The organism is Pseudomonas sp. NC02 (assembly GCF_002874965.1).
In the GTDB taxonomy this organism is placed as follows: domain Bacteria; phylum Pseudomonadota; class Gammaproteobacteria; order Pseudomonadales; family Pseudomonadaceae; genus Aquipseudomonas.
Map to the genome: position 1 here is coordinate 6,566,483 of NZ_CP025624.1, position 56,412 is coordinate 6,622,894.

General features: G+C 61.0%; 53 protein-coding genes and 1 other RNA gene (1 of these 54 running past the window's edge). 22 read left to right on the plus strand and 32 right to left on the minus strand.

Annotated elements, in window-relative coordinates; all coding sequences use genetic code 11:
* The 5 genes from C0058_RS31005 to C0058_RS31025 all read right to left on the minus strand — a co-directional run.
* Positions 1-637, minus strand: the 5' portion of a protein-coding gene (locus C0058_RS31005) for a polyamine ABC transporter substrate-binding protein (protein ID WP_102370128.1). 458 nt of this gene lie to the left of the window's left edge; only the first 637 of its 1,095 coding nucleotides appear in the window; the start codon lies at positions 635-637; its stop codon lies beyond the left edge, outside the window.
* 165 nt (positions 638-802) lie between these two features.
* Positions 803-1,897, minus strand: a complete 1,095-nt coding sequence (locus C0058_RS31010) for a polyamine ABC transporter substrate-binding protein (RefSeq protein ID WP_102370311.1) — start codon at positions 1,895-1,897, stop codon at positions 803-805.
* A gap of 207 nt (positions 1,898-2,104) precedes the next feature.
* The gene (locus C0058_RS31015; RefSeq protein WP_003213889.1) at positions 2,105-3,469 is read right to left on the minus strand and encodes an aspartate aminotransferase family protein; all 1,365 of its coding nucleotides are present in this window, start codon (positions 3,467-3,469) and stop codon (positions 2,105-2,107) included.
* Between the two features lie 58 nt (positions 3,470-3,527).
* Positions 3,528-4,886: a glutamine synthetase family protein gene (locus tag C0058_RS31020; protein WP_003213891.1), complete on the minus strand. Its 1,359-nt coding sequence runs from the start codon at positions 4,884-4,886 to the stop codon at positions 3,528-3,530.
* Between the two features lie 39 nt (positions 4,887-4,925).
* Positions 4,926-5,705, minus strand: a complete 780-nt coding sequence (locus tag C0058_RS31025) for a gamma-glutamyl-gamma-aminobutyrate hydrolase family protein (protein ID WP_003213893.1) — start codon at positions 5,703-5,705, stop codon at positions 4,926-4,928.
* A 278-nt stretch (positions 5,706-5,983) separates the two neighbouring features.
* Here C0058_RS31025 and C0058_RS31030 point away from each other — a divergent pair, with 278 nt between their 5' ends.
* Positions 5,984-7,360, plus strand: coding sequence for a glutamine synthetase family protein (locus C0058_RS31030; RefSeq protein ID WP_003213894.1), 1,377 nt, complete (start codon positions 5,984-5,986; stop codon positions 7,358-7,360).
* A gap of 252 nt (positions 7,361-7,612) precedes the next feature.
* Positions 7,613-8,251, plus strand: coding sequence for a TetR/AcrR family transcriptional regulator (locus tag C0058_RS31035; protein WP_003213896.1), 639 nt, complete (start codon positions 7,613-7,615; stop codon positions 8,249-8,251).
* Between the two features lie 171 nt (positions 8,252-8,422).
* On the opposite strand, the gene C0058_RS31040 is transcribed toward C0058_RS31035, so the two are convergent.
* The 10 genes from C0058_RS31040 to argE all read right to left on the minus strand — a co-directional run bounded on the left by C0058_RS31040 (position 8,423) and on the right by argE (position 18,877).
* Positions 8,423-8,638 carry a molybdopterin-binding protein gene (locus C0058_RS31040; protein WP_003213899.1) on the minus strand — a complete coding sequence of 72 codons (216 nt, stop codon included), beginning with the start codon at positions 8,636-8,638 and terminating at the stop codon, positions 8,423-8,425.
* Positions 8,639-8,667: 29 nt separating this feature from the next.
* Positions 8,668-9,474: an aliphatic sulfonates ABC transporter ATP-binding protein gene (gene ssuB, locus C0058_RS31045; protein ID WP_003213901.1), complete on the minus strand. Its 807-nt coding sequence runs from the start codon at positions 9,472-9,474 to the stop codon at positions 8,668-8,670.
* Complete coding sequence (gene ssuC / locus C0058_RS31050; RefSeq protein ID WP_008438905.1) at positions 9,471-10,259, minus strand: aliphatic sulfonate ABC transporter permease SsuC; 789 nt, start codon at positions 10,257-10,259, stop codon at positions 9,471-9,473. Before ssuC ends, ssuB begins: the two co-directional genes overlap by 4 nt.
* Before the next feature lie 9 nt (positions 10,260-10,268).
* Complete coding sequence (gene ssuD / locus C0058_RS31055; RefSeq protein WP_003213905.1) at positions 10,269-11,417, minus strand: FMNH2-dependent alkanesulfonate monooxygenase; 1,149 nt, start codon at positions 11,415-11,417, stop codon at positions 10,269-10,271.
* A gap of 25 nt (positions 11,418-11,442) precedes the next feature.
* Positions 11,443-12,411, minus strand: a complete 969-nt coding sequence (locus C0058_RS31060) for a sulfonate ABC transporter substrate-binding protein (protein WP_003213907.1) — start codon at positions 12,409-12,411, stop codon at positions 11,443-11,445.
* Positions 12,412-12,519: 108 nt separating this feature from the next.
* Complete coding sequence (ssuE, locus tag C0058_RS31065) at positions 12,520-13,113, minus strand: NADPH-dependent FMN reductase (RefSeq protein WP_003213909.1); 594 nt, start codon at positions 13,111-13,113, stop codon at positions 12,520-12,522.
* A gap of 317 nt (positions 13,114-13,430) precedes the next feature.
* Positions 13,431-14,069, minus strand: a complete 639-nt coding sequence (locus C0058_RS31070) for a peroxiredoxin (protein ID WP_003213910.1) — start codon at positions 14,067-14,069, stop codon at positions 13,431-13,433.
* 273 nt (positions 14,070-14,342) lie between these two features.
* Positions 14,343-15,701, minus strand: a complete 1,359-nt coding sequence (locus C0058_RS31075) for an OprD family porin (RefSeq protein ID WP_003213912.1) — start codon at positions 15,699-15,701, stop codon at positions 14,343-14,345.
* A gap of 592 nt (positions 15,702-16,293) precedes the next feature.
* Positions 16,294-17,592 carry an amino-acid N-acetyltransferase gene (argA, locus tag C0058_RS31080; RefSeq protein WP_003213914.1) on the minus strand — a complete coding sequence of 433 codons (1,299 nt, stop codon included), beginning with the start codon at positions 17,590-17,592 and terminating at the stop codon, positions 16,294-16,296.
* Between the two features lie 136 nt (positions 17,593-17,728).
* Entirely contained in the window at positions 17,729-18,877 is a 1,149-nt protein-coding gene (argE, locus tag C0058_RS31085; RefSeq protein WP_102370129.1) for an acetylornithine deacetylase, read from the minus strand.
* 158 nt (positions 18,878-19,035) lie between these two features.
* Here argE and C0058_RS31090 point away from each other — a divergent pair, with 158 nt between their 5' ends.
* Positions 19,036-20,403: an inorganic triphosphatase gene (locus C0058_RS31090; RefSeq protein ID WP_008438903.1), complete on the plus strand. Its 1,368-nt coding sequence runs from the start codon at positions 19,036-19,038 to the stop codon at positions 20,401-20,403.
* Between the two features lie 56 nt (positions 20,404-20,459).
* Here the strand turns inward: C0058_RS31090 and C0058_RS31095 are convergent, their stop codons facing one another.
* Entirely contained in the window at positions 20,460-20,930 is a 471-nt protein-coding gene (locus C0058_RS31095; RefSeq protein WP_087693276.1) for an Lrp/AsnC family transcriptional regulator, read from the minus strand.
* 127 nt (positions 20,931-21,057) lie between these two features.
* Here C0058_RS31095 and C0058_RS31100 point away from each other — a divergent pair, with 127 nt between their 5' ends.
* The 7 genes from C0058_RS31100 to C0058_RS31130 all read left to right on the plus strand — a co-directional run bounded on the left by C0058_RS31100 (position 21,058) and on the right by C0058_RS31130 (position 27,138).
* Complete coding sequence (locus tag C0058_RS31100) at positions 21,058-21,396, plus strand: hypothetical protein (protein ID WP_102370130.1); 339 nt, start codon at positions 21,058-21,060, stop codon at positions 21,394-21,396.
* Between the two features lie 84 nt (positions 21,397-21,480).
* On the plus strand, positions 21,481-23,184 hold the full coding sequence (locus C0058_RS31105) for a GspE/PulE family protein (protein WP_102370131.1): 1,704 nt from the start codon (positions 21,481-21,483) through the stop codon (positions 23,182-23,184).
* 56 nt (positions 23,185-23,240) lie between these two features.
* Positions 23,241-24,161 carry an SPFH domain-containing protein gene (locus tag C0058_RS31110; protein WP_003213925.1) on the plus strand — a complete coding sequence of 307 codons (921 nt, stop codon included), beginning with the start codon at positions 23,241-23,243 and terminating at the stop codon, positions 24,159-24,161.
* Between the two features lie 10 nt (positions 24,162-24,171).
* Entirely contained in the window at positions 24,172-24,618 is a 447-nt protein-coding gene (locus C0058_RS31115; protein WP_008438897.1) for an NfeD family protein, read from the plus strand.
* A 69-nt stretch (positions 24,619-24,687) separates the two neighbouring features.
* On the plus strand, positions 24,688-25,005 hold the full coding sequence (locus C0058_RS31120) for a DUF2388 domain-containing protein (protein ID WP_008438896.1): 318 nt from the start codon (positions 24,688-24,690) through the stop codon (positions 25,003-25,005).
* Between the two features lie 160 nt (positions 25,006-25,165).
* Positions 25,166-25,837, plus strand: a complete 672-nt coding sequence (locus tag C0058_RS31125) for an outer membrane protein (protein ID WP_008438895.1) — start codon at positions 25,166-25,168, stop codon at positions 25,835-25,837.
* 158 nt (positions 25,838-25,995) lie between these two features.
* Positions 25,996-27,138, plus strand: a complete 1,143-nt coding sequence (locus C0058_RS31130; RefSeq protein WP_003213934.1) for a DegT/DnrJ/EryC1/StrS aminotransferase family protein — start codon at positions 25,996-25,998, stop codon at positions 27,136-27,138.
* 39 nt (positions 27,139-27,177) lie between these two features.
* Here C0058_RS31130 and gcvH read toward each other — a convergent pair whose 3' ends face one another.
* The 9 genes from gcvH to C0058_RS31175 form a co-directional block, all read right to left on the minus strand.
* A complete protein-coding gene (gcvH, locus tag C0058_RS31135; protein ID WP_087693282.1) occupies positions 27,178-27,561 on the minus strand; it encodes a glycine cleavage system protein GcvH in 384 nt (127 codons plus the stop codon).
* Between the two features lie 51 nt (positions 27,562-27,612).
* On the minus strand, positions 27,613-28,695 hold the full coding sequence (gene gcvT / locus C0058_RS31140) for a glycine cleavage system aminomethyltransferase GcvT (protein WP_003213938.1): 1,083 nt from the start codon (positions 28,693-28,695) through the stop codon (positions 27,613-27,615).
* 156 nt (positions 28,696-28,851) lie between these two features.
* Entirely contained in the window at positions 28,852-30,468 is a 1,617-nt protein-coding gene (locus tag C0058_RS31145; RefSeq protein WP_102370132.1) for an iron ABC transporter permease, read from the minus strand.
* A 197-nt stretch (positions 30,469-30,665) separates the two neighbouring features.
* Positions 30,666-31,670, minus strand: a complete 1,005-nt coding sequence (locus tag C0058_RS31150; protein ID WP_003213942.1) for an extracellular solute-binding protein — start codon at positions 31,668-31,670, stop codon at positions 30,666-30,668.
* 95 nt (positions 31,671-31,765) lie between these two features.
* The gene (locus C0058_RS31155) at positions 31,766-32,983 is read right to left on the minus strand and encodes a 2-octaprenyl-3-methyl-6-methoxy-1,4-benzoquinol hydroxylase (protein WP_162835188.1); all 1,218 of its coding nucleotides are present in this window, start codon (positions 32,981-32,983) and stop codon (positions 31,766-31,768) included.
* Positions 32,984-32,992: 9 nt separating this feature from the next.
* Complete coding sequence (locus C0058_RS31160) at positions 32,993-33,478, minus strand: DUF4442 domain-containing protein (protein WP_003213946.1); 486 nt, start codon at positions 33,476-33,478, stop codon at positions 32,993-32,995.
* Entirely contained in the window at positions 33,471-34,658 is a 1,188-nt protein-coding gene (gene ubiH / locus C0058_RS31165; RefSeq protein ID WP_102370133.1) for a 2-octaprenyl-6-methoxyphenyl hydroxylase, read from the minus strand. The genes C0058_RS31160 and ubiH overlap by 8 nt, the downstream gene beginning before the upstream one ends.
* Positions 34,655-35,977 (minus strand): Xaa-Pro aminopeptidase, encoded by a 1,323-nt coding sequence (pepP, locus tag C0058_RS31170; RefSeq protein ID WP_102370134.1) that lies wholly within the window; start codon positions 35,975-35,977, stop codon positions 34,655-34,657. Before pepP ends, ubiH begins: the two co-directional genes overlap by 4 nt.
* A 20-nt stretch (positions 35,978-35,997) precedes the next feature.
* Entirely contained in the window at positions 35,998-36,555 is a 558-nt protein-coding gene (locus C0058_RS31175; RefSeq protein WP_003213952.1) for a YecA family protein, read from the minus strand.
* Positions 36,556-36,694: 139 nt separating this feature from the next.
* Here C0058_RS31175 and C0058_RS31180 point away from each other — a divergent pair, with 139 nt between their 5' ends.
* From C0058_RS31180 to C0058_RS31195, 4 genes are all read left to right on the plus strand, one after another.
* Positions 36,695-36,904, plus strand: a complete 210-nt coding sequence (locus tag C0058_RS31180; protein ID WP_003213954.1) for a TIGR02449 family protein — start codon at positions 36,695-36,697, stop codon at positions 36,902-36,904.
* Complete coding sequence (locus C0058_RS31185) at positions 36,901-37,218, plus strand: cell division protein ZapA (protein ID WP_003213956.1); 318 nt, start codon at positions 36,901-36,903, stop codon at positions 37,216-37,218. Before C0058_RS31180 ends, C0058_RS31185 begins: the two co-directional genes overlap by 4 nt.
* Positions 37,219-37,248: 30 nt before the next feature.
* Positions 37,249-37,427: non-coding RNA, 6S RNA (gene ssrS, locus C0058_RS31190), on the plus strand.
* Between the two features lie 56 nt (positions 37,428-37,483).
* Positions 37,484-38,113: a 5-formyltetrahydrofolate cyclo-ligase gene (locus C0058_RS31195; RefSeq protein WP_102370312.1), complete on the plus strand. Its 630-nt coding sequence runs from the start codon at positions 37,484-37,486 to the stop codon at positions 38,111-38,113.
* A 7-nt stretch (positions 38,114-38,120) separates the two neighbouring features.
* Here the strand turns inward: C0058_RS31195 and C0058_RS32865 are convergent, their stop codons facing one another.
* On the minus strand, positions 38,121-38,270 hold the full coding sequence (locus C0058_RS32865; protein WP_003213959.1) for a hypothetical protein: 150 nt from the start codon (positions 38,268-38,270) through the stop codon (positions 38,121-38,123).
* A 196-nt stretch (positions 38,271-38,466) separates the two neighbouring features.
* Here C0058_RS32865 and C0058_RS31200 point away from each other — a divergent pair, with 196 nt between their 5' ends.
* The 4 genes from C0058_RS31200 (at position 38,467) to C0058_RS31215 (ending at position 43,859) form a co-directional block, all read left to right on the plus strand.
* Positions 38,467-38,916, plus strand: a complete 450-nt coding sequence (locus C0058_RS31200; RefSeq protein WP_003213961.1) for an EVE domain-containing protein — start codon at positions 38,467-38,469, stop codon at positions 38,914-38,916.
* A 140-nt stretch (positions 38,917-39,056) separates the two neighbouring features.
* The gene (locus tag C0058_RS31205; RefSeq protein WP_003213963.1) at positions 39,057-40,022 is read left to right on the plus strand and encodes an HlyD family secretion protein; all 966 of its coding nucleotides are present in this window, start codon (positions 39,057-39,059) and stop codon (positions 40,020-40,022) included.
* Positions 40,019-42,739: a ribosome-associated ATPase/putative transporter RbbA gene (gene rbbA, locus C0058_RS31210; RefSeq protein ID WP_102370135.1), complete on the plus strand. Its 2,721-nt coding sequence runs from the start codon at positions 40,019-40,021 to the stop codon at positions 42,737-42,739. The genes C0058_RS31205 and rbbA overlap by 4 nt, the downstream gene beginning before the upstream one ends.
* A 1-nt stretch (position 42,740) precedes the next feature.
* Entirely contained in the window at positions 42,741-43,859 is a 1,119-nt protein-coding gene (locus C0058_RS31215) for an ABC transporter permease (RefSeq protein ID WP_102370136.1), read from the plus strand.
* Positions 43,860-43,977: 118 nt separating this feature from the next.
* Here the strand turns inward: C0058_RS31215 and C0058_RS31220 are convergent, their stop codons facing one another.
* Positions 43,978-44,385 (minus strand): flagellar basal body-associated protein FliL, encoded by a 408-nt coding sequence (locus tag C0058_RS31220; RefSeq protein WP_003213967.1) that lies wholly within the window; start codon positions 44,383-44,385, stop codon positions 43,978-43,980.
* A gap of 149 nt (positions 44,386-44,534) precedes the next feature.
* Between C0058_RS31220 and C0058_RS31225 the strand changes: the two genes are divergently transcribed.
* From C0058_RS31225 to glpT, 3 genes are all read left to right on the plus strand, one after another.
* Positions 44,535-45,512 (plus strand): NADPH:quinone oxidoreductase family protein, encoded by a 978-nt coding sequence (locus tag C0058_RS31225; RefSeq protein ID WP_003213968.1) that lies wholly within the window; start codon positions 44,535-44,537, stop codon positions 45,510-45,512.
* Positions 45,513-45,588: 76 nt separating this feature from the next.
* Complete coding sequence (locus tag C0058_RS31230; protein WP_008438881.1) at positions 45,589-46,206, plus strand: flagellar basal body-associated protein FliL; 618 nt, start codon at positions 45,589-45,591, stop codon at positions 46,204-46,206.
* A gap of 220 nt (positions 46,207-46,426) precedes the next feature.
* Positions 46,427-47,764: a glycerol-3-phosphate transporter gene (gene glpT / locus C0058_RS31235; RefSeq protein WP_003213972.1), complete on the plus strand. Its 1,338-nt coding sequence runs from the start codon at positions 46,427-46,429 to the stop codon at positions 47,762-47,764.
* Here the strand turns inward: glpT and C0058_RS31240 are convergent.
* Both C0058_RS31240 and C0058_RS31245 read right to left on the minus strand, forming a co-directional pair.
* Positions 47,761-48,414: a gamma-glutamylcyclotransferase gene (locus C0058_RS31240; RefSeq protein WP_003213974.1), complete on the minus strand. Its 654-nt coding sequence runs from the start codon at positions 48,412-48,414 to the stop codon at positions 47,761-47,763. The two genes, glpT and C0058_RS31240, sit on opposite strands and share 4 nt — an antisense overlap.
* A gap of 40 nt (positions 48,415-48,454) precedes the next feature.
* Entirely contained in the window at positions 48,455-50,848 is a 2,394-nt protein-coding gene (locus C0058_RS31245; RefSeq protein WP_003213976.1) for a TonB-dependent siderophore receptor, read from the minus strand.
* Positions 50,849-51,177: 329 nt separating this feature from the next.
* On the opposite strand from C0058_RS31245, the gene C0058_RS31250 reads away from it, so the two are divergent.
* Positions 51,178-51,654 carry a hypothetical protein gene (locus C0058_RS31250; protein ID WP_003213979.1) on the plus strand — a complete coding sequence of 159 codons (477 nt, stop codon included), beginning with the start codon at positions 51,178-51,180 and terminating at the stop codon, positions 51,652-51,654.
* A gap of 150 nt (positions 51,655-51,804) precedes the next feature.
* Here the strand turns inward: C0058_RS31250 and C0058_RS31260 are convergent, their stop codons facing one another.
* From C0058_RS31260 to C0058_RS31270, 3 genes are all read right to left on the minus strand, one after another.
* Positions 51,805-52,773, minus strand: a complete 969-nt coding sequence (locus tag C0058_RS31260; protein WP_102370138.1) for a CDP-6-deoxy-delta-3,4-glucoseen reductase — start codon at positions 52,771-52,773, stop codon at positions 51,805-51,807.
* Complete coding sequence (gene ubiD / locus C0058_RS31265; RefSeq protein ID WP_008438879.1) at positions 52,773-54,239, minus strand: 4-hydroxy-3-polyprenylbenzoate decarboxylase; 1,467 nt, start codon at positions 54,237-54,239, stop codon at positions 52,773-52,775. Before ubiD ends, C0058_RS31260 begins: the two co-directional genes overlap by 1 nt.
* A gap of 89 nt (positions 54,240-54,328) precedes the next feature.
* Positions 54,329-56,314, minus strand: a complete 1,986-nt coding sequence (locus C0058_RS31270) for an acyltransferase family protein (RefSeq protein ID WP_102370139.1) — start codon at positions 56,312-56,314, stop codon at positions 54,329-54,331.
* Positions 56,315-56,412: the final 98 nt, after the last annotated feature.

Sequence of the window (56,412 nt, forward strand, 5' to 3'; positions counted from 1 at the left end):
GACGCACTTTCAGGAGTTTCTCTTCAGCCTTCTTGTAGTCTTCAGGGTTGGTGCTGTTGGGGTTGAGGCCCATGTAGTTGAGCACCGCCGGCAGCATTTCATCCGCCGAGTCCATGAACGACACACCGCACGTGGCCAGCTTCTTCATGTTTTCCGGCTCGAACAGCACGGCCCAGGAGTCGATCTTGTCGACGCCCAGCACTTCCTTGACCTTGTCGACGTTGTAGCCAATGCCGTTGGTGCCCCACAGATACGGCACGGCGTACTGGTTGCCCGGGTCGTTCTTTTCCAGACGCTTGAGCAGCGCCGGGTCGAGGTTGGCGTAGTGGGTCAGTTGCGACTTGTCGAGCTTCTGGAACGCCCCGGCCTTGATCTGCTTGCCGAGGAAGTGGTTCGACGGCACGACCACGTCATACCCGGTACGCCCGGCGAGCAACTTGCCTTCCAGGGTTTCGTTGGAATCAAACACGTCGTAGACCGGCTTGATGCCGGTGGCCTTTTCAAAGTTGGCCAGGGTGTCCGGGCCGATGTAGTCCGACCAGTTATAAATATGCACAGTCGGCGCGGCCTGCACGCTGACAGCCAGCGTGATACCTGCACCCACCAGCAAGGCTTTGCGAAATAAAGAAATTGGCAAGTGGAGGTCCTCTTAAATAGTTGGGCCCGAAGTTGTTGCCCGGCAACAAAACCGGCGCGCAACTTACCCTCGATAAACCGATCCGGCAAAACTTTCTGTCATTTAATTGTTTCGCTAACCACCGCGCGCATCGCGGCAGTTAGCAAAACAGGTATCAAAGCGGCTTTACTTGCCCGATTTGATTTTGGTCCAGCTGCGGGTCATTTCCCGCTGAGTAGCAGCCGGCAAGTCAGCAATGGCATACAGCTTGGCTTGCACGTCCGCTGGCGGATAAATGCCTGGGTCGCTGGTGATGTCTTTGTCGACCAACACGGTAGCTTTCTCGTTACCGTTCGGGAAACGTACGCTGTTGGTAATGCCCGCCATGACTTCCGGCTTCAGCAGGTAGTTCATGAACTTGTAGGCAGCGTCGACGTTCTCGGCATCTTTAGGGATGGCGACCATGTCATAGAAGCTGCCGGCACCTTCTTTCGGAATGTCATAGGCAACCTTGACCTTGCCACCGGCTTCAGCCGCGCGGGACTTGGCCTGTTGCACGTCACCCGAATAACCCACGGCTACGCAGATGTTGCCGTTGGCCAGGTCGGAAATGTACTTGGACGAGTGGAAGTAGCCGATCGAAGGACGCAGCTTGAGGAACAGGGCCTCGGCTTGCTTGAGGTCTTCCTTCTTCTGGGTGTCGGTCGGCAGGCCCAGGTAATGCAGTGCCACTGGCAGCATTTCGGTTGGCGAATCGAGGAAGCTCACACCGCAGCCTTTGAGCTTGGCGAGGTTTTCCGGCTTGAGGATGGTGTCCCACGAGTCGATCTTGTCGATGCCCAGTGCGGCCTTGACCTTCTCCGGGTTGTAGCCGATGCCGATCGAGCCCCACATGTACGGGAAGGCGTGCTTGTTGTCCGGGTCGCTGATGGACACGGCTTTAAGCAGGGACTTGTTCAGGTTGTCATAGTTCGACAGCTTGGACTTGTCCAGTTCCTGGTAAACACCGGCCTTGATCTGCTTGGCGAGGAAGTTGTTCGACGGCACGACAATGTCGTAGCCGGACTTGCCTGCCAACAACTTGGCTTCCAGGGTTTCGTTGGAGTCGAACACGTCATAGACCACCTTGATCCCGGACTCTTTTTCAAAGTTCGCGATGGTGTCCGGTGCGATGTAGTCGGACCAGTTATAAACGTGCAGCACTTTATCGTCGGCGTGTGCCGCGCCTGCCATGGCCCCCATCAGGGACAAGGCCAGGAGGGTCTTGCCAGCGTTCTTCAAACCTAATGCCTTCATTCGGTCATGCTCCAATTTTTTCTTTTTTGGGCCACGTTCGTTCTTTAATTACAACGTGTTTCGCAGCCCGTCTAAGGGCGACAAAACAGGGCGACAGTCTGGCAAGTTCAGGGGCCGGCTTTCAACCAATGCCCCGCTTTTCTAACACCCCAGAAGCAGCGCCCGACAGGCGCTGCGTTCTGAGCCTAGCATTTAGCCCTGCAATGCCGCCAAAGTCAGGTCCAGGCAGTGCCGCGCCTTGGTCACCAACTCGTCTATCTCGGCCTTGCTGATCACCAGCGGTGGCGAAATGATCATGGTGTCGCCGACGGCGCGCATGATCAGGCCATTCTCGAAGCAGAACGTGCGGCAGATCATGCCAACACCACGGCCTTCATAACGCTTGCGCGTTGCCTTGTCCTGAACCAGTTCGATGGCACCGAGCATGCCCACACCGCGAACTTCACCCACCAGCGGGTGATCAGCCAGTTCCCTCAAACGCTTTTGCAAATAGGGTGCCGTTTCGTCGTGCACGTGCTTAACAATTTGTTCATCGCGCATGATGCGGATGTTTTCCAGGGCTACCGCTGCCGCCACCGGGTGACCGGAATAGGTGAAGCCGTGGTTGAAATCACCGCCTTCGTTCAGCACGGCGACCACTTCGTCGCGCACGATCAGGCCGCCCATCGGGATGTAGCCGGAGGTCAGGCCCTTGGCGATGGTCATCATGTCGGGCTTGAGGCCGTAGAAATCGCTACCGAACCACTCACCGGTGCGGCCAAACCCACAGATCACTTCGTCAGCCACGAACAGGATGTCGTACTTGGCGAGGATTTCCTTGATGCGCGGCCAGTAGCTGTCTGGCGGCACGATCACGCCACCGGCACCCTGGATCGGCTCGGCAATAAAGGCACCGACGTTGTCCACGCCCAGTTCCAGGATCTTCTCTTCCAGCTGGTTGGCCGCCCACACGCCGAATTCTTCCGGGCTCATGTCGCCGCCTTCGCCGAACCAGTAAGGCTGGGCGATGTGGACGATGCCCGGGATCGGCAAGTCGCCTTGTTCATGCATATAAGTCATGCCGCCCAGGCTGGCGCCGGCCACGGTTGAACCGTGGTAGCCATTCTTGCGGCTGATGATGGTTTTCTTGTTCGGCTGGCCTTTGATCGCCCAGTAGTGGCGGACCATACGCAGCATGGTGTCGTTGCCTTCGGAGCCGGAGCCGGTGAAGAACACGTGGTTCATGCCTTGCGGGGCGATATCGGAGATGGCTTTGGCCAGTTCCAGCACCGGCGGGTGGGCGGTCTGGAAGAACAGGTTGTAGTAAGGCAGTTCTTTCATCTGCTTGGCGGCCGCATCAGCCAGTTCATCGCGACCGTAACCGATCGCCACGCACCACAGGCCGGCCATGCCGTCGAGAATCTTGTTGCCTTCGCTGTCCCACAGGTAAACGCCGTGGGCTTTGGTGATGATCCGTGGGCCTTTCTCTTTCAATTGCTTGAAGTCGCTGAACGGCGCCAGGTGGTGATCGCTGCTCAAGGCTTGCCATTCACGGGTTTGCGGGTTGTTGCTGGACATACCAATCTCCTAGATGTTTCAGGTGAGGACGCGCCGTTTGAAGGGCGCGCCCGGCGCATCAGACGGCGAAGAGCAGGAATTCCCGCTCCCACGAACTGATCACGCGCTTGAAGTTTTCATGCTCGGCCCGCTTGACCGCGACGTAGCCTGTGATGAATTTGTGACCCAGGTATTTCTCGATGGTCTTGCTGTTTTCCATGCGTTCCAGGGCGTCTTCGATGGTCAGCGGCAGGCGCAGGTTGCGGCGCTCGTAACCACGGCCCACCACCGGTGCGCTTGGGCTGATGCCTTCGACCATGCCGATGTAGCCACACAGCAAGCTGGCGGCAATCGCCAGGTACGGGTTGGCGTCGGCGCCCGGCAGGCGGTTTTCCACCCGACGGTTTTGTGGGCCGGCGTCCGGAACCCGCAGGCCAACGGTGCGGTTCTCTTCGCCCCACTCCACGTTGACCGGCGCCGAGGTGTCGGGCAGGAAGCGGCGGAACGAGTTGACGTTAGGGGCGAACAGCGGCAGCAGCTCGGGGATGAACTTCTGCAGGCCGCCGATGTGGTGCAGAAACAGCTCGCTCTTGGTCCCGTCTTCATTGGAGAACACGTTCTTGCCGGTGGCGATATCGATGATGCTCTGGTGCAGGTGCATCGCGCTGCCGGGCTCGCCGGTCATGGGCTTGGCCATGAAGGTGGCCGCCACGTCGTGCTTGAGCGCCGCTTCGCGCATGGTGCGCTTGAACACCAGGATCTGGTCGGCCAGGGACAGTGCGTCGCCGTGACGGAAGTTGATTTCCATCTGCGCCGTGCCGTCTTCGTGGATCAACGTGTCGAGGTCCAGTTCCTGCAATTCGCACCAGTCGTAGACGTCTTCGAACAACGGGTCGAATTCGTTGGCCGCTTCTATAGAGAAGGACTGGCGGCCAGTCTCCGGGCGACCGGAGCGGCCAATCGGCGGTTGCAGCGGGAAGTCCGGGTCTTCGCAGCGTTTGGTCAGGTAGAACTCCATCTCCGGCGCCACGATGGGCTGCCAGCCCTTGTCGGCGTAGAGCTTGAGGACTTTCTTGAGCACGTTGCGCGGCGACAGCTCGATCGGGTTGCCTTGCTTGTCGTAGGTGTCGTGGATCACCTGGGCCGTAGGCTCTATGGCCCAGGGCACAAGGTACACCGCGTTCTCGTCCGGGCGGCAGATCATGTCGATGTCGGCCGGGTCGAGCAATTCGTAATAGATGTCGTCTTCGACATAGTCGCCGGTCACGGTCTGCAACAGAACGCTTTCGGGCAGGCGCATGCCTTTTTCGGCGATGAACTTGTTGGTCGGCGAGATCTTGCCCCGGGTGATGCCGGTGAGGTCGCCAATCATGCATTCGACTTCTGTGATCTTGTGGTCTTTCAACCAATCGGTGAGCTGGTCGAGGTTGTTACTCATAAATGCCTCTGGGCTGTGTTTCCTGACATCCATTAAAGGTCAGGCGTAAGTTGACGCAGCATCCGCGTCGCGTTGCATCACCCGCTTTCGACAGGCATTGCCAAATGCCTGGAAGATTGCGAGGTAGTGCGGGTTAGAGCTTACCTGCCATTCGGGGTGCCATTGCACTCCTAAAGCAAAAGCCTTGCCCGCGGGCACTGAAAAGCCTTCGATCAGGCCATCCGGCGCGGTGGCCTCGACCTGGAAACCGGCCGCCAGGCGATCAATGCCCTGTGAATGAATCGAGTTGACCTGGATCGTCGACGGCAAGCCCAGGCTTGCCAATACCCCATTCGGGGAGATGGTTACCGGATGTGCCGGGCCGTACTGGATGTCCAGCGGCTGGGTGTCGTCTTCGCGGTGATCCATCATGCCCGGCACTTCATGAACCTTCTGGTGCAGGCTGCCGCCAAACGCCACGTTCATTTCCTGGAAGCCACGGCAAATCCCCAGCACCGGAACACCGGCCGCTATGGCTGCACGCAGCAGCGGCAGGGTGGTTTGGTCCCGTGCAGAATCATGAGCAGTCCCGGGCGCGCTGGCCGGACCGTCGTAGTGAAAGGGTTCGATATTGGAAGGTGAGCCGGTAAATAGAATGCCGTCCAGACCGTCAAGAATATTGGCCGGGTCGAGCAGATCCGCCAGGGACGGAATAATCAACGGCAAGCCCTTGGCAGCGGTGGCCACTGCACGGACGTATTTGTCGCCACTGATGTGATAAGCATGCAGACCGACCTGTTTGGAGCAGGCGGTGACGCCGATTAACGGCAGGCGAGACATGAAGCACCCCGGTATTATTGCTGTTATGGGTTTGAATCGAGCTTAGCCTTGTTCATTTTTTTACACAACACCCCCGTAAAAAATACAACACGGCCCGCTCAAACGTGCTGGTTCCAAGAGCACCAATCCCAAAAAATCGCCCCAAAAAGCCCCAAAAAAGCCCTCACGGCGCTTTTTTAGGGCAAAAAAGGCCTCGCTTGACTTCGGCATGCCGTTCGGGTTGACTGAAACCCGAAGAGATCAATGATTGATATTTTTAACAACAAAGGTGTTGCATCATGTCGGTACCCCCGCGTGCCGTTCAGCTTAACGAAGCGAACGCGTTCCTTAAGGATCATCCTGAGGTTCTGTACGTAGACCTTCTAATTGCGGATATGAATGGTGTGGTGCGCGGCAAGCGCATCGAACGCACCAGCCTCCACAAGGTTTACGAGAAGGGCATTAACCTGCCTGCCTCTCTATTTGCCCTGGATATCAATGGCTCAACGGTGGAAAGCACCGGCCTGGGTCTGGACATCGGTGATGCTGACCGAATCTGTTATCCAATCCCCGACACCCTGTGCAATGAACCCTGGCAAAAGCGCCCAACCGCGCAACTGCTGATGACCATGCACGAACTCGAAGGTGAACCTTTCTTCGCCGATCCTCGCGAAGTACTCCGCCAAGTTGTAAGCAAATTTGACGACCTCGGTCTGACCATCTGCGCCGCATTCGAGCTGGAGTTCTACCTGATTGACCAGGAGAACGTGAATGGCCGGCCACAACCGCCCCGCTCGCCGATCTCCGGCAAACGCCCGCATTCGACACAGGTCTACCTGATCGACGACCTCGACGAATACGTCGACTGCCTCCAGGACATTCTGGAAGGTGCAAAAGAGCAAGGCATCCCTGCCGACGCCATCGTCAAGGAAAGTGCCCCGGCGCAGTTCGAAGTGAACCTGCACCACGTTGCCGACCCTATAAAGGCCTGCGACTACGCGGTACTGCTCAAGCGCTTGATCAAGAACATCGCCTACGACCATGAGATGGACACCACCTTCATGGCCAAGCCTTACCCGGGCCAGGCAGGCAACGGCTTACACGTACACATTTCGATCCTGGACAAGGACGGCAAGAACATCTTTGCCAGCGAGGATCCCGAGCAGAACGCCGCATTGCGTCACGCGATCGGCGGTGTGCTGGAGACCCTACCCGCCCAAATGGCGTTCCTGTGCCCTAACGTCAACTCCTACCGTCGTTTCGGCGCACAGTTCTACGTGCCGAACTCGCCGTGCTGGGGCCTGGATAACCGCACCGTGGCGATTCGCGTACCGACCGGCTCGTCCGACGCCGTACGTATCGAACACCGTGTGGCCGGGGCTGATGCCAACCCTTACCTGCTGATGGCTTCGGTATTGGCGGGCGTGCATCACGGCCTGACCAACAAGATCGAGCCTGGCGCACCGGTGGAAGGCAACAGCTACGAGCAGAACGAACAGAGCCTGCCGAACAACCTGCGTGATGCACTGCGCGAGTTGGACGACAGCGAGGTGATGGCCAAGTACATCGATCCTAAATACATCGATATCTTCGTCGCCTGTAAGGAAAGTGAGCTGGAGGAGTTCGAACACTCCATCTCCGACCTTGAGTACAACTGGTACCTGCATACCGTGTAAGCGGTTGCCGGGCTAAAAAGAACGCCGCAGGCCTTTGGCCTACGGCGTTTTTTTATGGCTGTTGTGGCGAGGGAGCCTGCTCCCGCCGGGCTGCGAAGCGGCCCCAATAAGAACACCGGGTTCTTTCAGGCGGAACCGAGGTGCAGGTCTTGGGCCTGCTGCGCAGTCCAGCGGGAGCAAGCTCCCTCGCCACAGGGTATGGATCATCCAGTGGCTCTGCGTACAATGCCCGCTGCCCTGTAGGAGACTTCAATGAATCGCCCTGCCACTCCTCGCAAACCCCGCGCCCGCAGCCAGGCCCGGATCGACGCGATCCTCGATGCCGCCCGCACCTTGCTGGCCGCCGAAGGCGTGGCCAGCCTGTCGATCTACAGCGTGGCCGAGCGGGCGCAGATTCCACCGTCATCGGTGTATCACTTCTTCGCCAGCGTGCCGGCGTTGCTGGAGGCGCTGACCGCTGACGTTCATGCGGCCTTTCGCGCGGCCATTCAGGCGCCCATCGATCATGATTCACTCAAGCACTGGCGCGACCTGTCCTGCGTGGTGGAGCAGCGCATGCTCAGCATCTACAGCAACGACGCCGCCGCCCGCCAATTGATCCTGGCCCAGCACGGGTTGACCGAAGTGACACAGGCCGACCGCCAGCACGACCTGGAGCTGGGAAACCTGATGTTTGAGGTGTTCAACCGGCACTTTGAGGTGCCGAGCCTGCCCGCCGATGTCGACGTGTTTGCCCTGGCCCTGGAACTGAGCGACCGCGTCTACGCGCGCTCGGTGCATCAGCACGGGCAAATCACCCCGCGCATGGCCGAGGAAGGCATGCGGGTGTTTGATGCGTATGTGGGGCTTTATCTGCCGGCGTTCTTGCCCAAGCGGGTGGCTGCGCTCTGATTTTTTGTTGCCTGTCCGGGCCTCTTCGCGAGCAAGCCCGCTCCCACATTCGACCGTATTCCAAAGGTAGAACTCGGTCAAATGTGGGAGCGGGCTTGCTCGCGAAAGCAATCTTGAGAACGACAAAAACCCCGACAGGCTTTCACCTTCGGGGTTTGTGCGAACCATTGATCACAACTTGGCGATCGACACCTCGGTGGATTTCACGAAGGCAATCACTTCACTGCCGATCACCAGTTCCAGCTCTTTCACCGAGCGGGTGGTGATCACGGAAGTGACGATACCGGACGCGGTCTGTACGTCGATTTCCGACAGCACGTCGCCTTCGACGATTTCCTTGATGGTGCCTTTGAACTGGTTACGCACGTTGATGGCTTTGATAGTCATGGTCGTTCTTCCTGTGTAAGACAAGTGAGTTATTGAGCCCAACGCAATTGCGTAGGCAGCGGTGAAACAGGTTCGGGTTCCGGCGGGGTGCCGGGCAGCGACAACACACGGTTAAGCACTTCGGTTTCCAGCGCCGCCAGGCGGTGGGAGCCACGCACCCGCGGACGTGGGAGTTCCACGTGCAGGTCGAGGCCGATTTCGCCGTCTTCGATCAAAATCACCCGATCGGCAATGGCCACGGCTTCGCTGACGTCGTGGGTCACCAGCAACACGGTGAAGCCGTGCTTCTGCCAGAGGTTCTCGATCAGTTGCTGCATCTCGATCCGGGTCAGGGCATCCAGCGCCCCCAGCGGTTCGTCCAGCAGCAACAGGCGCGGTTGGTGGATCAGGGCGCGGGCCAGGGCCACGCGCTGCTTCTGGCCACCGGACAACGCCGCCGGCCACTCATTGGCGCGCTCGGCCAGGCCGACCGCTTCCAGCGCTTCCAGTGCCTGCGGGCGCCAGTTGCCCTTGAGGCCAAGGCCCACGTTGTCGATGATCTTTTTCCACGGCAGCAGGCGCGCTTCCTGGAACATCAACCGCGTGTCTTCAATCGCTTCGCTCAGCGGCGCGGAGCCGGCGAGCAGTTCGCCGCCGCTGGCTTTGTCCAGCCCGGCCAGCAGGCGCAGCAAGGTACTTTTGCCGCAGCCACTGCGGCCCACGACCGCCACGAATTGACCGGCAGGAATATGCAGGTCGATTTCCTTCAGCACTTCCCGCGAACCGAAAGCCTTGCGCAACTTGCGCACTGCCAGGGGAATGCCCCGCAGCAGGCGTGGAGGTTGTTGAGCGGTCATGCCGCACCTCCTTTATTCACTTGATAAGCCGGGTGCCAGCGCAGCCAGACTCGCTCCAGGCCTCGCGCCGCCAGGTCTGCCAGCTTGCCGAGGACCGCGTAAAGCACGATCGCCAGAACCACCACGTCGGTCTGCAGGAATTCCCGGGCGTTCATCGCCAGGTAGCCGATACCGGAACTGGCGGAGATGGTTTCCGCGACGATCAACGTCAGCCACATAAAGCCCAGCGCGAAGCGCACGCCCACCAGAATCGAAGGCAAGGCGCCCGGCAAAATCACTTGGCGAAACAGGCTGAAACCGGACAGGCCATAACTGCGGGCCATTTCCACCAGCGCCGGGTCGACGTTGCGGATGCCGTGGTAAGTATTGAGATAGATCGGGAACAGCGTGCCGAGGGCGACCAGGAATATCTTCGCCGTCTCGTCGATGCCGAACCACAGGATCACCAGCGGGATCAGCGCCAGGTGCGGCACGTTGCGGATCATCTGCACCGAGCTGTCCAGCAGGCGTTCACCCCAGGTCGACAGGCCGGTGATAAACCCCAGGGTCAGGCCGATGCTGCCGCCGATCACAAAGCCCAGGCCCGCACGCCAGCCGCTGATGGCCAGGTGGGTCCAGATTTCGCCGCTGCGCACCAGGCTGACACCCGCTTCGATCACCGCGCTGGGCGCCGGCAGAATGCGCGTCGACAACCAGCCGGCCGAGACGGACAGCTGCCATACCGCCAGCAACAGGATCGGCAGCGCCCAGGGCGCCAATCGATGACTTAACTTTTCAAGGTTCATGGCGGCGCCTCAGCTCTGGGACGCAGCTTTGGGAAGAATGTCGTTGGCGACCATTTCGCCGAACGGGCTGACGTAGCCGGCGCCTTTCGGCAACTCGGGACGCTCGATGTCCAGATGCGGGAACAGCAACTCCGCTACGCGATACGACTCTTCCAGGTGTGGATAGCCGGAGAAGATAAAGGTGTCGATACCGAGGTCCGCGTATTCCTTCACCCGCGCGGCCACGGTCGGGCCATCGCCCACCAGTGCCGTGCCGGCGCCACCGCGTACCAGGCCTACGCCCGCCCACAGGTTGGGGCTGACTTCCAGGTTGTCGCGACTGCCGCCGTGCAAGGCGGCCATGCGTTGCTGGCCTACGGAATCAAAGCGCGACAACGACGCCTGGGCGCGGGCGATGGTTTCATCGTCCACGTGGGAGATCAGTTTGTCGGCGGCCTGCCAGGCTTCGGCGTTGGTTTCACGCACGATCACATGCAGGCGAATGCCGAAGCGCAGGGTACGTCCGAGCTTGGCGGCCTTGGCGCGAACCTGTGCAATCTTTTCCGCCACCGCAGCCGGAGGCTCGCCCCAGGTCAGGACCATTTCCACTTGTTCGGCTGCCAGGTCCTGGGCCGCTTCGGAGGAGCCACCGAAATACAGCGGCGGGCGCGGTTGCTGGATCGGCGGATAGAGCAACTTGGCGCCTTTGACGCTGATGTGCTGGCCGTCGTAATCGACGGTCTCGCCTTCCAGTACGCGGCGCCAGATGCGGGTGAACTCCACCGACGCCTGGTAACGCTCTTCATGGCTCAGGAACAAACCGTCGCCGGCCAATTCATCCGGGTCTCCACCGGTCACCAGGTTGAACAACGCCCGGCCGCCGGACAGACGATCCAGGGTCGCGGCCTGACGCGCAGCCACTGTCGGGGAAATGATCCCGGGGCGCAGCGCGACAAGGAATTTCAAGCGTTGGGTCACCGGGATCAGCGACGCCGCCACCAGCCACGAATCTTCGCAGGAGCGGCCGGTGGGGATCAGTACCCCGCCGAAGCCAAGGCGGTCGGCCGCCTGGGCCACTTGCTGCAGATAACCGTGATCAACGGCGCGAGCGCCTTCGGCGGTGCCAAGGTAATGGCCGTCGCCGTGGGTAGGCAGAAACCAGAAAATATTGAGGCTCATGGAGTTGTCTCCTGAAGAAGTCGGATTACGGCGCTTTGGCAACGGCGGCAGGTGGTGTCCAGATCACGTCCTTGATGCTCAAGGGTTTGGGGATCAATTTGAGTTGGTAGAAGCTGTCGGCGATTTTCTGCTGCGCCGCGATCACTTCAGGCGTCAGGAACTGCGCACCGTAGCCCTGGCGTTTTACCGAGGTCAGGGTGATGTCGGCCGGCAGGCCCAGCAGCGGAGCAACTTGTTCGGTGACTTGTTCCGGGTTGGCCTTGGACCATTCGCCCACGGCGCGGACTTCTTCCACCAGCGTCTTGATCACTTCAGGGTGTTTTTCGGCGTACGGCTTGGTGGCCAGGTAGAACTGATGGTTGTCGGCAATGCCGGTGCCGTCACGCAGGGTGCGGGCTTGCAGTTGCTTCTCGGCGGCTGCCTGGTACGGGTCCCAGATCACCCAGGCATCGACGCTGCCACGCTCGAACGCGGCGCGGGCATCGGCGGGCGGCAGGAACACGGTCTGCACGTCGGTGTATTTCAGGCCGGCATCTTCCAGGGCACGTACCAGCAGGTAGTGCACGTTGGAGCCTTTATTGAGGACGACTTTCTTGCCCTTGAGGTCTTGCACCGATTTGATCGGCGAGTCTTTCGGTACCAGGATCGCTTCGCTGGTAGGCGCCGGCGGTTCATAGGCGACGTAGAGCAGATCGGCACCGGCAGCCTGGGCGAACACTGGCGGGGTTTCACCCGTCACGCCGAAGTCGATGGAGCCTACGTTCAACCCTTCCAGCAGCTGCGGGCCGCCGGGAAACTCGGTCCACTGCACTTGCACGCCCTGCTCGGCCAGGCGCTTTTCCAGCGAGCCCTTGGCCTTGAGCAGCACCAGGGTGCCGTATTTCTGATAGCCGATCCGCAAGGTTTCGGCGGCCTGGGCTTGAACAATGGCGCCGAAGGACACAGCCGCAGCAAACAGTGCGACCAGACCACGACGCAAGATGACAGTGCGCATGGCGCTCTCTCCAAATATACGATTAGGGGGTTGGCTGCACCTGCTTGGCCGTTGGCGGCTGAGTAAGGTGAGTAGTACTTGTCGAATTCAGGTAAAGCTGGGTAAGGCTTAAATGCTCCAGCGAGCACTCAACAAACGTTCATTCAACACATTGGGGTCAAGGGGTTTCGGGCGGCGGGCCATGGCGCTGTAGAACGTCTCCAGGGCCTCGCTCAAGCGTTGTTCCAGCACCGGCACCAGTTGCGCCTGGGCGCTGCCTTCGCCGTAGGCGATCTGGCTGTCTTCGGCGAAAATCCCGTGGAGCAATTCCTGGGCTTTCAATGCCGACAGCACCGGCTTCAGCGCGTAGTCCACCGCGAGCATGTGGGCGATGCTGCCGCCGGTGGCCATCGGCAACACTATTTTGTGGGCCAGGGCGCGTTCAGGCAGCAGGTCGAGGATGGTTTTCAGCGCGCCGGAAAACGAAGCCTTGTACACCGGCGTGGCGATCACCAGGCCATCGGCGTTCGCCACTTGCTGCAACAGGTCGATGATTTTCGGGCTATCGAACCGCGCGTGCAGCAAGTCTTCGGCCGGGAAGTCCCGTATCTGATAACTCACCACTTCCACGCCTTGTTGCTGCAACCAGTTGCGGGTGTGATCCAGCAAGACCCCGGACCGGGAACGTTGGCTGGGGCTACCACCAAGTGTTACGACCAGCATGTAGGAAATTCCTTTGGAAAGTGTCGGCGGTTCGCTATGTGGCGATGGCGCCAAGATGGGACAGACCATATCAGCCAATTTATATATCTATAAATCTTATTTTTTCATTTGTTTATTCTTTAAATGCATATGATACCGACTAAATCGCAGGCATAAAAAAAGGCCGTCGAAACGGCCGTAAAACCCCTGCTATGTGAGACTTGAAATGCGCGCAAGTGTGGGAGCGGGCTTGCTCGCGAAAGCGGTGTGTCATTCAAAGATGCATCAACTGACAGTGCGCATTCGCGAGCAAGCCCGCTCCCACATGTGGTTGTGTGTCAGCGATTCGGTTGAGGGGTGAGCCGCAGGTACGGCTTCACCGCCCGGTAACCCTTCGGAAAGCGTTTCTTGATCTCTTCCTCGTCCTTGAGCGACGGCACTATCACCACTTCGTCACCGTCCTGCCAGTTGGCCGGGGTCGCGACTTTGTGGTTGTCGGTCAGTTGCAGCGAGTCGATCACCCGCAGGATTTCGTGGAAGTTGCGACCGGTGCTGGCCGGGTAGGTGATGGTCAGGCGAATCTTTTTGTTCGGATCAATCACGAACAGCGAACGCACGGTAAGGGTGTCACTGGCATTCGGGTGGATCAGGTCGTACAGGTCGGAGACCTTGCGGTCAGCGTCGGCCAGGATCGGGAAGTTGACGATGGTGTTCTGGGTTTCGTTGATGTCTTCGATCCACTTGTGGTGGGAGTCCACCGGGTCCACCGACAGCGCAATGGCCTTGACGCCCCGCTTGGCGAATTCATCCTTGAGCTTGGCGGTGAAACCCAGCTCGGTGGTGCACACCGGGGTAAAGTCCGCCGGGTGGGAAAACAGCACGCCCCAGCTATCGCCCAGCCACTCGTGGAAGCGAATCTTGCCGGCGCTGGAATCCTGTTCAAAGTCGGGGGCGATGTCGCCCAGTCTGAGGCTCATGGTGTGGCTCCTGATGAGTGCTTATGGAGCCCACTGTGCCTGTGTCGCGGATTATTTAAAAAGAATAAATATCGATTTATCTAGACGATAAAGGAATATTAAAAATCTGTTCATTGGACTTGGCAACGGGCGTGGATCAACATCCGCTTCAAGGTTCGAGAAGGCCTTGAGACGCTGTACAAAGAGGGGTTCAGGACGGGCTTGCGGGGGTTGAGCCCGGCTTGAAAAGTAAAGCACCCTGCCCGGCATTGCGCCGGGCAAGGTTTTACGCTCTTACTTGAACGCGTAGGTGTAGCTGAGGATTACGCGGTTTTCGTCCTGGGAACGGGTGTTCGCCAGGTCGGTACGCCACATCGCGTTTTTCCAGGCAACGCCCAGGTTTTTCAGCGGACCTTCTGGAACAACGTAAGCCAGGGTCAGGTCGCGTTCCCACTCGTTACGCTCGCCGACGGTGGTGTCGATGTTGCTACCTTTGAGGTAAACCACACCGGCAGTCAGGCCGGGTACGCCGATCTTGGCGAAGTCATAGGCGTAGCGAGCTTGCCAGGTACGTTCGCCAGCACGGGCAAACTTCTGGATTTGCATGTCGGTGATGGTGCTGTTAGACGAGCCGTCACCTTGGTTCAGCCAAGGGAAGTCGCTGTCGCCCTTGGTGTACTGGTAGCCAGCACCGAAGGTGTGACCGGCAACCGAGTACAGCGCCAGGTAGCTGTACAGGTCGTTGTCGACCTTACCTTTGACCTTGGTGGCGTTGGTCGGATGATCCGAGTAGTAGCCGGAGGTGTAGTAACCGGCAGTATCACCGTTGGCACCGTTGTCACGGCTGCGGTAGTAGCGCAGGTCACTTTTCAGGACGCCAGGACCGATCGCCCAGTTGTGGACCAGGCCCAGGAAGTTCTGAGAGTAGAAATCCTTCAGCTCGCCGAAGTAGTACGAAGCGGTCAGGTCTTTGTTGATTTTGTAGTCAGCACCGGCGTAGTAGAACTTGTTGACGAAGTTACCAGCGTCGTAGTTCGAGCTGCCGTTGGCACCGGCCAGGGACAGACCTTCATTGTTGCTGGAGTTACGGCCTTTGGAGTGCTCGATCTGACCAGCAGTCAGGGTCAGGTCCTTGAACTCGTTCGAAGAGATCTCGCCGCCCTGGAAGGTTTGTGGCAACAGACGACCGTCGTTGGTCTTGATCACCGGGTTGTTCGGCTGCAAGGTACCGATCTTCAGCACGGTTTGGGAGATCTTGACCTTACCGGTCACGCCCAGGCTGGCGAAATCGTGAACGGCCTTGTTGCCATCACTTGGGAACACGGTGCCGCCGGAAGCAGTACCAGTGTAGTTACCGTGATCAGCGCGGCTGGAATCCAGACGCACGCCGTACAGGCCGATGGCGTCAAGACCGAAGCCCACAGTACCTTGGGTAAAACCCGAGATGAAACGCAGGTCGAAACCCTGACCCCATTCAGCGTTTTTGCTGCGGGTGTTCGAGGTAGCCGATGGCTTCAGATCGCGGTTGTCGGTGTTGATGTAAAAGTTACGTACGCCCAGCGTGATCTTGCTGTCATCGATAAAACCAGCGGCGCCTGCTTGTTGGGCGATTGCCCCCAAAGCTACGGCCAACGCCAATGTTGACTTCTTCATGTACCGCTCCTCTCATTTCTAATTTTTGTATTTCTTAGGTCTCGGGTCTGACGCCCTCGATCCACAGATGCGCGATTAGCACCGGATAGTGACTGACAAGTCAATCGTAACCTTGTGTGTCTACTACTTTCGTCTAACCGCAGTTAATTTGGTCCTTGCAGGGTAATGAGTTTTTCATACACCCAAAAAGAATTGTTTCGTCCTTTTTCATACCATTCAGGAATAACGCTTTCCATGGGACGGTCAAGCCGACAGGCGATGCCGCTCCATAAGCGTTTTCCGAAAGAGTATGTCTTTGCGCTTTTTTAGATCGTTTTGTGTTGACCAAACGGGGTCATACGTCACTCACGATCAAAAACGCGACGCCATCATGGCCAAACGCACATCATTCCGTCAATTTGTTACAGTTTTTGTATCGATGAAACTTTTCTGCCGTCCCAGCAATCCACCTCACCGTAACCGGTGATAATGTCACTTTGATGTCAGTTATATGTATAAATTGGCAAACCCTGTGTTCAGGGCCGATGCGTCCGCCGAGGAGCACGACTCGCCAAAGTGACAGGCGAGAGGATTGCCCCCTCGCCCCTTAGCCTTACAACGCCTTTTCGAAAATCTTCGAATTACGCTGATAGTTGTATAACGACGCCCGCGCCGACGGCAGGCGATCCACCGTGCTCGGCACAAAACCACGTTCGCGGAACCAGTGGGCGGTACGGGTCGTCAGCACGAAGAGCGTCTTCAAACCCTGGGCCCGGGCACGGGTCTCGATGCGCTCCAGCAGCTCGTCACCGCGACCGCCATGACGGTACTCCGGGTTCACGGCCAGGCACGCCAGCTCCCCTGCGTCGGAGTCGGCGATCTGATACAGCGCCGCACAGGCGATGATCATGCCTTCACGTTCCACCACGCTGAACTGCTCGATTTCCCGCTCCAGCACTTCCCGGGAACGACGCACCAGAATCCCCTGCTCTTCCAGCGGGCTGATCAGGTCCAGCAACCCGCCGACGTCTTCAATCGCCGCTTCGCGCACCAGTTCGAACTGTTCCTGGGCCACCAGCGTACCGCCGCCATCCCGGGTGAACAGCTCGGTCAGCAAGGCACCATCTTCGGCATAACTGACAATGTGGCTGCGCCCTACGCCGCCACGGCAAGCCTCGGCGGCCGCGTCCAGCAATTCGGCTTGGTAGTTGTTGCCCAGGCGTTGCAGGTGCGCGGGCACCTGTTGCGGCCGCAATTCACGCACCAGGCGGCCGTGCTCGTCGATCAGGCCGAGATCGGCACCGAACAGCAGCAACTTGTCCGCGCCCAGGTCGATGGCCGCGCGGGTGGCGACGTCTTCACAGGCGAGGTTGAAGATTTCGCCGGTAGGCGAGTAGCCCAGCGGCGACAGCAGCACGATGGAGCGCTCGTCCAGCAGGCGGTTGATGCCCTTGCGGTCGACCCGGCGCACTTCGCCGGTGTGGTGATAGTCGACGCCTTCAAGCACACCGATCGGGCGCGCCGTCACCAGGTTGCCGCTGGCCACCCGCAGGCGCGAGCCCTGCATCGGCGAGGACGCCATGTCCATCGACAACCGCGCTTCGATGGCGATACGCAGATGGCCGACCGCGTCGATCACACACTCCAGGGTTGCGGCATCGGTGATGCGCAAGCCTTCGTGGTAAGCCGGGGTCAGGCCGCGGGCGGCGAGGCGGGTTTCAATTTGCGGGCGCGAACCGTGGACCAGCACCAGTCGCACGCCCAGGCTGTGGAGCAGCACCAGGTCGTGGACGATATTGCCGAAGTTCGGGTGCTCTACACCATCGCCCGGCAGCATGACGACAAAGGTGCAATCCCGGTGGGCATTGATGTAAGGCGAAGCGTGACGAAGCCAATTGACGTATTCGGGCATAAAAACCTGGGCCTGTAATAAAAAGCAGCCAAAAAAGGATGAATCGCAAAAACGCACAGCGGGCTGTTGGTTATCGTCGGAACAGGCTTGGCGACACGCTCGCTCTCCTTCTATGTACGGATGGGCAGGGGTTAATTTATGCAGGTGTCAGGCAGTAATGTTGAATCAGTTCACGCAATAGACGCACTGTAGGCGTCAAGCGTGACATTTCAAGGTACTCGCCTGGCTGGTGGGCGCAGGCGATATCGCCAGGGCCAAGCACCAGGGTCTCGCAACCAAGGCGCTGAAGATAAGGCGCTTCGGTGCCGAACGCCACTGCTTCGGCGCGATGACCGGTAAGTCGTTCAGCTACCCGCACCAACTCTGCATCCTCGGTCTGCTCGAACGGCGGCACTTCGGGGAACAGCGGCGCATAGTCGATCTTCACCTGATGGCGCTCGGCCAAGGGTTCAAGCTTCTGCCGGATGGCAGCGCGCAGCACCTGGGGATCCATGCCCGGCAGGGGCCGCAGGTCGAATTCCAGGGAGCATTGGCCGCAGATGCGGTTGGGGTTGTCGCCACCGTGGATGCAGCCGAAGTTCATGGTCGGCTGTGGCACGCTGAACTGCGGATTGCGGTATTCGCGCTGCCAAGCCAGGCGCAGGCCACGCAGTTCGCCAATGGCGTCGTGCATGGCTTCGAGGGCGCTGTGGCCCAGGCTTGGGTCCGACGAATGGCCGCTGCGCCCGAGGATATCGATGCGCTCCATCATTACGCCCTTGTGCAGGCGGATGGGTTTGAGGCCGGTGGGTTCACCGATCACCGCCGCACGGCCCAAGGGACGACCCGCCTCGGCCAGTGCACGAGCACCGGCCATGGAGCTTTCTTCATCGCAGGTAGCAAGAATCAGCAGCGGCTGCTTGAAAGGCTGGTCGAGCAACGGCTGGACGGCTTCGATCACCAGGGCGAAAAAGCCCTTCATGTCACAGCTGCCCAGTCCTACCCAGCGGCCGTCGACTTCCGTCAGCTTGAGCGGATCGGTCTGCCATAGGGCGCCGTCGTACGGCACGGTGTCACTGTGGCCCGCCAACACCAGGCCGCCAGGGCCGGTGCCGAAACTGGCCAACAGGTTGAATTTGCCTGGGCTGACCTGCTGGATGTCGCAGGCAAAGCCCAGGTCTGCCAGCCAGGTGGCGAGCAAATCGATGACCGGGCGGTTGGATTGGTCGAGAGAGGCCTGGGTACAACTGACCGAAGGCGCGGCAATCAGCGCGGCGAATTGTTCTTTCATGGACGGTAAAGGCATGCGCTGTCTCTCAACTTCCCGGACGAACCCCATCATAGAGCTATCTGAGTGACACAATAAACCGTTGCGGCACGTTGCCGGGCTCAGTCCTGTACACTGCACGACCTTGGCAGCCACTCTTTTCCCCGGCTGCGCTCCCGATCCTGGATTTTCCGGCCATGCAGAAAGAAACCGAAATCAAGCTCCGTGTCAGCCGCGAAACCCTCGCCGCGCTGCGTGAGCACCCGTTACTGAAAAAACGCAACAAAAGTGGCTGGGAACGCCGTGAGTTGATGAACCAGTACTTCGACACCCCGGAACGCGACCTGGCCCAGGCCAAAGTGGCCCTGCGCCTGCGCAAAGACGGCGACGAAGTGATCCAGACCCTCAAGACCCGTGGCCAGAGCGTCGCCGGCTTGTCGGAACGCAATGAGTACAACTGGGACCTGGCCAAAGCCAAGCTCGACGTGAAGAAACTCGACGGCGAATGCTGGCCCGAGCAACTGGCCGAGCTGGACAAAAAGACCCTCAAGCCGATCTTCACCACCGATTTCGTCCGCGAACGCGCTGAAATCGCCTGGGGCCGCGGCAAGGCCAAGGTGGTGATCGAAGCCGCCCTGGACCTGGGCCACGTGGTTGCCGGCAAGCAGAAAGAAGAAATCTGCGAGCTGGAACTGGAACTGCGCGAAGGCGACCCGGCCGCCCTGCTGGAGCTGGCCGCTGAACTGGCCGCGACCCTGGCGCTGATGCCGTGCGATATCAGCAAGGCCGAGCGTGGCTATCGCCTGTTCGACGCCAACAGCTACTCCCTGAGCCTGCCGGCACCGCTGCTGCACGCCGAAATGCCGCTGGACGACGCATTTGCTGCCGTCATGTGGCATCTGTTGGGCAGCAGCCAGCGCCTGGCCGAGCAATACCGTTTCAACGGCCACTGGCGTCTGCTGCAGGACTGGGTGGAAAACCTCGGCGAACTGCGGGCCCTGCTCGGCAGCCTCGGCCAGGCCGCACCGCGTCAGTCCACCAGCGAATTGCGCGCCGCACTGGACGCCTTGCTGGAAGACTGGCGTCCGCTGGTCCAGGCCGGTGACGACGATGAAGACATCCGCAAGGCCGCGCCGGAGCAGTTCGCCGAAGAACTGGAAGACGTGCGCTGGGGCTTGTTCTCCCTGACCACTTCCCGCTGGCTGCTGGCCCGCACCTGGGCCGCGGATCGCAACGTGCGTGGCAATCGCCAGGGCGCTGCACAGCTGGCCAACTGGCTGCCGCGCCTGCTGGCCGATGACGCCGTTGCCCTGCAACTGCCGCGCTACCAGCAACAGCCGGAAGACCTGGCCGAGCAACTGCCGCGTATCGAACGCATCCTGGCCTGGCTGCACCATGCACGCCAGGTGCTGGATATCGCCGAGCTGGACCGTTTGTATGGCGAGCTGAACAAGCTGGCGCACCTGGCCAACCAGCCGATCACCGATGAGTCGCTGGATGCGCGGATGCATCAGGCGATTGCGGTGTATCAGAATCGCGCCTGGAAAACCCTGCTGCGCCTGTAAAACCTTGTGGCGAGGGAGCTTGCTCCCTCTTCACTAAAATCAGGCCAAGACAACTATCAGCGCAACACCGGCAAACTCGTGGTGGACTTGATCTCCGACAAGGCCACTATCGAGTTGACCTCCTGAATCCCCGGCACCATCGACAGCTTCTCAAAGAAAAACCGCTCATACGCCTCGATGTCCGACGTGACGATCCGCAGTAAAAAGTCCACCGCCCCCATCAGCACATAACATTCCAACACTTCCGGAAAACCGCGAATCGCCTCGGTGAATTCAGTGAAGTTGGAACGGCCGTGGGCGTTGAGTTTCACCTCGGCAAAAATCTGCGTATTAAGGCCGATTTTCTTGCGATCCAGCAGGGTGACCTGGCCGCGAATCACACCCTCCTCTTTCAGCCGCTGAATCCGGCGCCAGCACGGCGACTGCGACAGGCCGACCTGTTCGGCGATCTGCGCGCTGGAGAGCGAAGCGTCTTCCTGCAACAGCGCGAGAATGCGCCGGTCGTACACGTCCAATTCAGCGTGCATAGAAATACCCATTAATCATGATTTAAAGAATTACATGATTCTCTTATAAGCCAATACAGGCTGTTTTAGATAAGAAATCTCCCGCGACGAATGCAAAAATTTCTCCAGTCGAATCCGGAGAATCATCATGCACGTCGTCGAAGCCTCCCACCCCGCCCAACGCGTTGACGCCTGGGCCGTCAGCAATGCCCACTGCCAGGCGCACTATCAAATCCTCGCCGAGGCTGAACCCGACGTGTTGTGCCGGGTGCTCAACTATTTTGCCCTGCAGTTCCTGGTGCCACGTCAGGTGAGCGTGCAGCGTGAAGACGACCTGCTGGCGATCGATATCGTGATGGATGGCCTGAGCTGGCACCGGGCCCAGGTGATCGGCGAAAAACTTCGTAACCTGATCAGTGTGTGCTCGCTGGAGCTGCGCCCGGTAGATGCTGCGCGGCCTCTGGCGGTCCAGGCGGCCGCTCAGTAAAAGCCTGCAATAAACCCCGGAGGCCGAAGCGCAAAGCGTGACTAGCCTGAGGACTACGCCTAATCGTTGCCCAGGAACGTCACCATGTCCGTTGCGCCAAATCCCCAGGATCGCTGGCTGGAAATCCATCAGTTGTTGCCTGCCCTGATCGACCAGGGCCTGGTGCCCGCCGACCTGGCTCTACCGGCGAACAGTGGGCTGCATCCCCTGGAATGCATTGCCAGCCATGGGCCGTCTCTGGAAATGCTGACCGAATGGCTCGCCCGCCACTGCGGCCAGCCCTACCTGCGTATCGACCCGTTGAAAATCGACGTCGCGGCGGTGGTGCCGCTGATGTCCTATGCCTTTGCCCAGCGCCACAAGATCCTGGCCGTTGCGGTCGACGCCCACAGCGTTACCGTCGCCAGTGCCCAGCCTTACGTGTGCAGTTGGGAAGCCGGCCTGGCTCAGGTGTTGAAGCGCTCCATCAAGCGGGTGCTGGCCAATCCCCAGGAGATCCAGCGCTGCACCGTGGAGTTTTACCGACTGGCGAAATCGGTCAGCGGCGCCATTGATCAAAAAACCTCCGGCGCGCCGAATATCGAACAACTGCTCAATCTCGGCGCCAGCGACCAGGAGCCCGACGCCAACGACGCGCACATCGTCAACATCGTCGACTGGCTGTTGCAGTACGCCTTTGGCCAGCGGGCCAGTGATATCCATATCGAACCCGGACGCGATCAGGGGCGCGTGCGTTTTCGCATCGACGGGCTGCTGCATGACGTCTATCAATTCCCATCCCAGGTGACGATGGCGGTGGTCAGCCGCCTGAAAAGCCTGGGCCGGATGAACGTGGCGGAAAAACGCAAACCCCAGGACGGCCGGGTGAAGACCAAAAGCCCCACGGGCGGGGAAGTGGAGCTGCGCCTGTCGACCTTGCCCATAGCCTTCGGCGAAAAGCTGGTGATGCGAATTTTTGACCCGCAGGTGCTGCACAAGGATTTCCAGCAACTGGGACTTTCCAGCGACGATCTGCAACGCTGGCAATCCATGACCGGCCAGGCCAACGGCATCATCCTGGTCACCGGCCCTACCGGCTCCGGCAAGACCAGCACGCTGTACACCACGCTCAAGCAATTGGCCACTCGCGAGGTCAACCTGTGCACCGTCGAAGACCCGATCGAGATGGTGGAGCCGGCCTTCAACCAGATGCAGGTGCAGCACAACATCGACCTGACCTTCGCCAGCGGCATCCGCGCCCTGATGCGCCAGGACCCGGACATCATCATGATCGGCGAGATTCGCGACCTGGAAACCGCAGAAATGGCGATCCAGGCCGCCCTGACCGGGCATCTGGTGCTGTCGACGTTGCACACCAACGATGCGCCCGGCGCCATCAGCCGCTTGCTGGAACTGGGCATTCCCCATTACCTGATCAATGCCACGCTGCTGGGGGTGATGGCCCAGCGCCTGGTCAGGCTGTTGTGCCCGCACTGCAAGCGGCAAGCCGGGCAGGTCCATCAGGCAGTGGGTTGCGGCGAGTGCCGGGAAAGTGGCTATCGGGGTCGAGCCGGGGTCTACGAGATCATGCTGATGAACGATCGCCTCAAGGCCCTGGTCAGCCCGGGCACCGACCTCCAGGCCCTGCGTCTGGCGGCCCTTGACCAGGGAATGTGCAGCTTGCGGTCCGCCGGTATGCGCAAGGTAATGGCAGGACTGACAACACTTGAAGAGGTACTGCGAGTGACGCCTGGGGATTCAGAAACAAATCCTTTGATCGATGGCGCGGTAATCCGTCCTTATCCGTGACAACACCGTTACAATCGGAAAAACCTCGCTTCACCGTCACCAGACAAGGAATCGTTATGCAGATCGGAACCGTACTGCTTCTTTTTGTAGGCTTGGCCGTCGCCATCCTCTTCATGGGTTTCAAGGTGGTCCCGCAGGGTTACCAGTGGACAGTCGAGCGCTTCGGCCGCTACACCAACACCCTCAAGCCCGGCCTGAACATCATCATTCCGGTCATGGACCGCATCGGTCGCAAGATCAACGTGATGGAAAGCGTGCTGGATATCCCACCCCAGGAAGTCATCACCGCTGACAACGCCACGGTGCAGATCGACGCCGTGTGCTTCTTCCAGGTGGTCAATACCGCCCAGGCTGCCTACGAGGTGAACAACCTCGAACACGCCATCCGCAACCTGTTGCAAACCAACATCCGTACCGTGCTCGGCTCCATGGAGCTGGATGCGATGCTCAGCCAGCGTGACGGCATCAACGAAAAACTGCTGCGCACCGTCGACGAAGCCACCGCACCGTGGGGCATCAAGATCACCCGGATCGAGATCAAGGACATCAGCCCGCCTGCCGACCTGATGGCCGCCATGTCCGGCCAGATGAAGGCCGAGCGGATCAAGCGTGCGCAGATCCTCGAGGCCGAAGGCCTGCGAGCCTCCGCGATCCTGACCGCCGAAGGCAAGAAGCAGGCGCAGATCCTGGAGGCCGAAGGTGGTCGTCAGGCCGCCTTCCTGGAATCCGAAGCCCGCGAACGTCAGGCCGAGGCCGAAGCCCGCGCCACTCAAGTGGTATCGGAAGCCATCGCCACCGGTAACGTGCAGGCCATCAACTACTTCGTCGCCCAGAAATACATCGACGCACTGGGCAAGCTGGCCTCGGCCAACAACAGCAAGGTGATCCTGATGCCGCTGGAAGCCAGCCAGGTGATTGGCGCAGTCGGCGGCATCGGCGAAATCGTCAAGGCAACCTTCGACAACAAGAAAGCCTGAGGCACGCACCATGTGGGAATTCCTGCAGCACCTGTCGTTTTGGGACTGGCTGGCACTGGGCACGGTGCTGTTGATCCTTGAAGTGTTCGGTGCCGGTGGTTATCTGCTGTGGATGGGCATCGCCGCGGCAGCCGTGGGCGTGATCAAGTTCCTGGTGCCGAGCCTGGGGCTGGAGTGGCAACTGCTGCTGTTCGCCGTGTTGTCGATCCTCACGGCGGTGTACTGGTGGCGACGCCAGCGCAGCAGCGCCAAGGTCAGCGACCAGCCGGGGCTGAACATGCGCGGCTCCGAGTTGATCGGTCGCACCTTTGTGGTGCATCAGGCCATCGTCGAGGGCCGTGGCAAGATCAAGGTGGGTGACGGTGTGTGGATGGCATCCGGGCCGGACGCGCCGGCTGGGGCACACGTACGTGTCATTGGTCAGGAAGGCGTGATTTTGCAGGTTGAAACTGTTTAGTCATCCATGGAACTCGGCTGGGCTATCTACAATCAAACTGTTCAGATAACCCAGTCGGAGTCACCCATCATGCGTCTAAAATATGCTGTCGCAACCCTCGCTGTGCTTTCCCTTCCCGTCGGTTCAGCCATGGCCGACAGCTTCTGGCGTAATGTCATCTCATCGGGTGCCACGACCGGCTCGACGTACCTGACCTTCAAGGACCACAAAATGGTAGTCGCCGCCCAGGACGACGCCGGTAGCTTCGTCGCCAGTGACGGCAACATCCGTGGCCCATACCTGGAAGCTGCGATGCAGAAAGTCCGCGCCGATAACCCTGGCCTCAAGGCCACGGATATGGACCTGGCGAACGCAATCCTGGCAAAAAACGCCATTGCTTCCGAGTAATACCGCCGCATAAAAAATGCCGTTCCTCGAGAGCGGCATTTTTTTGCCCTGATTTCCTACGCCAGACGCTGGCGATTCCGCATCTGAACAGGAAAAGTCCTGTCGAGTTGCAGGCGCGCCCGGCAACAAGCTATCGATTCCCTTCAGACTGAGTGAATCGATGACCATGCAAAAACTCTCCTACGCCCTGCTGCTCGCCGCGGTTGCCACGCCTTATGCCCAGGCAGAAAGCTGGTACGGGTCGGCAAAGCTCAACAGCGCCCGGCAGAATCTCTCAAGCTCACTGCTGACCAGCCCACGCGTAACCCACCGGGTAGAAGCCCCCGACAGCAGCAAGACGTTCACCGGCTCATTCGCCGTGGGCTATGCCTTTGCCGATGGCTGGCGCCTGGAGGGGGAATACACGATGCCCAGCCACTCGACCTTCAAATCCCATTGGGCACCGTTCAATGCCAACGTCAACAGCCTGCGCACCGACAGCCAGCGCCTGATGCTCAACGGTTATAAAAACATCCCGATCAATGAATGGCTGTCGTTCTACGGTATGGCGGGAGTCGGCGTGGCCCAGGTTGACGCCGAGGGTTACCAGACCAACGACACCCGCCGTTTCGCCAGCAATCGCCAATACAACTTCGCCTACAGCGTTGGCCTGGGGCTGGATGCCAAGGTCAGCGAAACCCTGACCCTGGGTACCGGCTGGCGTTACGTGGACATGGGCGGGATCGAGACCGGCTACAACACGTTCGCCAATCGGATAAACGCCCGGGACGAACAGCTCAAAGGCAAGCTCAAAGAGCAGAACGTGTTTCTTGAGGCACGCGTTGCCTTCTGACACCGATGCTGAAATGCCGCTCCCGAGGCGGCATTTTTTGTTTCAGGCGGGACGATTCATTCACAGACGACAGGCTATATTCAGTCGAGCCGTGCAACCATGCCCGGCATTGATATGCTTTTTTCTCATCGCCTTCTGAAACGGATGCCTTCAACGTCATGAGCCAACTGCCCTTTCTGCCGTTCTCCAAGCCCACCATTGATGAAGCCACCATCTCGGCGGTAGGCGACGTACTGCGCTCCGGCTGGATCACCAGCGGGCCGAAAGTGCAGGCGTTCGAGGCGCAGTTGTCGGAATATTTTGGGGGGCGCCCGGTGCGTACCTTCAACTCGGGCACCTGCACCATGGAGATTGCCTTGCGCATCGCCGGTATCGGGCCTGGTGACGAAGTCATCACCACCCCGATTTCGTGGGTAGCCACGGCCAACGTGATTCTGGAAGTCGGTGCCACGCCGGTGTTCGCCGACATCGACCCGGTGACCCGCAATATCGACCTGGCCAAGGTGGAAGCCGCGATCACACCGCGCACCAAGGCAATCATCCCGGTATACCTGGCGGGCCTGCCGTTGGACATGCCATTGCTCTACGCGCTGGCCAACAAATACAACCTGCGCATCGTCGAAGATGCAGCCCAGGCCCTGGGTTCCAGCTGGGATGGCCAACGCATTGGCGCTACCGGCGATTTCGTATCGTTCAGCTTCCAGGCGAACAAGAACATCACCTCGTCCGAAGGCGGCTGCCTGGTATTGAACAACGCTGAAGAAGCGCGCCTGGCGGAAAAATATCGCCTGCAGGGCGTGACCCGCACCGGCTTCGATGGCCTGGACGTGGATGTGTTGGGCGGCAAGTTCAACATGACCGACATCGCAGCAGCCATCGGCCTGGGCCAGTTTGCCCATATCGAGAAGATCACTGCCCACCGCCAGGAACTGGCGCGTCACTATTTCGAATGCTTCGGCAGTGATTTTGAAGCGCAGTACGGTGCGCAATTGCCACCGGCAGACTTCGAAAACAGCAACTGGCACCTGTTCCAGCTGGTACTGCCGGAGCGCCAGGACGGCCTGCCCGCACGCGCCACGTTCATGGAGCAGATGCAGGCCCATGGCGTCGGCATTGGCTATCACTACCCGCCGATCCACCTGCTGAGCTTGTACAAGGCGCAGGGATTCAAGGAAGGCATGTTCCCGGTAGCGGAAAAAGTGGGGCGTTTGATTGTGTCGTTGCCGATGTTCACGGCGATGACGAAGGCGGACGTAGAGCGTTCGGTAGCGGCGGTAAAAGCAGTATTGAAACGCGGATAAAACCTTTGCGGGAGCCGATTGCCGGCTCCCGCAGCGGGATCACTCGCCGATGGCAGCCTTGTAGCCGGCAGCGTCCAGCAATTTTTTCAGTTCATCCGGGTTGCTTGGCTTGAGCTTGAAGATCCAGGCGCCGTAAGGGTCGGAGTTCAACAGCTCTGGCTCACCGCTCAAGGCGTCGTTCACCGCGATCACTTCGCCAGCAATTGGCGAGTAGATATCCGAAGCGGCCTTCACCGATTCAACCACGCCGGCCTGGTCAGCCGCCTTGAACACGTTGCCGACTTCGGTCAACTCAACGAACACTACATCCCCCAATGCTTCCTGGGCATGGTCCGAGATCCCGACGGTCACGGTGCCGTCAGCTTCCAGACGGGCCCATTCGTGACTTTCGGCAAAACGCAGGTCGGCAGGGATATCGCTCATAGTCTGTGTCCTCAAGGAAAAATGTCAGCGGCCATTGGCCCGCCGGAAAAGTTAGATCAATGTTTTGCCATGGCGCACGAACGTCGGTTTGACCACCCGAACCGGGTACCACTTGCCGCGGATTTCCACCTCGGCCCGGTCAGCAGTCGCCGACGGCACACGCGCCAGGGCAATGGATTTGCTTAGCGTAGGAGAGAAACTACCACTGGTGATCTCTCCTTCGCCAACATTGGCGATACGAACCACCTGGTGAGCGCGTAAAACCCCGCGCTCTTCCAGCACCAGGCCGACCAGCTTGGACTTCACACCCGCAGCCTTTTCGGCTTCCAGGGCGGCGCGGCCGATGAAATCCCGCTCGGCCGGCTCCCAGGCGATGCTCCAGGCCATGTTGGCTGCCAGGGGCGAGACGTCCTGGTGAATATCCTGACCGTAAAGGTTCATGCCGGCCTCGAGGCGCAGCGTGTCGCGGGCGCCGAGGCCGATGGGCGAAATGCCTGCGCCTACCAGGTCGTTGAAGAACGCCGGGGCCTGATCGGCCGGCAGGACAATTTCAAGACCGTCTTCGCCGGTGTAACCGGTGCGCGCGATAAACCAGTCGCCGTCAGCCAGGCCTTCAAAGGGCTTGAGCTGATGGATCAGGGTGGCGCGGGACTGGGTCACCAGTTCAGCGATCTTTTGCCGGGCATGGGGGCCTTGAATGGCGAGCATGGCCAATTCGGGCCGCTCGCGGAGCTGGGCCTGATAGCTGCCGAGCCGAGCCTGCATCCAGGCCATGTCCTGGTCACGGGTGGCAGCGTTGACCACCAGCCGGTAACCGCCCTCGGTACGGTAGACGATCATGTCGTCCACCACGCCGCCCTGCTCGTTGAGCATGGCGCTGTATAACGCGCGGCCGCAGCCGTGCAATCGGTCAACATCATTGGCCAGCAAATGCTGGAGCCATTCCTTGGCCTGGGGGCCTGTGATATCGATCACGGTCATATGGGATACATCGAACACCCCGCAGTCGCGTCGCACCTGATGGTGCTCCTCAACCTGCGAGCCGTAGTGCAAAGGCATATCCCAACCGCCAAAATCGACCATTTTCGCGCCAAGGGCGAGATGCAGGTCATACAGAGGCGTGCGCTGTCCCATGGGTTTCTCCTTCCGGGCGTGGCGAAGGTGCGGACGGTCGCCGTTCGGGCCGCACGCCTTGAAATACAAGGCCTGTAGCCGCGTTCAGCAACCCGATCTGAAAGATCGACCGCACCGAATGCCGCGCATTGTAGCCTCAAGCCGTAGGACTGGCACCTAACCGATTCGTCGCGCCGAACGTCGGATCAACCCGATGACCGGTAACAGCCCCACCAATACCAGGGTCAGGGCCGGCAGCGAAGCCCGCGCCCACTCCCCTTCGCTGGTCATCTCGAAAATCCGCACCGCCAGCGTGTCCCAGCCGAACGGGCGCATCAGCAGGGTCGCCGGCATTTCCTTGAGCACATCGACAAACACCAGCAGCGCCGCGCTCAGGGTGCCCGGCAGCAAAAGTGGCAGATACACTTTGCAAAACAGTCGCGGCCCGCTGACCCCAAGACTGCGGGCGGCTTCCGGCAAGGACGGACGGATTCGCGCCAGGCTGTTTTCCAGCGGCCCGTAGGCCACCGCAATGAAGCGCACCAGATACGCCAGCAGCAAGGCCGACAAACTGCCCAGTAACAGCGGTTTGCCGGCGCCCCCCAGCCAGCCGGAGACCGGGATCACCAGTTCACGATCCAGGTAGCTGAACGCCAGCATGATCGACACCGCCAGTACCGAGCCGGGCAGCGCGTAGCCTACGTTGGCCAGGCTGATGCCGGAGCGGATGGCCCGGGTGGGCGCCAGGCGATGGGCGAACGCCAGCACCAGGGCCACGCTGACGGTGATCAGGGCAGCCATACCGCCCAGGTACAGGGTATGGACGATCAAACCGGCGTAGCGCTCGTCCAGGTCGAAACGGCCACGCTGCCAGAACCAGGCCACCAGTTGCAGCATCGGGATCACGAACGCGCAGGCGAACACCAATCCGCACCAACCGCTGGCCAACGCCGCCTTGAACCCGCGCAGATGGTAAAGCGCCTTGCCGCGAGGTCGCTCGTTGCTCGGCCGGCTGGCGCCCCGGGCACGGCGTTCGCCGTACAGCACCAGCATCACCAGCAACAGCAACAGGCTGGCCAGTTGCGCGGCACTGGAGAGGCTGAAAAAGCCGTACCAGGTCTTGTAGATGGCGGTGGTAAAGGTGTCGAAGTTGAACACCGAGACGGCACCGAAATCCGCCAGGGTTTCCATCAGCGCGAGGGCCACGCCCGCACCGATGGCGGGACGCGCCATGGGCAGGGCCACCCGCCAGAACGCTTGCCACGGCGACTGCCCCAAGACACGCGCCGCTTCCATCAGGCCTTTGCCCTGGGCGAGGAACGCGGTGCGTGCCAGCAGATAAACATAGGGGTAGAACACCAGCACCAGCACGATGATCACACCGCTGGTCGAGCGCACACGCGGCAGGCGCAAGCCTGTACCAAACCATTCGCGCAGCAGGGTTTGCACCGGGCCGGAGAAGTCCAGCAGGCCGACGAAGACGAAGGCGAGCACATAGGCGGGAATCGCGAAGGGCAGCATCAACGCCCAGTCCAGCCAGCACCGGCCGGGGAATTCGCAGAGGCTGGTCAGCCAGGCCAGGCTGACGCCCAGCAGCGTAACGCCCACACCGACGCCCAGCACCAGGGTCAAGGTGTTGCCCAGCAGACGTGGCATCTGGGTTTCCCACAGGTGGGACCAGATCTGGTGGTCGATGGTCTGCCACGACAGCAACAGCACGCTCAACGGCAGCAGCACCAGGGCGGCAACGGTGAAGACCGGCAGGTACCAGCGGCGTTGGGCGGGATGGGCCAAAGGTTAATTCTCAGAGAATGAATAGCTTGAAGCCAGCGCTAACCAATGTGGGAGCGGGCTTGTGTGGGAGCGGGCTTGCTCGCGAAAGCGGCGTGTCAGTCAACGCATATGTGACTGATACACCCTCTTCGCGAGCAAGCCCGCTCCCACACAAGCCCGCCCCCACATTTAGATCGGCGGCGCCTTGCAAATTGTATCTAGTTCCAGCCAGCGCGATCCATCAAGCGAATAGCCTCAGCCTGGCGCTTGCCCGCCACTTCCACCGGCAATGTATCGGCCACAAACTTGCCCCAGGTCGCCACTTCCGCCGACGGCGGCACCGCCGGGTTGGCCGGGAACTCCTGATTCACATCCGCAAAGATCTTCTGCGCTTCCGGCGTGGTCATCCACTCCACCAGCGCCTTGGCTGCTTCCGGGTGCGGTGCATGCTTGGTCAGGCCGATGCCCGACAGGTTGACGTGCACCCCGCGGTCGCCCTGGTTCGGCCAGAACAACTTCACCGCCAGGTCCGGCTTCTGCTTGTGCAGGCGGCCGTAGTAGTAGGTGTTCACGATGCCCACGTCACACTGCCCGGCGTTGATCGCTTCCAGCACGGCAATGTCATCGGAGAACACGTCGGTGGACAGGTTGTTGACCCAGCCCTTGACGATTTCTTCGGTCTTGGCCGCGCCGTGGGTTTCGATCAGGGTGGCGGTCAGCGACTGGTTGTAGACCTTCTTCGCGGTGCGCAGGCACAGGCGGCCTTCCCACTGCTTGTCGGCCAGGGCTTCGTAGGTGGTCAGGTCGCCCGGTTTCACGCGATCGGTGGAGTAGGCGATGGTCCGCGCTCGCAGGCTCAGGCCGGTCCAGGCATGGGCCGAAGAACGGTATTGAAGGGGAATATTCTTGTCGATCACCGCAGAGGTGAACGGCTGCAGGATGCCCATCTGCTCGGCCTGCCAGAGGTTGCCGGCGTCGACGGTGAGCAGCAGGTCGGCGGTGGCGTTTTCACCTTCGGCCTTGATGCGCTGCATCAGCGGCGCTTCCTTGTCGGTGATGAACTTCACCTGCACGCCGGTCTTCCTGGTGTAGGCGTCGAACACCGGCTTGATCAGTTCGTCGATGCGCGAGGAGTAGACCACGACCTCATCGGCCGCCTGCACGGTGGTGCTGCCGATAAGAGTGAGTGCCAGGGCAGTCAGGAGGCGCTTGGGTGCCAACATGGGTGCGGTCTCTCATTTGCAAAAAGAGCGCAAATGATAAAGACTCACATTTGGTAACGCTCAACGGAGCCGTTACCAGATGTTGCACAGCACCCTCAGGCCTTGGCCAGCTCCGGCAAATCCCCGGTCAAACCCAATGCCTGACGCACAAACAACGCCTTGGCCTCCGGCATCTGCTCAACCACCTTCAGCCCTGCATTACGCAGCCAGCGCAACGGCAGTTGATCGGCCTGGAACAACCGCTCAAAGCCTTCCATCGCCGCCATCAGCGCCAGGTTGTGCGGCATGCGCCGACGCTCGTAACGGCTGAGCACCTTCACATCCGCCAGGCGCTCGCCGCGCTCGTTGGCCGCCAGCAGCACCTCGGCGAGCACCGCCGCATCGAGGAAGCCCAGGTTCACGCCCTGCCCCGCCAGCGGATGAATGACGTGGGCCGCGTCGCCAATCAATGCCAGGCCTTCTGCCACGTAACGTTTGGCGTGGCGCTGACGCAACGGCACGCACAGCCGTGGATCGGCGCTTATCACGCTGCCCAGGCGGCCTTCGAAGGCATTTTCCAGTTCACGGCAGAAGCTTTCATCATCCAGCGCCATCAAGCGCTCGGACTCACTCGGGGTGGTCGACCAGACGATCGAACACCAGTCTTCCTGCCCGTCCCGCACCAGCGGCAGGAATGCCAGCGGGCCATTGTCGGTAAAACGCTGCCAGGCCGTCTTTTGATGCACCTGGCTGCTGCGCACACTGGTGACGATGGCGTTGTGCAAATAATCCCACTCACGGGTAGCGGTGCCGGTCAGGCGACGTACTGCCGAGTTGGCACCGTCCGCCGCGACCACCAGTGGCGCGCGCAAGGTGCGGCCATCGGCCAGGGTCAGCAGCCAGTCATCGCCGGAGCGGCGCATCTGTTCCAGGCGCGCATTGGCCAGCAGGCCGAGGTCGCAGTCGTGCAGGCGGTCGAGCAAGGCGTCCTGGACCACACGGTTTTCAACGATATGCCCCAGCACCTCGGCATGCACGCTGGCCGCCGAGAAGTGGATCTGCCCGGTGCCGCTGCCGTCCCACACCTGCATCTCGCCGTACGGGCTGGCACGTCGCTCGACAATCCCGTCCCACACGCCAAGGCGCTCGAGGATGCGCTGGCTGGCGGCCGACAAGGCGCTCACCCGCGGTTCGAACGCAGCATGAGGGTCGAACGGCTTGACGCTCAGCGGGCTGCCGTCGAGCAGCAGCACCTGCAGGCCACTGCCCTGCAACGCCAGCGCCAGGGCGCTTCCGACCATTCCGGCCCCGACAATCAGCACATCTGCGCGCATGTCCATGCTTTAAGCCTGTCTCGATTGCAGCTTGCGCCGCACGTAAAGGGTTTTGTCGACCCGCGCCACCAGGGTGCCGGAGCCGTCATGAATCTGTACCTTGAGCTGCGGTAAATACTTGTCGCCGCTGGCGGTGTGCTGGCGAATCTCGTCCAGCAACGCTTGGTCGATGGAAAATTCGGCGAACACCGGGCCTTTGCCCGGCGAGATAAAGTCGATAGCGGCAGCCTTGTCCCAGACAATGTAGTCGCGGCCCAGGTTCTCCATCAGCATCAGCATGTAGAACGGGTCGACCATCGAATACAGGCTGCCGCCAAACTGCGTGCCGACGTAGTTGCGGTTGTACCAGCCCAGGCCCATGCGCACCTTGACCTCGCGGAAATCGCTGCCGATGTGCAACACCCGAACTCCGGCCCCGAGGTACGGCGGGTACAGGGTCATGATCCAGCGCAACAGCCGCGCCTTGCCCAGGCGTCGGGTCAGCCACTCACGCATCGGGACGGGTACCCAGGCCCATGGCCTGGCGCGCGAACCAGCGCTTGGCCGGCGGCAGCAAGTCGAGGCCCAGCAAGCCCATGTTGCGGCCCAGCGCGACCAACGGTTGCGCACTGCCAAACAGGCGGGTGACCTGATCGGAGAAGCCGACGGTGAGCTTCTGGTCCATGCGCTGACGCTCGCGGTACGCCTGCAGTGTCGCCAGGTCGCCCGGAATCGCCGGCCCGGCCAGCAGCGCCTCGGCCAACGCGTAGGCATCCCGCAGGGACAGGTTGAAGCCCTGACCGGCAATCGGGTGCAGGCTGTGGGCGGCATTGCCAAGTACGGCCAGATGAGAGCGCACTTGTTCTTCCGCTTCCACGAGCGTCAGCGGGTACAGGTGGCGCGCACCGACTTGCTTGAGGGTGCCCAGGCGGTAGCCGAACACGCCCTGCAGTTCATTCAGGAAGCTGCGTTCGTCCAGCTCGGCCAGGCGCTTGGCGTCCATGCCGATGCGGGTCCAGACCAGCGCGCAACGGTTGTCCGGCAACGGCAGCAAGGCCATCGGGCCTTCGTCGGTGAACCGCTCGAACGCCTCGCCGTTGTGGGCCTCGCTTGGGGTGATGTTGGCGATCAGGGCGCTCTGGTTGTACGGCCGCTTTTTAACGCCGATGCCCAGTTGCTCGCGCAAACCTGAGCGACCGCCATCGGCCAGCACCGCGAGGTCGCACTCCAGCACGGTTTCGTCATTGAGGGTCAGGCGGTAGCCATCGGCAAGCGGCTCCATGCGCGTAACTTCCGCCGGGCAACGCCAACTGACCACGTCCTTGTCCAGCCCTTGCCACAGGCATTGGCCCAGCCAGGCGTTTTCCACCACGTAGCCAAGCGCCGGCACACCCTCTTCCATGGCCGACAGGCGCGCGGTAGAGAAGCGGCCACGGTCCGACACATGAATCTGTTTGATCGGCTCGGCGCGGCGAGAGATTTCCTGCCACACGCCCAACCGTTGATAGATCTGCCGCGCGCCAAAGGACAGCGCTGAAGAACGCGCGTCATAGCTCGGCTGGTAGCTGTCGCCGGGGGCAAACGGCTCGATCAGCACGATCTTCCAGCCCCGGGCCTTGGCCCCGGCCTGCAAGGCCAATGCGAGGCTGGCACCCACCAGGCCGCCGCCGATAATCGCCAGGTTGACCCGGCTCATCGGGCGCTCGCCATCAATGCTTCGATCTCGGCGACGGACTTGGGCACGCCACCGGTCAGAATTTCACAGCCTTGCTTGGTCACCACCACGTCGTCCTCGATGCGTACGCCAATGCCACGCCATTTCTTCGCCACGTTCTGGTTGTCCGGCGAGATGTAAATCCCCGGCTCCACGGTCAGTGCCATGCCGACTTCCAGCACCCGCCACTCGCCGCCGACCTTGTATTCGCCGACATCGTGCACATCCATCCCCAGCCAGTGGCCGGCGCGGTGCATGTAGAAGGCTTTATAGGCTTCACTGGCGATCAGTTCGTCGACATCACCCTGCAACAATCCCAGCTTCACCAGCCCGGCAGTGATCACTTGCACCGTCGCCTCGTGGGCCTGGTTCCAATGCTTGTTCGGGGCGATTTCAGCAAAGGCGGCCTCCTGGGAAGCCAGCACGATTTCATAAATCGCCTTCTGCTCGGCGGAAAACTTGCCGCTCACCGGCCAGGTGCGGGTGATGTCGCTGGCGTAGCAGTCGATCTCGCAACCGGCGTCGATCAGCACCAGGTCGCCGTCCTTGAGCACCGCGTCATTCTGCTGGTAATGCAGGATGCAGCTGTTGCGCCCCGAGGCGACGATGGAACCATAGGCCGGCATCTTCGCCCCGCCCTTGCGAAACTCGTAGTCGAGCTCCGCTTCCAGGCTGAACTCATGCAACCCGGCGCGGCTGGCCTGCATCGCCCGTACATGGGCCGCGCAGGAAATCCGCGCCGCCTCGCGCATCACCTTCACTTCTGCCGCCGATTTATACAGGCGCATGTCATGAAGCAGATGATCCAGGGCAACAAATTCGTTCGGTGGCTGGGCGCCGAGGTGCGCTTTAGAGCGGATCACGTTGATCCACTCCATCAGGTGCCGGTCGAATTCGGCATTGCTGCCCATGGCCGAATACACCCGGTCGCGGCCTTCGATCAGGCCGGGCAGGATGTCGTCGATATCGGTAATCGGGAAGGCGTCATCGGCGCCAAAATCGCGAATCGCGCCTTCGGTGCCCGCTCGCAGGCCGTCCCACAGTTCGCGCTCGGCATTGCGTTCGCGGCAGAACAGCACGTACTCGCCGTGCTGGCGGCCGGGCATCAGCACGATCACCGCCTCCGGTTCGGGGAAGCCGCTCAGGTACTGGAAGTCGCTGTCCTGGCGGTAGACGTGCTCGACGTCACGGTTGCGGATGGCTACCGCGGCCGCCGGCAGGATGGCGATGCTGTTGGGTTCCATCTGCGCCATGAGCGCCTTGCGGCGCCGGGTGTATTCCGCTTTGGGGATATGGATCATGGGCAGATGGGCTTCCTTTCTTAGTGCAGCGACGGCTTGGGTGCAGCGGGCTCAGCCGATTTACGGGTCTCGGTGAACAGCAGCAGCGGCGCGACGCGCAGGTATTCCATGACTTCCATGTAGTCGCTTTCGCCGTCTTCGGACTCTTCCAGGGCGTCTTGCACCTGAGAGATGGCGGCCAGGTCCTGCAGCACTTCCTGGGCATCGGTGCTCAGGTCGAGGCCGCCGGCGTTCACGCCGAAACCGTGGAGGAAGCCTTGGCACCATTGGCCCAACGCGGCGGCGCGCTCGGTGAGCGGCGCGTCATCGGTAGGCAGCAGCAAGACGACGGTGACGTCATCACCGGTCAGCTCGCCTTTAACCATCTCTTGCAGGCCGATGAGCGCATTGCGCACGTTTTCGGTAGGCTCGGTTTCCAGCAGCTCGGCGACGTCGGCCAGCCAGTTGTCGGCATCAAAGCCGACACCGGTGCAGCTGCGGCCCAGCAGCACGCCGTGCAGTTCGGCAGGCGAGCAAGGATGACCGCTGGAACTCAGCAGTTTGGAAAAAGCATCGTACGGGGAGTTCTGAATGGGCATGGTGAGCTAGGCGCCAGACGGCGCAATGTCTAGAATGAAGCGCTGTATCCTAGCATCGGCAGACGTACCAAGACTATCAAGGGCGTCAGATCGTTTATCCAGCAGTTGCCATTCATCAGACAAAATCCAGTGGAACCCAATGGAAGACACCGACCTGCAAGCGCTGATGGCCAGACTCGAGCTGCTAATTAACCGGGTCGAGCAACTTAAGAGCCAAAACGGACTCCTATTAGCTCAGGAAAAGACCTGGCGCGAGGAACGCGCTCACCTCATTGAAAAAAACGAAATCGCCCGGCGTAAGGTCGAATCGATGATTTCGCGCCTGAAGGCCCTGGAGCAAGACTCATGAGTTCAAGCAATAGCGTCACCGTGCAGATTCTCGACAAAGAATATTCGATCATCTGCCCCCAGGAAGAACGCAGCAACCTGGTGAGCGCTGCCCGCTACCTGGACGGCAAGATGCGCGAAATCCGCAGCAGCGGCAAAGTCATCGGCGCCGATCGCATCGCCGTGATGGCCGCCCTGAACATTACCCACGATCTGCTGCATAAGCAGGAACGGCCTGACGTGCAGGCCAGCGGCTCGACGCGCGAGCAGGTGCGCGACCTGCTGGAGCGGGTCGATCTGGTACTTTCTACCGATCCAGAGCCACCCAAGGGCTGATTGTGGCGTCGGTTTCGGGTATACTCGCCCCACTCCCTGGCGTGCTTGCCAGTCGGCGATGTCCCTGAGCCGATTCGCACTACCCTGGAAGTTACACGTTGGGCTGGTGTGCATGTCCGCTAGACGGAAAGCCTTAAAGCCTACTGTTTCTTCCACCTTGAACTTTCGGGTTCAAGGGCTAAGTCGACAGCGGTTCTGTCGGGGAGCCTGATTCCCAAATCCAATGCCAGTCCCAGGACTGGCATTGTTTTATGAGCCGAAAACCATGACCGAACCTGCGCCGCTTTCACGCCCGCAACTTCGACGCATGCTGCGCAAAGCCCGCCGCGCCCTGACGCCAAGCGAGCAACGCCAGGCCGCCCTGGGCCTGTATCGGCAACTGGCACAGCACCCGCTGTTTCGCCGGGCCAAACACCTATCCTTATATCTACCGACGGACGGTGAAATCGATCCGCGCCTGCTGCTGCGCGCTGCACAGCGCCGGGGCAAGGCGACTTACCTGCCGGTGCTCAGTGCATGGCCGCGAACCAAGATGGTGTTCCAGCGAGTGCGCCCCGGCGAAAAGCTGAGGCCCAACCGTTTTCGCATCCTCGAGCCCCAGGTAAATGCCAGCCGACAACGCAAGGTCTGGGCGCTGGACCTGGTGCTGCTGCCACTGGTTGGCTTTGATGATGAGGGCGGACGGTTGGGCATGGGCGGCGGGTTTTATGACCGCAGCCTGGCCTACATGGCCCGCCGGAAATCCTGGCGCAAGCCGACGCTGTTGGGCCTGGCCCATGAATGCCAGAAGGTCGAACGATTGGCACAGGCAAGCTGGGATGTACCGCTTGAGGGCACAGTCACCGATAAGGATTGGTATATAGCAGAGACGCTACTGGAATCAGCAGCGCCTTGAAGACGGGTCAGCGTTTGAACGGTTGCGGCTGTTGCTGTGCGAGTTCAATCGGTGCGTCAGTCTTGTTCGACCACAAGCTCTGCGCATAGCCGGTGGTCACAACGCCCAGGCCGAACAAAATAACCAAAATCCATAGTAAATCCGGTTTGCGTTTCATCGATTGCCCCCCTTCAGGCATCTTGCACACGATGACAGCAACGTTCCATTAGTAGTCCGTGCCAGCTGCGTCAAGCTCAAAACCCCGGCATTCTGCGTTAACGTGAACCAACACGCAAACCTTGACGCCAACCGACTGTCGGTTTGTCATAAAATTGCAGGACAACTTTCCCAATCGACTTTTGAGGAGCGAAAACATGGCCTATTGGCTGATGAAATCCGAGCCCGATGAACTGTCCATCAAGGGCCTGGAAAAGCTCGGCGAGGCCCGGTGGGACGGGGTGCGCAACTACCAGGCGCGGAACTTCCTGCGGGCGATGGCGGTGGGTGACCAGTTCTTCTTCTACCACTCCAGCTGCCCGGAACCGGGGATTGCCGGCATCGGTAAAATCGTCGAGGCAGCCTACCCGGACCCGACCGCGCTGGAGCCCGACAGTCATTATTTCGACGCCAAGGCCAGCCCTGAAAAAAACCCGTGGAGCGCGATCAATGTTGCCCACGTCGAGACCTTTGCGAAGGTCCTGGGGCTGGGCTATCTGAAACAGCAAACCGCCCTCGCCGAGTTGCCCCTGGTGCAAAAAGGCAGCCGCCTTTCGGTGATGCCGGTCACCGCCGAGCAATGGGCCGCCGTACTCGGCCTGCGCTGAAACAGCAGAACCCTGCGGTCACGCCCATGGCGCATGCATCTGCGCGCCAACCGGGTTAGGCTGGCGCTTCATTTGACCCGCATCAAGGGCCTCCGGGCAGGATCGGTCAAACTAGGACGCTAACGCCGCAGGATGCACCCATGTCGACGAACCACCGCACCTCCCATCTTTTCGCCATTCCATTGATTGTCTTGCTGCTGGCCGCCGGCGGCTTCGGCTATTGGCAATCCACCCAAGACCGCCTGCCCGAAGGCTTGAGCATGGGCAATGGCCGGCTGGAATCGACTGAAGTGCAGATCGCCGCCAAGATCCCCGGTCGCCTCGCCGAAGTGCGGGTGGACGAAGGCGACAAGGTGCTCAAGGGCCAACTGCTGGCGCGCATGGACACCCGCACCCTGGAAGCCCAGCGCGCCCAGGCCGAAGCCGAAGTGCTGCGGGCCAGGGAGAATTTCGCTGCTGCCGAAGCCAATGTGCAACTGCGCCGGAGCGAACAACTGCTGGCCAGCCAGGAACTCAAGCGCACCCAGGAGCTGTACAAGCGCGGCTTCGCCAGCGGCCAGCTGATCGACCAGCAGCAGGCCCGGCAAAACACCGGCAACGCTGCCGTGGTCGCCGCCCAGGCCCAGGTCAATTCGGTAAAGGCCGCCATCGGCGCCGCCCAGGCTCAGGTCGCCCAGCTCACCAGTGAAATCGAAGACAGCAGCCTGCGGGCGCCTATCGACGGCATCATCCAGCTACGCCTGGCCGAACCCGGCGAAGTGCTCGGCGCGGGTGGTCGCGTGTTACTGCTGATCGACCCCAACGACCAATACATGAACCTGTATCTGCCCGCTTCGGTAACCGGCGCCCTGACCGTCGGCAGTGAGGCTCGGATCGTCCTCGACGCCCTGCCGAAGCAACCGCTGCCGGCGAAAATCAGCTTCGTCGCCGCCAAATCGCAGTTCACCCCCAAGGAAGTGGAAACCCGCGACGAACGTCAGAAGCTGGTGTTCCGGGTCAAGCTGCGCCTGACCCAACCAAGCGCCGTGCCCCAAGCCAAACCGGGCATGCCCGGCGCCGGCTATGTGCGCACCGCTGACCTGGACTGGCCGGCCAACCTGCAATGAACGGCCTGGCGCTGCACGCCACGGGGATCAACCATCGCTACGGCAAGCAACAGGCGCTGATCGACATCGCCTTCAGCCTGCCCGCCGGCACACGCTGCGGGTTGATCGGCCCGGACGGCGCCGGCAAGTCGAGCCTGCTGGGCTTGATCGCCGGGGTCAAAAAGCTTCAACAAGGCGAACTGCAAGTACTCGGCGGCTCCATCGAAGACCGCCGCCACCGCAACAGCCTGTACCCGCGTATCGCCTTCATGCCTCAAGGCCTGGGCGGCAACCTTTACCCCGAGCTGTCCATCAGCGAAAACATCCGGTTCTTTGCCACGCTGTTCGGCCTGTCAAAAGCCGATTGCGACCAGCGCATGCACAACCTGCTGCTGGCCACCGACCTCGCACGCTTCGCCGAGCGACCTGCCGGCAAGCTCTCCGGCGGCATGAAGCAGAAACTCGGCCTGTGCTGTGCACTGATCCACGACCCGGACCTGTTGATCCTCGACGAACCCACCACCGGCGTCGACCCGCTGTCCCGTCGACGCTTCTGGGAACTGGTGGAAACCGTACGCAGCGAACGCCCGCAGCTCACACTGCTGGTGGCCACCGCCTACATGGAAGAAGCCGAGCAGTTTGAACACTGCCTGATGCTCGACCGCGGCAAGCTGATCGCCGACGGCCTGAGCAGCGAACTCGCCGCCGCGACGCCCAGCGGCAAACTGGACGAAGCCTTCACCCATTTCCAGGGCGACAGTGCCCATAACAACGAACCGCTGGTGATTCCGCCCCGGCAAAGCGACAACACCGACATCGCCATCGAAGCCCACGACCTGACCCTGCGCTTCGGCGACTTCACGGCAGTCAACAAGGTCAGCTTCGCCATTGGCCGGGGCGAGATCTTTGGTTTCCTCGGCTCCAACGGCTGCGGCAAGACCACCACCATGAAAGTCCTCACCGGGTTGATGCCCGCCACCGAGGGCACCGCCACGCTGCTGGGCAACCCGGTAAACGCCAAGGACCTGGCCACCCGCAAGCGCGTGGGTTTCATGTCGCAAAGCTTCTCGCTGTACGGCGAACTCAGCGTGCGCCAGAACCTGGTGCTGCATGCGCAGTTGTTCGACCTGCCCAAGGCCGAGAGCGGCCAGCGCATCGACGAGTTGATCAAGCGTTTTGACCTGGGCGACGTTGCCGAGCAGCCGTCCGGCGAGTTGCCGCTGGGCCTGCGCCAGCGCTTGTCCCTGGCGGTGGCGGTGCTGCACCGCCCGGAAGTGCTGATCCTCGATGAGCCGACCTCGGGCGTCGACCCGGCCGCGCGGGATGACTTCTGGCGGCTGCTGATCGAACTGTCCCGGGAACAGGGCGTGACGATCTTCCTGTCCACCCACTTCATGAACGAAGCCCAGCGCTGCGACCGCATCTCGCTGATGCACGCGGGCAAGGTGCTGGCCTGCGACACGCCGGACGCGCTGCAACAGCAGTTCCACGGCGAAACCCTGGAAGCGGCGTTCGTCACCTGCCTCGAACAGGCCCAAGGCGCGCCCGAAGCGGCCACCGCGCCCTCCGAAACCGTCAGCGAACCCATGGCCCCACCCGTCAGCAAACACGGGTTCAGCGTCGCCCGCCTGTTGGCCGTGGCCAGCCGCGAAGGCAAGGAACTGCTGCGGGACAAAGTGCGCATGGCCTTCGCCCTGTTGGGGGCGATTTTCATGATGGTGATCTTCGGCTACGGCATTTCCCTGGACGTGGAGAAACTCGCCTTCGCCGTATACGACCAGGATCAGACGCCGCAAAGCCGCGCCTATCTGGAGGCCTTTCGCAGTTCGCGCTATTTCGCCGAACAGTCGCCGATCACTGACTCCAACGAACTGCACAAACGCCTGCAGCGCTCGGAGATCAAACTGGCGCTGGAGATTCCGCCAGGGTTCGGCCGCGATCTCTACGCCGGCCGCCAACCCGCCGTGGCCGCCTGGCTCGATGGCGGCATGCCGTTCCGTGCGGAAACCAGCCGCAATTATGTCGAGGCCGTGCACCAGGCCAACCTCCAACAACTGGCCGAACTGAACAGCACACCACTGAATCAGCAAGCCGCCGCCAAACTGGAAACCCGCTTTCGCTACAACCAGGACGTGGTCAGCGTGAACGCTATCGGCCCCGGCGTGATGGCGCTGATCCTCGCCTTCATCCCGGCAATGCTCACGGCCCTGGGGATCGTGCGCGAGAAGGAACTGGGCTCCATCACCAACTTCTACGCCACACCCCTGACCCGCCTGGAATTCCTGTTGGGCAAGCAGGCGCCGTACCTGGCCGTGAGCCTGATCAACCTGGGCCTGCTGGTGGCGATGAACCGCTGGCTGTTCGGCGTGCCGTTCAAGGGCAGCGGCGTGACCCTGGCTTTCGGCGGCCTGCTGTATGTGCTGGCCACCACCAGCATGGGCCTGCTGATTTCCGCGTTCACCCGCACCCAGATCGCAGCGATTCTGGGCACCATGATCATCACCAGCCTGCCGACCATCCAGTTCTCCGGGCTGATCGTGCCGCGCTCGTCCCTGGAAGGCGCCGCCGCGTTGATGGGCATGTTGTTCCCGGCGGGCTACTTCCTCGACATTGCGGTGGGCACCTTTACCAAGGCCCTGGACCTGCGTCAGCTATGGCCACAGTGCCTGGCGCTGTTCGGGTTTTTCCTGGGGTTCACCGGGCTTAGCCTGATCATGCTCAAGAAGCAGGAGGCCTGAGATGCACAAGTTCGCCCATATCCTGCGCCTCGGCATCAAGGAACTGACCAGCCTGCGCCACGACAGCGTGTTGCTGCTGTTCCTGCTCTACGCCTTTACCGTCGCCATCTATATGCCCGCCGCCGGCTCGGTGATCGGCGTGCACAACGCCAGCGTGGCCTTTGTGGATGAAGACCACAGCGCGCTTTCCCGGCAACTGGCCGAAGCGCTGCAACCGCCGGAATTCCAGGCGGCGGTGCCGTTGCCGTACGACCAACTGGACAAGGTGATGGACAGCGGCCAGTACACCTTCGTGATCAACGTGCCGGCGAATTTCCAGGCCGACCTGTTGGCCGGGCGCCAGCCGGGGGTGCAGGTCAACGTCGATGCCACGGCCATGAGCCAGGCATTCATGGGTGCCGGGTATATCGGGCGGATTTTCCAGCGGGAATTGCTGACCTATGGCAACCAGGCCGATGCCGCCCAAAAGGCGCCGGCGCTGCTGACCACCCGGGCGCTGTTCAATACCAACCTGGAAGGCGGCTGGTTTCTGGCGGTGATTCAGATCGTCAACAACATCACCATCCTCGCCATCGTGCTGACCGGCACCGCGCTGCTGCGTGAGCGCGAACACGGCACCCTCGACCATTTGCTGGTGCTGCCGCTGACTGCGCTGGAAATCATGCTGGCGAAAATCTGGAGCAACATGCTGGTGGTGGTGCTGTGCACCTGGCTGTCGCTGGAAGTGGTGGTGAAAGGCTTGCTCGGCGTGCCGCTGGCCGGGTCGCTGACTTTGTTTTTGCTGGTGACGGCGCTGTACCTGTTTGCCAGTACTGCCCTCGGCATCTTCCTCGCCACCCTCGCCCGCTCGACGCCGCAGTTTGGCCTGCTGGCGATCCCGGTGATTATCCCGATGCTGCTGTTGTCCGGCGGCAGCACGCCGCTGGACAGCATGCCGCAGTGGTTGCAATGGGTGATGCAGGGCTCGCCGTCGACGCACTTTGTGAGCCTGAGTGCGGCAATTCTGTTCCGGGATGCGGGTGTGAATGTGGTGTGGCCGGACTTGCTGGCGCTGGCGGGGATTGGGTTGCTGTTCTTTGCGGTGGCGTTGGCGCGGTTCAGGAAGAGCCTGGCTTCCTGAGGTGTCTGTCAGGGCCTCTTCGCGAGCAAGCCCGCTCCCACACTTGACCGAGTTCTAACATGAGAATGCGGTTAATTGTGGGAGCGGGCTTGCTCGCGAAGGGCGCGAAGCGACCGGCTTACTGGATGATCAGGTTGTTGAACAACAGATCCTCAACCTGCGGCTTGCCGGTTTCGTCGTTCATCACTTGCTGGGTCTGCTTCAGGGCTTCCTGGCGCAGTTTTTCCTTCCCATCAACGCTGCTCATGGTGTCGTTGGTCTGCTGGGTAAACAACGCCACCAATTGGTTGCGAATCAGCGCGTCGTTGGCTTTCACGGCTGCGGCCGCCTCGGGACCGGTGACCCGCAGGGCGATATCCGCCTTGAACACCCGCAGCTTCGCGGTGCCATCCAGGCCGTAGTTACCGACAAACGGCGGGCTCAGGCTGATATAGCTGACCTTCGGCGCTTCGCCTTCTTTGGCTTCTTCGGCCAGGGCTGCCGTCGGCAGTGTCAGGGCCAGCATCAACAGGATCCACGCTTTCACAGTTCATTCCTCAATTCGGTTGCCCAGTAGCATAACGCTAGCAGCCCTGAGCACAAGCTTATGGCGACTTATCAGGCCGGGGCATGCTCGTTGACCCGTCGCCCTGCCCACCTACACTTATCGGCCAACACGCCAAAAGGAATAGTCCGATGAAAGCTGTGCTGTGCAAAGCCTTCGGCCCCGCCGAAAACCTGGTGCTGGAAGACGTCGAAAGCCCGGCGATCAAGAAGAACGAAATCCTGTTGGACGTGCATGCGGCCGGGGTCAATTTCCCGGACACCCTGATCATCGAGGGCAAGTACCAGTTCAAGCCGCCCTTCCCATTTTCGCCAGGCGGTGAAGCGGCAGGCGTGATCAGCCAAGTCGGTGAGAACGTCAGCCACCTGAAGGTCGGTGACCGGGTGATGGCCCTGACCGGCTGGGGCAGCTTCGCCGAGCAGGTCGCGGTGCCGGGCTACAACGTGCTGCCGATCCCGCCGAGCATGGACTTCAACACCGCCGCCGCCTTCAGCATGACCTACGGCACGTCGATGCACGCCCTGAAGCAGCGGGCCAACCTGCAACCCGGGGAAACCCTGCTGGTGCTCGGTGCCTCCGGCGGCGTCGGCCTGGCTGCGGTGGAAATCGGCAAGGCCATGGGCGCCCGGGTGATCGCCGCGGCCAGCAGCGCCGACAAGCTGGCGGTGGCCAAGGCTGCCGGTGCCGATGAGTTGATCAACTACAGCGAAGCCAGCCTCAAGGACGAGATCAAACGCCTTACCGGCGGCAATGGCGTGGATGTGATCTACGACCCGGTGGGCGGCGACCTGTTTGACCAGGCCATTCGCGGCATCGCCTGGAATGGCCGGCTGCTGGTGGTGGGCTTTGCCAGCGGGCGCATTCCTGAGTTGCCAGTAAACCTGGCGCTGCTCAAGGGCGCGGCGGTGGTCGGGGTGTTCTGGGGGTCGTTCGCCCAGCGCCAGCCGCAGGACAATGCCGCCAACTTCCAGCAACTGTTCGGCTGGTTCGCCGAGGGCAAGTTGAAGCCGCTGGTGTCCCAGGTGTACCCGCTGGAGCAGGCGGCGCAGGCGATCAACGACCTCGGCCAGCGCAAGGCTGTGGGCAAGGTCGTGGTGCAGCTACGCTGACTATTGTTTCATTTTGTCCGCGGAGTGCCTGGGCCCATGATCGGCCGAGGCACTCACTCACTGGCAGGAATGAATAATGGTCACACCGCTGCGCGCGCTGTTTCTGGGGTTGTTGATGATGGTGTCGGCTCACGCCTTTGCCCATAAAGAGGGCAAGGATGTACGCGGGCTGAACAACGTGACGGTGCTGATCGTGCGCCATGCGGAAAAACCCGATGAAGGTCCGTTGCTGAGCCCCAAGGGCGAACAGCGGGCGGCGGCCTACGCCAGCTATTTCGACCCGCTGCTGTTGAACGGCATCTCCGTGGTGCCCCAGCGGCTGATCGCTACCAGCGACAGCAAGGAAAGCTCTCGCCCGCGCCTGACCCTGACACCCCTGGCCCAGCGCCTGCAGCTCCCGCTTGAAACACCCTACTCAGACGATCAAGTCGGCAAGCTGGTGAAGTCCCTGCGCAAGTCCAACCAGGCGCAGACCGTGTTGATCGCCTGGCATCACGGGCATATCGACAAGTTGATCGAGGCCTTCGGCGGTGACGGCGCGGCGCTGACCGGGATGAAGAAATGGCCGGAAAATGTGTATGACTGGCTGATCGTGTTGCGCTTCGACGACCAGGGTCAACTGGTGGAATCCCGCAGCCAGAAGATCCAGGAACACCTGCTTCCAGGTGATATCGCAGCCGCCAACGGCAACTGAACCGAATCACTGCCTGTGGTGAGGGAGCTTGCTCCCTCACCACAGCTTCTTGGCATCCCCTCCTGAAAACGTCCCTCACTTGCCTCTAAGCGACATGTTCGTAAAAGAACATGCAATTGCACTCAATTCCTATGCCCGCAGATAAGAGGCGGTGCTATTTTCGGTAACGAAACTGTAACATTCGCATCCGCAGTCAAAACAAGAAATCTGGAGCTCTTGAATGTTTGCTTTCTTCCGTCCTGCCGCACATCAGGCGCCCCTGCCTGAAGAAAAAATAGACAGCACGTACCGACGCCTGCGCTGGCAGATCTTCGCCGGTATTTTCTTCGGTTACGCCGGGTACTACCTGCTGCGCAAGAACTTCTCCCTGGCCATGCCGTACCTGATCGACGAGGGTTACACCCGTGGCCAGCTGGGCCTGGCAATGTCGGCGATCGCAATTGCCTACGGCCTGTCCAAGTTCCTCATGGGCCTGGTGTCCGACCGCTCCAACCCGCGCTACTTCCTGCCCTTCGGCCTGTTGGTGTCCGCCGGGGTGATGTTCATTTTCGGTTTCGCACCTTGGGCTACCTCCAGCGTGACCATGATGTTCATTCTGCTGTTCATCAACGGCTGGGCCCAGGGCATGGGCTGGCCGCCAAGTGGGCGGACCATGGTGCACTGGTGGTCGCAGAAAGAACGTGGCGGTGTGGTTTCCGTATGGAACGTGGCGCATAACGTCGGCGGCGGCTTGATCGGCCCGCTGTTCCTGCTGGGCATGGCCTGGTTCAACGACTGGCACGCGGCGTTCTACGTCCCGGCTACCGTGGCCCTGCTGGTGGCGGCGTTTGCCTTCATCACCATGCGCGACACCCCGCAATCGGTGGGCCTGCCGCCCATCGAGCAATACAAGAACGATTACCCGGAAGGCTACGACGCCAGCCACGAGGACGAATTCAGCGCCAAGGAAATCTTCGTCAAGTACGTGCTGCGCAACAAAATGCTCTGGTACATCGCCTTCGCCAACGTCTTCGTCTACCTGCTGCGCTACGGCGTGCTGGACTGGGCACCGACGTACCTCAAGGAAGCCAAGCACTTCGACGTGGATAAAACCTCGTGGGCGTACTTCTTCTACGAGTGGGCGGGCATTCCGGGCACGCTGCTGTGCGGCTGGATGTCGGACAAGATCTTCCGTGGCAACCGTGGCCTGACCGGCATTGTGTTCATGGGCCTGGTCACCGTGGCGACCCTGGTTTACTGGCTCAACCCGCCGGGCAACCCGATGATCGACATGATCGCGCTGTTCTCCATCGGCTTCCTGATCTACGGCCCGGTGATGCTGATCGGCCTGCAGGCGCTGGAACTGGCACCGAAGAAAGCCGCCGGTACCGCAGCGGGCTTTACGGGCCTGTTCGGTTACCTGGGTGGTTCAGTGGCAGCGAGTGCGGCCATGGGCTACACCGTTGACCATTTTGGTTGGGACGGTGGTTTCGTGCTGCTGATCGGCGCGTGCCTGCTGGCCATCGCGTTCCTGATCCCCACCTTGTGGCACACCAATAGCGTCAGTGCCGCACGTTAATCGTCGGAACAGCCTTTGGAACACCGCTTGAGCCGCGCCTCCAGATTCTTGTCTGGCATGGCGTGGCTACGCAGGGCGTTGACGGTCTGCTCGACATAATCGCGCGTAGTGCCGTAACGCCCGCAAGCGCTTTGCAACACGTGATTCAGCACGATGTCGGGCAAATTGCCGGCATAACTGGGCAGGTGCCGTTCCAGGACAAATCCCAATGCCTGCACCTGGCTGCCATCTTCCAGACGACAGCTGAGCCAGTGCGGCCGGTACGAGGGATACGGCATCTCGCGCTGCCACAGGGCATACAGCGAGGCCTCCAGTTGATCTTCCGGCAAGCGGTAGGCAAACCCGCTGCACGAGCCGCCGCGATCCAGGCCAAACACCAGCCCCGGTATTTCCGGCGTGCCCCGGTGCTCATGGGACCACAGGTACAAGCCCCGGTGATAACCGTGGACCCGCGCCCGCATCCGCTGTGTCGACGAACATTCAGGCCGCCAGATCAGCGAACCGTAAGCGAATAGCCAGACCGGCCCACCCTTGTGCAGCGCCATGGTGGCTTGCATCGAGCTCATCAACTGTTCGTGAGTGAGTTGCGGCCCCAGATCGAGCCGCGGAGGGTAAGCCAATTGCAAAAGATCAGATTCAATGGCGGTCATGGCAGATCGCTTAGGTCTCCTTTGTTGTTACGAGAAGCTGTTACCAGTTGTAAGCAACTTTACCGTAATAGAACGCGCCGCTGTAACCGTACGGCGAAAAAGTGCTATAGGCCAAATTGCCACCACTGCTGGCGTAGGCATTGAGTTTTTCCGGGTATTTGTCGGTGACGTTGTCGCCGCCAACGGTGAAGGTCCAGTTTTTCAGCTTGTAGTCGGCTGACAGATCCAACAGCCAGGCGGCCTTGAAGCGCTGGTCGTTGGTCGGGTCGGCCTGGTAGCTGGTGAATGAACCATAGCGCACCAAATTACTGTGCAGCGCCCAGTTGCCGAAACTCAGGTCGTTGCCCAGGCTCAGCTTGTGCTGTGGCGTGGTATCGCCCAGCAGGCCGATGCGCTCGCGACGATCCACCCGAACCAGGCTCGCGCCCAGGCTATCCAGTACGGACGGGTTGGCTTTTACGTCGGTGACCTTGGTGTGGTTGTAGTTGTAGCCCACGGTGCTGTTCCAGCGCACACCGTTGTCCAGTTGGTAGCGATAGTTGGCCACCAGGTCGACGCCATTGGTGGTGGTGTCGGTGGCGTTGGTGAAGTAGCGCACCGTGGTGTAGTTGATGTTGCCGACGCCATTGGCCTGCAGATACGCGAGCGCAGCCGGGTTCTTGCTCAGGTCCAGGTTGGAGGACAGGCTGATGCGGTCGCTGATGTCGATACGGTAGACATCGGCGGTCACGGTCAGGTTGTCGGTCGGCTCCAGCACCAGGCCGAGACTGTAGTTGCGGGACTTCTCGGCTTTCAGGTCTTCAGCGCCGAGCAGGCGCGCCACCTGGCTGTTGGCCGGGAAGGTGCCGGCTTCCTGGATGGTGTTGCCGATCAGTTGCGACGAGGTGTAGGCGAAGTTTTGCTGTGCCAGGGACGGCGCACGGAAACCGTTGGATACACTGCCGCGCAAGGCCACTTGCGGGGTGAAGTCGTAGCGCGCCGAGAGCGAGCCGCTGACGTTGGAGCCAAAATCACTGTAGTCCTCGTGACGCACGGCGGCGGAGGCACTGAGTTTTTCGGTGAAGTTGGTTTCCAGGTCCAGGTACTGCGCCCAGTTGTGGCGCGTGCTGGTGCCGGCGTCGGAATCACGGAAGCCGCCCAGGCCCGAGCTGCCGGTCTGGTAGTAGGACGCCGGGTCGCCCGCCTTGATCTGGTAACCCTGGTCCAGGTATTCGCCGCCAAACGCCACCGACACTGGATACGGCAACCAGCCCAGGCTGAATTCCCGCGACAGGTCCAGGCTGAGTTGCTTCTGGTCATTGACCAACGTGCCGTTGTCGAACTTGCGCGGCGTGGCCAGGCCCAGCGAGGTGTTGATGGTTTCGGTACCGATCTGGTACTGGTTCTTGCCGTAGTTGACCGACACATCGTAGTGCCAGTCATAGGCCAACAAGCCGCGCAGGCCGACCGCCAGGGACGTGTCTTCCACGTCACCGCGAATCAACGGCAGGTAACCATTGGGGTTGAGCGCAGGAATGTTGTTGCTCGCGTTACTGGCCCGGTAGAACGCCGCCGTCTCGCCGCGGGTCTTGCTGTAGCCGCCAAACGCATAGAACTCGGCCGCATCACTGAAGGAATATTCCGAGTTGAGAAACAGCTTGCCCTGGTCAGTGGCCGGCTCGCCCTGGCGGAACACCCGCTGGCCGTAGGTCGTCGAACCAACGCTGCCCGGACGCAGGTCCTTGCCGGCGCGGTTGGTGTAATCGTTGTCGGCGCCTTCGGCAGAGATGTTGATAAACCCGTTATCGCCCAGCGCCACACCGGTGTTGCCGCTGAGGTTGCGCTGGATACCGTCGCCCTTCTTGTACTCACCAAACTTGCTGGTGATCGAGCCGCCGTGGTCGTCATGCTTGAGGATCACGTTGATCACCCCGGCAATCGCATCGGAGCCGTAGCGGGCCGATGCGCCGTCACGCAGCACCTCGATATGGTCGACCGCCGACAACGGGATCGCATTCAAATCCGCCGGCGCCGAGCCACGCCCAACCGCACCGCCGAGATTGACGAAGGCACTGGTGTGGCGACGCTTGCCGTTGACCAGCACCAACACCTGGTCCGGTGACAGGCCACGCAGCTGCGCCGGGCGCACCAGTTCGGCACCGTCTACCAGGCTCGGGCGTGGAAAGTTGATGGAAGGAATCAATCGGGCCAACACCGCGCCCAACTCATCAGAGCCGGTGCTGCGCAAGGTGTCGCCGGAAATCACATCGATAGGTGACAACGAGGCACTGGCGGTGCGCTCTTGGGCGCGGGTGCCGGTGACAATGACTGTATCGAGTTTGGGTACATCGGCAGTGGCCGTTTCGGCGGATGCCACTGGACTGAATCCCACAGCGGTCAGCAAATTAGCCGACAAAATCGCCGTGTACAGCAGGTGCTGCTTGTTGCTCCCCATACCGCTCCCCTTGGAATCAAAAGCCAGAACGTCAATGCTCTGAGCTCGTACGATCGATCCGTGTGGCGGACGGTGGCGGTCATTTATTGGTTATTGGCAGAAAGTCGGTAGTCCGTTGGCATATAGCTTAATGATATTTATGTAACAAATTAAATACCTTTAAAGAATAAGCGAATGCATAAGCCCAGGCCGCTCCGCTCATCAGGATTGGCTGCCTCAATCCCTGTAGTTTCAGCGCAGGTTCAGCCTGGGGGCACGCTGAGCCTTCAAAATAGGCGCCTGTCACGACCCACCTGGCCGCCAACCGAATCGACTACCGAGGTCACTCCATGAAATACCGACTGCCCAGCCTGTTGTTCCTGGCACAGGCCACCACCGCCCTGGCGGCGGAAGTGCCGACCCAGGACGAAAAAGGCTTCTGGTATGCCCAGACGAGCGTCTACACCCGGCATTTTGCGCCGGACAAGGACCACAACAACAACCAGGACCTGATCGGCCTGGAGCGCAATGAAGCGTCAGGCCTGGTGTATGGCGGGGCGACGTTTCGCAACTCGTTCAGCCAGCGTTCGTACTACGCCTATGCCGGCAAACGCTACGACATGCCCGATTACCCGGTGTACTTGAAGCTGACAGGGGGTGTGATCCAGGGCTATCGCGGCAAGTACCGCGACAAGATTCCGCTGAATGGACTGGGGGTAGCGCCGGTGATCATCCCCTCGGTGGGCACCCACTACGGGCCGGTCGCCGCCGAGCTGGTGTTGCTCGGGTTCAATGCGGCGATGGTGACCACGGGCGTTCGTTTCTGATCGAGCCGCTGAAGGGCTTCTGTGGCGAGGGAGCTTGCTCCGCTGGGTCGCGAAGCGGCCCCTGAAGTTCATGCGGTCTTTCAGATAGATCCCAGCGACTGTTTCGGGGCTGCTGCGCAGCCCAGCGGGAGCAAGCTCCCTCGCCACACGTTACGGGCGGGGTGCGTAGGCAAATACGTCAGCACGCATCTGGTGTGCATCCATGCCGGCCTCGACCAGCGCATCCAGGGTGCCGTAGATCATCGCCGGTGAACCGCTGGCGTAGACATGCACGGCCTTGAGGTCGCTGATGTCTTCGCACACCGCTTCATGCAACAGCCCGCAGCGCCCTTCCCAGCCACACAGGTCGCTGACCACTTTGTGCAGGAACAGGTTGGGCAGTTGCAGCCACGGGTCCCAGTGCTCGATGTCGTAGAAGTCTTCCGGTCGACGTACACCCCAATACAGATGCACCGGGTGCTTGAAGCCACTGGCGCGACAGTGTTCGATCAGGCTATGCATCTGGGCCATGCCGGTGCCGGCGGCGATCAGCACCAGCGGCCCGTCGGGCAGTTCCGCCAGGTGGGTGTCGCCAAACGGCATTTCGATGCGGGCCATCTGGTTGCGCTGCAACTGCTCCAGCAGGCTGCGGGCGCTGTCTTCCCGGGCCAGCACGTGCAATTCCAGCTCGCGCCCGGCGTGGGGCGCCGAGGCCAGGGAGAATGCCGACTTCTCGCCGTTTTCCCGCTCGATCATCAGGTATTGCCCGGCGTGGTAGCGCACCGCCTTGCCGGCCGGAGCCCGCAGGCGCACGCGCCATACGTCACCGCCCACCTCGACGCATTCACTCAGTTGGCAAGACAGTTTGCGCACCGGCAACTCTCCCGGCGCCAGCACGCCATCCCACAACACAATGCAATCTTCCAGCGGTTCGGCAATGCAGGTATAGAACTCGCCATGGTCACGCACCTCACCGGCTTGCTGCACCCGGCCTTCCACCAGCAGCGCCGCGCACACGTGGCACACGCCATTGCGGCAGGCCTGGGGGCAATCGTAGCCCAGGCGGCGCGCGCCCTCGAGGATCCGCTCGCCAGGCGTCAGTTCAAGTACCGCACCGGAAGGCTGCAGGGTTACACGCATCAATCTATTCCTAATTCTTTCCAGAGCGCATCGACACGGGCAGTGACCGCTTCGTCCTTGACGATCACGCGGCCCCATTCGCGGGTGGTTTCACCCGGCCATTTATGGGTGGCGTCCAGGCCCATTTTCGAGCCGAGGCCCGATACCGGGGAAGCAAAGTCGAGGTAGTCGATCGGCGTGTTGTCGATCATCACCGTGTCGCGCTTGGGGTCCATACGCGTGGTGATGGCCCAGATCACGTCGTTCCAGTCCCGGGCGTTGATGTCGTCGTCGGTGACAATAACGAACTTGGTGTACATGAACTGTCGCAAAAACGACCACACACCCAGCATTACCCGCTTGGCGTGGCCGGGGTACGACTTCTTCATCGTCACGATGGCCATGCGATACGAGCAGCCTTCGGGCGGCAGGTAGAAGTCAGTGATTTCCGGAAACTGCTTTTGCAGGATCGGCACAAACACTTCGTTCAACGCCACGCCGAGGATCGCCGGCTCATCCGGCGGGCGGCCGGTGTAGGTGCTGTGGTAGATCGGCTTGATCCGGTGGGTGATGCGCTCGACGGTGAACACCGGGAAGCTGTCGACTTCGTTGTAGTAGCCGGTGTGGTCGCCGTAGGGGCCTTCATCGGCCATCTCGCCCGGGTGAATCACGCCTTCGAGGATGATTTCGGCGGTGGCCGGCACTTGCAGGTCGTTACCGCGGCATTTCACCAGCTCAGTGCGATTGCCGCGCAACAGGCCCGCGAAAGCGTACTCGGACAGGCTGTCGGGCACCGGCGTGACGGCGCCGAGGATGGTCGCCGGGTCGGCGCCCAGGGCCACGGAAACAGGGAATGGCTGGCCGGGGTGCTTTTCGCACCACTCACGGAAATCCAGCGCGCCGCCACGGTGGCTCAGCCAGCGCATGATGACCTTGTTGCGGCCGATCACTTGCTGACGGTAGATGCCGAGGTTCTGGCGGTCCTTGTTCGGGCCCTTGGTGACGGTCAGGCCCCAGGTGATCAGCGGGCCGACGTCGCCAGGCCAGCAGGTCTGCACGGGGAGCATGCCGAGGTCGACATCCTCGCCTTCGATCACCACTTCCTGGCAAACCGCGTCTTTCACGACCTTGGGGGCCATGGCGATGATCTTGCGGAAGATGGGCAGCTTCGACCAGGCGTCCTTGAGCCCCTTGGGTGGCTCGGGCTCCTTGAGGAAGGCCAGCAGCTTGCCGATCTCGCGCAGTTCGCTGACCGACTCGGCGCCCATGCCAAACGCCACGCGGTCGGGGGTGCCGAACAGGTTGCCGAGCACCGGGATATCAAAGCCCACCGGGTTTTCGAACAGCAGCGCCGGGCCCTTGTTGCGCAAGGTGCGGTCGCAAATCTCAGTCATCTCCAGGACCGGGGAAATCGGCACCTGGATACGTTTCAACTCTCCGCGCTGCTCAAGTTGCTGCACGAAATCCCGAAGATCCTTGAATTTCATTAACCATGCCACCCGTAAAATAGGCGTACATCCTACCTGCTCTTACGGTCGCTGGCAGCTTATTGAGCAGCATTGCCGACGACACAGACTCAAAGAGCCGATGCCTGGGTTTCATCGCGCAAGGCTTTGAACAAGGGTTCAAGAAACGCCTCGACATACCGCGAACCAACCGCCGAGAGGTGATTGTCGTCGGTGTACAGCGACTGACCGTCCAGTTCCACCCGGCACCAGTCATTCGCACTGCATAACTTGGGCGCCGGATCCATTACCTTTACCCCGGGATCAGCCGCCGCCATGCGCTCGAATACGCTGCTGATATAGGCCTGGCGCTGGAGGTGCTCATCCAGGGGCATGCCTTCTTTGTCGGTGGGCCGGCCGAGCATCGCCAGGCGACTCAGGCGGTAAGGCGGACTGAATTCCTGCAGGGGGACTTCCTTGACCAGCCACACCCGATGACCGCTGGCGCGCAATTGCTGCACAAGGGCGCCCAGACTTTCAGCGAAGCGCCGCTCGGCGAAGGCGCGGTCATAGGTTCCGGTCGCCGGGTCCAGCAACGAAGCCTCGGTGTCACCATCGCGCTGCCCATAGACATACAGGCTCCAGCGCGCCACCAGCACCACGTCGCTAAAGGTTTCCTTGCCGAGCAGTTGCGTGACCTGCTGGTTAAAGGTCAAGCAGCCCGGAACGCTTTCCTTGCGATTAAACGGCAGGCAACCGGCATAACCTGCCTGCGTGACGCTGACACCGTACTTGCTGGCGCCGTCTCGCAACGCCGGAACCAGCGCCGTGGCATGGCTATCGCCCCAGACCAGCGCGCGCGTCGGCGCGGACTGAGGTCCGAAATGACAAAATCCATGGTGGCGATTTTTCCCACCATCCACCAGGCAGGCCATGAGGTCCGGGCTCCACTCGCGCGCCTGGGCAAATTGCAGCGCCTCGGGCGACAGGCGCCAAGGCAAGCCCTTCGTCAAGACCAGGCCTTTGCCGAGCAGTCCCACCCCAAGCAGCGCGATACCCGCCGCCACCAGGATTTGCTTGCGCCCTGCCAACAGCCGACGCTCACGGAACGGCGCCTCGACAAACCGCCAGGACGCATAACCCAGCACCAGGCTCAACACAAACAGTGCACCAAGCTCCCACGGACCCAGCCCGTCGACACTGGCGTACTTGCCAAACACGTACACCGGCCAGTGCCACAGGTACCAGGAGTAGGAGATCAGGCCAATCCCCACCAGCAAGCGGCTACCCAGCAGCTTGCTCGTCAGGGTAGTTTGCTGGCCGTTGGCCCAAATCAGGCAGACCACGCCCACCACCGGCAACAGCGCTGCGGCGCCGGGAAAAGGCGTGCTCGGGTCATACGCGAAGACCGCCAGCAGGATCAGGCCGAGGCCGGCAAGGCTGACGGCCTGCGCCAACGCCGGGCTGGCGCGGTACTCGCGTACCGGCATTACCGCCAGCATTGCGCCCGCCAACAGCTCCCAGGCACGCATCTGCAGCAGGAAAAAGGCTCTTTCCGGAGCGTGGGCCACCGCCCATGTACTCATGCCGAATGACACCAGCAACAACACGAACAGCGCCGTGCGCCAATATTTGAGCCGGCTCGACAGCAGTGTCAGCAGGAGTGGGAAGAGGATGTAGAACTGTTCTTCAACCGACAATGACCAGGTATGCAGCAACGGTTTGATATCGGAGGCCACATCAAAGTAACCGTCCTGACGCATGAAAAACAGGTTGGAGATAAACACCACCTGGTTATGTATCGAGCGCCCCAACTCGCTGTAATCCTTTGGCGCCAGCAGGAACCAGCCCACCACCAGCGCGCCGAGCATCATCACGAACAGTGCCGGCAGGATACGCCGCGCTCGCCTGGCCCAGAAGCTGACAAAACTGAAACGGCCGGCCTCACGCTCGCGCCAGATGATCGAGGTGATCAAGTAGCCGGAGATCACGAAAAACACGTCGACGCCGACAAAGCCGCCGGTAAAGCCCGGTACACCAAAATGAAACAGCACAACAGCGAGCACAGCTATGGCACGCAGGCCGTCAATGTCCCTGCGATAAGCGAGAATGGTCATAAAATCTTGTAATTTGCCTGATCGGATGGACAGCGAGTGTAGTCACACACGCGAGTTTGTTTCTAAACAGACACACACTAAAGCCAAACCTCCTTTTC

What these genes read in the sequence shown, in the direction of transcription:
- C0058_RS31035 (WP_003213896.1), top strand. Translation starts at nt 7,613, where the DNA reads ATGAATCGCCCTGCCACTCCTCGCAAACCCCGCGCCCGCAGCCAGGCC.
- C0058_RS31105 (WP_102370131.1), top strand. Translation starts at nt 21,481, where the DNA reads ATGTCCGTTGCGCCAAATCCCCAGGATCGCTGGCTGGAAATCCATCAG.
- C0058_RS31195 (WP_102370312.1), top strand. Translation starts at nt 37,484, where the DNA reads ATGACCGAACCTGCGCCGCTTTCACGCCCGCAACTTCGACGCATGCTG.
- C0058_RS31015 (WP_003213889.1), bottom strand. Translation starts at nt 3,469, where the DNA reads ATGTCCAGCAACAACCCGCAAACCCGTGAATGGCAAGCCTTGAGCAGC.
- C0058_RS31260 (WP_102370138.1), bottom strand. Translation starts at nt 52,773, where the DNA reads ATGCGTGTAACCCTGCAGCCTTCCGGTGCGGTACTTGAACTGACGCCT.
- C0058_RS31060 (WP_003213907.1), bottom strand. Translation starts at nt 12,411, where the DNA reads ATGCGCACTGTCATCTTGCGTCGTGGTCTGGTCGCACTGTTTGCTGCG.
- ubiD (WP_008438879.1), bottom strand. Translation starts at nt 54,239, where the DNA reads ATGAAATTCAAGGATCTTCGGGATTTCGTGCAGCAACTTGAGCAGCGC.
- rbbA (WP_102370135.1), top strand. Translation starts at nt 40,019, where the DNA reads ATGAACGGCCTGGCGCTGCACGCCACGGGGATCAACCATCGCTACGGC.
- C0058_RS31090 (WP_008438903.1), top strand. Translation starts at nt 19,036, where the DNA reads ATGCAGAAAGAAACCGAAATCAAGCTCCGTGTCAGCCGCGAAACCCTC.
- C0058_RS31070 (WP_003213910.1), bottom strand. Translation starts at nt 14,069, where the DNA reads ATGAGCCTCAGACTGGGCGACATCGCCCCCGACTTTGAACAGGATTCC.
- C0058_RS31095 (WP_087693276.1), bottom strand. Translation starts at nt 20,930, where the DNA reads ATGCACGCTGAATTGGACGTGTACGACCGGCGCATTCTCGCGCTGTTG.
- ssuE (WP_003213909.1), bottom strand. Translation starts at nt 13,113, where the DNA reads ATGCTGGTCGTAACACTTGGTGGTAGCCCCAGCCAACGTTCCCGGTCC.
- ssuD (WP_003213905.1), bottom strand. Translation starts at nt 11,417, where the DNA reads ATGAGCCTCAATATTTTCTGGTTTCTGCCTACCCACGGCGACGGCCAT.
- ubiH (WP_102370133.1), bottom strand. Translation starts at nt 34,658, where the DNA reads ATGAGCCGGGTCAACCTGGCGATTATCGGCGGCGGCCTGGTGGGTGCC.
- C0058_RS31150 (WP_003213942.1), bottom strand. Translation starts at nt 31,670, where the DNA reads ATGTTGGCACCCAAGCGCCTCCTGACTGCCCTGGCACTCACTCTTATC.
- C0058_RS31115 (WP_008438897.1), top strand. Translation starts at nt 24,172, where the DNA reads ATGTGGGAATTCCTGCAGCACCTGTCGTTTTGGGACTGGCTGGCACTG.
- C0058_RS31160 (WP_003213946.1), bottom strand. Translation starts at nt 33,478, where the DNA reads ATGCGTGAGTGGCTGACCCGACGCCTGGGCAAGGCGCGGCTGTTGCGC.
- gcvH (WP_087693282.1), bottom strand. Translation starts at nt 27,561, where the DNA reads ATGAGCGATATCCCTGCCGACCTGCGTTTTGCCGAAAGTCACGAATGG.
- C0058_RS31120 (WP_008438896.1), top strand. Translation starts at nt 24,688, where the DNA reads ATGCGTCTAAAATATGCTGTCGCAACCCTCGCTGTGCTTTCCCTTCCC.
- C0058_RS31025 (WP_003213893.1), bottom strand. Translation starts at nt 5,705, where the DNA reads ATGTCTCGCCTGCCGTTAATCGGCGTCACCGCCTGCTCCAAACAGGTC.
- C0058_RS31130 (WP_003213934.1), top strand. Translation starts at nt 25,996, where the DNA reads ATGAGCCAACTGCCCTTTCTGCCGTTCTCCAAGCCCACCATTGATGAA.
- C0058_RS31270 (WP_102370139.1), bottom strand. Translation starts at nt 56,314, where the DNA reads ATGACCATTCTCGCTTATCGCAGGGACATTGACGGCCTGCGTGCCATA.
- argE (WP_102370129.1), bottom strand. Translation starts at nt 18,877, where the DNA reads ATGCCTTTACCGTCCATGAAAGAACAATTCGCCGCGCTGATTGCCGCG.
- C0058_RS31075 (WP_003213912.1), bottom strand. Translation starts at nt 15,701, where the DNA reads ATGAAGAAGTCAACATTGGCGTTGGCCGTAGCTTTGGGGGCAATCGCC.
- pepP (WP_102370134.1), bottom strand. Translation starts at nt 35,977, where the DNA reads ATGATCCATATCCCCAAAGCGGAATACACCCGGCGCCGCAAGGCGCTC.
- C0058_RS31205 (WP_003213963.1), top strand. Translation starts at nt 39,057, where the DNA reads ATGTCGACGAACCACCGCACCTCCCATCTTTTCGCCATTCCATTGATT.
- C0058_RS31175 (WP_003213952.1), bottom strand. Translation starts at nt 36,555, where the DNA reads ATGCCCATTCAGAACTCCCCGTACGATGCTTTTTCCAAACTGCTGAGT.
- C0058_RS31180 (WP_003213954.1), top strand. Translation starts at nt 36,695, where the DNA reads ATGGAAGACACCGACCTGCAAGCGCTGATGGCCAGACTCGAGCTGCTA.
- C0058_RS31245 (WP_003213976.1), bottom strand. Translation starts at nt 50,848, where the DNA reads ATGGGGAGCAACAAGCAGCACCTGCTGTACACGGCGATTTTGTCGGCT.
- glpT (WP_003213972.1), top strand. Translation starts at nt 46,427, where the DNA reads ATGTTTGCTTTCTTCCGTCCTGCCGCACATCAGGCGCCCCTGCCTGAA.
- C0058_RS31110 (WP_003213925.1), top strand. Translation starts at nt 23,241, where the DNA reads ATGCAGATCGGAACCGTACTGCTTCTTTTTGTAGGCTTGGCCGTCGCC.
- C0058_RS32865 (WP_003213959.1), bottom strand. Translation starts at nt 38,270, where the DNA reads ATGAAACGCAAACCGGATTTACTATGGATTTTGGTTATTTTGTTCGGC.
- ssuB (WP_003213901.1), bottom strand. Translation starts at nt 9,474, where the DNA reads ATGACCGCTCAACAACCTCCACGCCTGCTGCGGGGCATTCCCCTGGCA.
- C0058_RS31155 (WP_162835188.1), bottom strand. Translation starts at nt 32,983, where the DNA reads ATGCGCGCAGATGTGCTGATTGTCGGGGCCGGAATGGTCGGAAGCGCC.
- C0058_RS31225 (WP_003213968.1), top strand. Translation starts at nt 44,535, where the DNA reads ATGAAAGCTGTGCTGTGCAAAGCCTTCGGCCCCGCCGAAAACCTGGTG.
- C0058_RS31185 (WP_003213956.1), top strand. Translation starts at nt 36,901, where the DNA reads ATGAGTTCAAGCAATAGCGTCACCGTGCAGATTCTCGACAAAGAATAT.
- C0058_RS31100 (WP_102370130.1), top strand. Translation starts at nt 21,058, where the DNA reads ATGCACGTCGTCGAAGCCTCCCACCCCGCCCAACGCGTTGACGCCTGG.
- C0058_RS31030 (WP_003213894.1), top strand. Translation starts at nt 5,984, where the DNA reads ATGTCGGTACCCCCGCGTGCCGTTCAGCTTAACGAAGCGAACGCGTTC.
- C0058_RS31240 (WP_003213974.1), bottom strand. Translation starts at nt 48,414, where the DNA reads ATGACCGCCATTGAATCTGATCTTTTGCAATTGGCTTACCCTCCGCGG.
- C0058_RS31250 (WP_003213979.1), top strand. Translation starts at nt 51,178, where the DNA reads ATGAAATACCGACTGCCCAGCCTGTTGTTCCTGGCACAGGCCACCACC.
- C0058_RS31020 (WP_003213891.1), bottom strand. Translation starts at nt 4,886, where the DNA reads ATGAGTAACAACCTCGACCAGCTCACCGATTGGTTGAAAGACCACAAG.
- gcvT (WP_003213938.1), bottom strand. Translation starts at nt 28,695, where the DNA reads ATGGGACAGCGCACGCCTCTGTATGACCTGCATCTCGCCCTTGGCGCG.
- argA (WP_003213914.1), bottom strand. Translation starts at nt 17,592, where the DNA reads ATGCCCGAATACGTCAATTGGCTTCGTCACGCTTCGCCTTACATCAAT.
- C0058_RS31200 (WP_003213961.1), top strand. Translation starts at nt 38,467, where the DNA reads ATGGCCTATTGGCTGATGAAATCCGAGCCCGATGAACTGTCCATCAAG.
- ssuC (WP_008438905.1), bottom strand. Translation starts at nt 10,259, where the DNA reads ATGAACCTTGAAAAGTTAAGTCATCGATTGGCGCCCTGGGCGCTGCCG.
- C0058_RS31040 (WP_003213899.1), bottom strand. Translation starts at nt 8,638, where the DNA reads ATGACTATCAAAGCCATCAACGTGCGTAACCAGTTCAAAGGCACCATC.
- C0058_RS31215 (WP_102370136.1), top strand. Translation starts at nt 42,741, where the DNA reads ATGCACAAGTTCGCCCATATCCTGCGCCTCGGCATCAAGGAACTGACC.
- C0058_RS31125 (WP_008438895.1), top strand. Translation starts at nt 25,166, where the DNA reads ATGACCATGCAAAAACTCTCCTACGCCCTGCTGCTCGCCGCGGTTGCC.
- C0058_RS31230 (WP_008438881.1), top strand. Translation starts at nt 45,589, where the DNA reads ATGGTCACACCGCTGCGCGCGCTGTTTCTGGGGTTGTTGATGATGGTG.